Genomic DNA, 57,448 nt, shown 5'->3' with positions numbered 1-57,448 from the left:
GCGGGCGCAGCCCCGCCGCGACCGCGGCGCAGCCGGCGACCGCGGTGGTGGCGACGGAGCCGCGGGCCCCGATGAACCACACGCCCGTGCCGGGACCGCTCCGAACTCTGTCACGTGCGGCGGGTGTCTCGGCGAGCTCGGACACGGAAGTCCTCCTGGAGTGCGTCGGTTCCCGGTGCGGGTACGGGTGGCATGTGCGAGGTGCTCGTAGGCCGCATGTCGTGCGGCAGGCGCCCTACTCGGGGCGTTGCTGGAGCTGCTCGGCCAGCTCGCTCCAGGCGGCGGCGCAGCTGCGGGCCAGGTCGGCGACGTCGGGGGCCCAGTGGCCGGGGAGCCCGCGCTGGAGCGTCTCGAGGCCGTCGCCGTCGACGGAGTACTGCCGCAGCCAGCGCAGGGCACGCCGGCCGGCTTCGTTGAGCCGCAGCGAGGGGTCCTCGCTGAGCTTGGCGAGCAGCTTGCGCCGGTCCACGGGGACGGCCTCGCGGTGGATGCGGGCGACGGCCGCGTGCCGCCGCTCCGGGAGGGACGTACGTGCCGCGCCCGGGGAGTCGCGGTAACGGCCGGGAACCGGGTCCTCGCCGCGGTCGATGCGCAGGCGCACGTCCCGCACCGTGGCCGGGGAGAGGCCGGTGGCGCGGGCCACCTCCCGCAGACCGGCGTCGGGCCGGTCGAGGAGGAGCGCCGCGGCGCGGCGGCGGCGCTGACCGATGTCCAGGGGGCGCGCCCGGCCGTCCCGGCCGAGGCGCGTGCCCGACTGGGCCGGGTCGGCGCAGGCGGACTGCGCACGGATGCGGGAGACGGTCTTGTCGGAGATCCCGGTGGCGGCGGCGATGGCGCGGTTGGACCACTGCGGGTGGGTCAGGACGATGCGTTCCGCCGCGGCCGCCCGGTCGGCCCGGGAGAGCGGCAGACCGTGGGTGACGTTGGCCCTGACGGACAGGACGAAGGCGGCGGCGCTGTCGCAGTCCAGCAGCCGCGCGGTGATCTCGGTGCGGCCGTTGAGCAGGGCCGCGCGGATCCGGTGGGCGCCGTCGATGACCCGCAGGGTGGGGCGGTGCACGGTGATGGGGGGCAGCCTGTCCCCGGCTTCGGCGAGCACCCGTACGTGGTGCTCGTCCTCCCCGGCCCGCCGGGGTGAGTCGTCGAACACCAGCGAGGCGATCGGTACCCGGGTGACCGGATGCGATTCGACCCAGATGGACGACGACTCGATCTCGTCGAGATCGGCAGCCGGGTACGTCAACTGCTCGGCCGGAGACAACCCGTACCTCCTGACGGCGATATCCGGAAGCGGAATCCGTTGCCGCACAGTCTGCGCTCCGGTGGTCGACGTCCACTCGGGTCCGGATGGAAAGCCAGTTCGGCCACGATGGCGCCGGTGTCCTGTTTCCTATAGCCCCATTCCGGCCCCTGGGAACTCGCTTCGGCGTCGAACCTCACACCGTTTTCCGGGAATTGCGCGCGCGTCGCCACGAGTGCGCGGAATACGACATTCCCTGGGCAGTCGAGCGGCCGGCGGAACATCGAATTCGGCGGGTCGCGTCACGCCGTTCCCGGGTTCTCTTCGCCCCGACGCCACAGGACCGTGGTGCCGGACGGGGCGGCGGTCAGTGGGAGGGGAAGGAGTAGCTGCGCCATGGACCGTTGGACAGGACGGCCACGTCCTCGGACTGCATGTCCAGGTAGATGCTTTCCTTGCCGGGCGGCACGGTGCAGTTCGGGGTCGTGTACAGGAGCATGCTGTTCTGCGTGTAGTTGACGACCCGGGTCACGTCCTGACGGAAACGGTGACAGCCCTTGATCGGCGGATTGGAGATGGTCTGCACGTGCCGGGCGCCGTTCCAGGCCTCGATCTGTCCGGAGGCCCGGTCCTGGCAGGCGGTGAGCGCCAGGCCGAGCAGGGCGACGCCGGTGAGCGCGACCTTGGACCGTGAAGCGGGCATCGAGCCTCCTGCGCCAGGGGACGAGAGCTGCCGGGGACGTCGCCCCACCACCACTATCCGACGCGGCGGAGGGGCACGCCCGGTGGGTACGACCGAACGGGACGTCCTCGTCGGCGCCGGTCCCTGGCCGAGGGACGGTCTCGGCCCACCGCCCCGGCACGCTCAGGCGGTCACCGCCTCGGTGACGTCGGGCGGCCATCGACGGCAGGCCGGGTCATCACCGGCAGGCCGTCGAGCGGTCATCACTGGCAGGCCGTCGGGCGGTCATCGCCGGCAGGCCTCCGGGCGATCATCCCTGCCAGGCCGCCGGGCCGCCGCCCCGCCATTCGATCCACTCGGCGCTCGTCACGTCTTCCGGTTCGACGTCGTCCATACCGGCCGCCCGCAGGAACTCGACGATGTCGATCAGCGTGTATGCCATCCCGGCGAAGGTGGGGCCGACGCGGACGCGGCGGCCGCCGTCCTCCGCGGGCGGGTACACGATCACCTGGGGCACAGCGCCACCCTCGCCCCGGCCGGACGGCGACGCACTCGGAGGACGGCCGTTCGGCTGGTCGCGGGGGCGGACCGGCCCTGCGCCCGGGTGCGGACCCCGCGGCACTCCCGCAGGGTCCGCCCGGGTGCGGACCCCGCGGCACTCCCGCAGGGTCCGCCCGGGTGCGGACCCGGCGGCACTCCCGCAGGGTGTAAGAGGCGTCCGCACCCCGGTGACGAGGAGGCTGAGGCAGTGGCCGACGCGACGAGCGACGATGAGCGGCCCTTGCGCGGGCGGCGGACGCTCGGACGCCCGGCGTGGGGCGAAGACATCACGGGGGCGCTCGGGGTCACCCCACTGGAGGAGGTCACGATGTTCGAGGCCGGCGACATCCGCGAATGGCGGGGGCACGACGTGGTGGACCGGGACGGCCACAAGATCGGCACACTGGAGTCGGTCTATGTGGACACGGTCACCGACCAGGCCTTCTTCGCCACGGTGACCATGGGCCTGCCCACCCGTCGCCGCCTGGCGTTCGTCCCGCTCGGCGGTGCCACGGTCGGCCCCGGATACGTGAAGGTCACCTACAGCAAGGACGTGGTCAAGAAGGCACCGGCGATCGACACCGACGGCGAACTGCCCGCCACCGAGGAACCGGCCGTCTTCGCCCACTACGAACTGGACTACGCGACGGGCGCCGGCGGTGAACGACGCCTCGCCCGCCGTTGACGCGTCGCAGCCGCCGGGAGTTTCGATGAGCGTGTTCCTGTTGCTGGTCCTCGTGGCCCTGGTCCTGGGGATCATCGGCTTCGCCGTCCACGGCCTGTTCTATCTGCTGGTCATCGGTGCCGTCGTCCTCGTCGCCGATCTCGTGTACGTCGCGCTGCGCCTCCGGCGAGGGCGCGGGGCACGCCGCGTCGCCCGTTGACGCGGCCGTGGCCGGCCCCGGGCCGTGGCTGTCGGGTTCGGCGCGCGTGCGGAGCCGGCCCGCCGACGGGCGCGAGGCCGGCCCGCTCACGAGGTGCCGGGCCGGCCGACGTAGGGGTCGCCGAACCGGCCGGCGTACGGGGCGTGGAGCCGGCCGGCCCGCCGTCCGCGTGGATCAGCCCGTGTACGTGTGCAGGGTCAGGCCGTAGCGGTTGAGGATCTCGTTGATCGGCTGGAACCAGGTCTCGCCGCCGCTGGAGCAGTTGCCCCAGCCGCCCGAGGTGACGCCCTGGGCCTGATCTCCGGAGATGAAGGAGCCGCCGGAGTCACCGGGTTCGGCGCAGACGCTCGTCTTGGTCATCTGGTACACCGCGCCCTGGCTGTAGTTGACGGTCTCGTTCATGGCCAGCACCGTCCCGCAGTGCCAGTGCGACGTCGATCCCGAACGGCAGACCGAGGACCCGACGGGTGCCACGGCCGAGCCGCGCACGAGCTGGTCGGGCACCGTGCCCCAGCCCAGCACCACCGGGACGGTCCACCAGCCGTTGCCCACGCTGACCCAGGCGTAGTCGTTGTCCGGGAACGAGGAGCCCTGGAAGGTGCCGATGTACGAGCCGTCCCAGCCGCTGACCCCGGCGCCGGGCTGTCCGCAGTGCCCGGCGGTCACGAAGCCGCCGTACACCGAGAATCCTATGGAGCAGCGGACGTTGCCCGTGTAGTACGGGTCGCCGCCCACGGTGCCCGCGGCGAAGGTCCGGGGGGCCGACGAGACCGTCCCGACGGTGACGGGGCCCGCCTTGCGGGCACGGGCCAGGAAGCGCCGGACATCGTTGTCGGAACGCTCGGAGCGCACGACGTCCACGACGACCGTGTTGGCGGCCGGATCGACGTGCCAGCCGCTGACACCCGCGGGGGCGGGCAGCCGGTCGATGCGCGCCTTGGCCGTGTCGAGCGTCCGGGCGCTGTGTTCGACGGTGCGGACGGCGGCCCCGGTTCGGGCGACCGCCCGGCGCGTGGTGGCCGACGCGTCGTGGGTGAGGGCCACCGTCAGGCGCCCGCTCACGGCGTCGAACCAGGACCCGGCGTAGGCGGCCGCGGCCGCGCGGCGCGCTTTCGGGGCGATCGCGGTGGCGGTGCGCTCCGCGGCCAGCCTGGCCTCGGCCTGCTGCCGCGTCAGGTGCAGGTCCCGCCGCATGGCGGACACCAGTGCGTCGGAGGCCGGCTTGGCCGCGGCGGCCGGTGCGGCACCGGAGTCCGAGCCGGTGGCCGAGGCGGCACCGGGGTGCGAGCCGGTCGCCGACGCCGGGAACGCACCCGCCGCGCTCACGCCACCGAGCGTCAGCAGTGCGGCCACGGCGGCATGCGCAAGTTTTCTGTGTCTCACGGGAGTTGCCCTTCGTCGTTCCAGAAGTGGGGGTGGAACAGCCGATTGCTGAGAGCGCTCTCATGTGCGACGGGGCAGAGCCTAGCGGCCCTCTTGGGTCAGGTCCATGCCAATGCACGGATTCACTGGGAGGAAATCAGTGAGCCGGAACCACGGCGCCGCCGGGCCGCGGCCGGCAGGGCGCGGACCAGCGGGCAGCGGGCAGCGGGCGGCAGAACCTCCCGAGGGTCGGCGCGCGACCGTCCGCAGGGCCGGCAGGGCACGCGGGCCGGCGGGTGACGGTCGGCACCGCACGCGGGCCGGCGGGCCACGGTCGGCACCGCACCCCGGTCAGCGAGCCACCGTCCGCACCGCACCCCGGTCAGCGAGCCACCGTCCGCACCGCACGCGGGTCGGCGGGCCACGGTCCGCACCGCACCCCGGTCAGCGGCCCATGGTGGGCACGGCACCCGGGTCGGTGACCCGCGGCCGGCGGACGCCCGGGTCAGCGGGCCGGTCCCTCGGGCGCCGGGCCCGGTGGCAGCTGGGCCGGACTGACCAGTTCACCCAGGACCTCGGCCATGAACTGCACCAGCCAGCGCTGGGATGGGCTGCGCGAGGCTTCGTGCCGGGCGTAGAGCGCGATCTCGATCGGCTCGATCTCGAACGGGAGCCGGACCAGGCGGAGTCGGTGGGAGGCGGCGAAGACCTCGCCCACGTACTCGGGGACGACCGCGATCAGGTCGGTCCGCTCGAGCAGGTACGGAAGCATCGTGAAACGGGTGGCGTCGACGGCAACGCGGTCCAGGAGTCCGTGGTTGGCCAGCACGGACCGGGGGACGACGTGACCGCTCGGGCCGTACACCGTCGCATGGTGCTCGGCCGCGAGCTGCGACAGGGTGACCGAGGTGCCGCGGACCCGGGGGTGTTCGGCGGCGACGATACCGACGTAGCGCTCGTGGAAGAGCGGTATGCGCACGGTGCGGTGGGAGGTCAGGACCGGCGTGGCGACGAAGGCGTCGAGTTCGCCGCGGCGCAGTTGGCTCTCGGCCTCGTCGACGTCCAGGGCGCGGACGGTGAACGACACCCGCGGCGCACGCTCGCGGGCCGCCGCGAGCAGGCGCGGCAGGAGGGTCGCCTCCCCCAGGTCGGAAAGGGCGACGGTGAAGCGTCCCGCCATCGTCGCGGGATCGAAGTCGTCACCCTGCCGGATCGCCCCGTCGATCTCGGCGAGGGCCCGCTGCAGCGGCTCGTACAGGCGGCGGGCACCGGCGGTCGGGGTAAGGCCCCGGCCGGTGCGGCGGAACAGCTCGTCGTCGAAGTGACGGCGCAGCTTCGCCAGGCTGTAGCTGACGGTGGGCTGGGTGACGTGCAGTGTCTCGGCGGTGGCCGTGACGCTGCCGGTCTCGTAGAGCAGCACGAAGACACGGGCGAGATTGAGGTCGAAGCTGCTCATATCGACGGACTCTATATCGCGGGCCATCAACATCTATTGGTGACCATGTCGCGCGCTCCCTAGCGTGTGCTGCATCACTCCGGAAGGAGCTGTGGCGCGTCACTCCGAGAGGAACAGCTGTGCCGTCTGTGCGTCGTATCGCCCATGAGTTCCTGGCCCGGCAGGGGCTCACCACGGTCTTCGGTAATCCGGGCTCCAACGAGCTGCCCTTCCTGGCCGGCCTCCCGGACGGGTTCCGGTACGTCCTGGGGCTGCACGAGGGCGCCGTCGTGGGCATGGCCGACGGGTACGCCCAGGCCAGCGGCCGTCCGGTGCTGGTGAACCTGCACGCCGCCTCCGGTTCCGGCAACGCGATGGGCGCGCTGACGAACGCCGTGGCCTCACGGACGCCCCTGGTGATCGTGGCCGGCCAGCAGGTGCGGCCGGCCATCGGACCGGAGGCGAACCTGGCCAACGTGGACGCTCCGGCGCTGATGCGGCCGCTCGTGGGCTGGGCGGCCGAGCCGGCCTGCGCGCAGGACGTGCCGCGCGCCCTGGCGCAGGCGGTCTTCGAGGCGCGGCTCCAGCGCCGGCCGGCCTATCTGTCCGTCCCGTACGACGACTGGGCGGCCGACGCGGACGAGAACGCGTCGGCCGTGCTGGACCGGCGGGTGCTGCACGCCGGCGTGCCCGGCGCGGAACAGGCGCGCGCGCTGACCGAGGCGGTCGCCGCCGCCCGGCGGCCCGTGCTGGTGCTGGGCGGCGACATCGACTCGGCCGGGCTCTTCGACGACGCCGTGCGGCTGGCCGAGCGGCTGGGCGGGCCGGTGTGGGCGGCGCCGTCGCTGTTCCGGCTGCCCTTCCCCAACCGCCACCCGCTGTTCCGCGGAGTGCTGCCCGCCGGCATCGAACCGGTCTCCCGGGCGTTCGAGGGCCACGACCTCGTCCTGGTCCTCGGCGCTCCGGTCTTCCGCTACCACGAGTACCTCCCCGGGCGGTATCTGCCGGAGGGCACCCGGCTGATCCAGGTCACCGAGGACGCCGGCGCCGCCGCTCGGGCGCCGATGGGCGAGGCACTGGTCGCCGACCCCGCGGCGGTGATCGAGCTGCTGGTGAAGTCCATCGACGCGCCCGACGTGCCGGACGCGGCCGGTACCGGCTACCGGCCGGTGCCCGCGCCGCCGGCCGCGGACGGGCCCCGCCTGCATCCCGAGGAGGTGTTCGCCGCCCTCCGGGACGAACAGCCCGACGACACGGCGTACGTGGTGGAGTCGACCTCGACGAACTCCTCGTGGTGGCGCCAGATGGACCTGCGCCGGCCCGGCTCCTACTACTTCCCGGCGGCCGGCGGCCTGGGCTTCGGGCTGCCCGGCGCGGTCGGGGTGGCGATGGCCCAGCCGGACCGCCCGGTCGTGGGCGTGATCGGGGACGGCTCGGCCAACTACGGCATCACCGCCCTGTGGACGGCGGCCCGGCACCAGGTGCCCCTCACCGTGGTGCTGCTGCGCAACGGGACCTACGGGGCACTGCGCTGGTTCGGCGGGCTGCTGGGGGTGCCGGACGCGCCGGGCCTGGACATCCCGGGGCTGGACTTCACCCGGATCGCGGAGGGTTACGGCGTAGCCGCCCGGCACGTGGCGGGCGCGGCGGAGCTGCGGGCCGTACTGGCCGAACACCCGGACCGCCCCCGGCTGATCCAGGTCGACACGGCGCTGACCACGCCGTCCTGAACACACTGTGCCCACAAGCCCGTTCCTCGGACGGCTCACCGACTTCACGGTGACGGAAGGGAAACCGATGACACTGCTGGACAGCGACGTCTGGAGCAAGAGGTTCTTCAGCGACGGCTGGCGGGACGCCACACACGAACAGCCGGTGACCGAGCCGGCGACCGGGTCGCAGCTCGGCACCGTGGGGCTGGCCGCACCCGAGGACGTGGGCCGCGCCGCCGTGCGCGCCGCCGGGGCGCAGCGGGCCTGGGCGGCCACCTCACCGCAGGCGCGGGCGGCGGTGCTGCGCCGTGCGGGCGAGCTGTTCACGGAGCATGCCGCCGAGATCGAGGAGTGGCTGGTGCGGGAGGCGGGCTCGGTCCGGGCCAAGGCCGGTTCCGAGGTGCGCCTGGCCATCGGCGAGTGTTTCGAGTGCGCGGCGCTGCCGACGCATCCCCAGGGTGAGGTGCTCACGTCCGAGGACGTCCGCTGGTCGCTCGCCCGGCGCCGTCCCGCGGGGGTGGTGAGCGTGATCGCCCCGTTCAACTTCCCGCTCATCCTGGGGCTGCGTTCCGTGGCGCCGGCACTGGCGCTCGGCAACTCCGTGCTGCTGAAGCCCGATCCGCGTACCGCGGTCAGCGGCGGCGTGGTGATCGCGCGCGTCTTCGAGGAGGCCGGGCTGCCGTCCGGTGTGCTCCATCTGCTCCCGGGTGACGGGTCGGTGGGCCAGGCGGTCGTGGAGGCCCCCGAGGTGCGGGTCGTCTCCTTCACCGGATCGACCCCCGTCGGGCGGGCGATCGGCGAGCGGGCGGGCCGTCTGCTCAAGCGGGCCCACCTGGAACTGGGCGGGAACAACGCCCTGGTGGTGCTGGAGGGGGCGGACGTGAACGCGGCGGCCTCCGCCGGGGCGTTCGGCTCGTACCTGCACCAGGGGCAGATCTGTATGACGACCGGCCGCCACCTCGTGCACGAGTCACTGCTCGCGGAGTACACCGCCGCGCTCGCCGCCAAGGCCGCGGCGCTGCCGGTCGGCGACCCGGCCCGGGAGGACGTCGCGCTGGGCCCGATCATCGACCGGCGGCAACTGGAGCGGGTGCACGGCATCGTCACCGCCAGCGTCGCGGCGGGCGCGACGCTGGCCGCGGGCGGCGAGATCGTGGGCGCCGGGTACCGGGCCACGGTGCTGAGCGGCGTCACCACCGACATGCCGGCCTGGCGGGAGGAGATCTTCGGGCCGGTCGCACCCGTCCTCGGCTTCTCCACCCTGGAGGAGGCGGCGCGGATCGTCGACGACTGCGAGTTCGGGCTGTCCGTCGGCATTCTCGGTGACGTCGGTACGGCGATGAAGCTCGCCGACCGGATCGACTCCGGCAAGATCCACATCAACGAGCAGACCGTGGGCGACGAGCCGAACGCGCCCTTCGGCGGGGTCAAGGCGTCCGGGACCGGGTCCCGGTTCGGCGGTGCCGCCGCCAACGTCGAGGCCTTCACCGAGACGCAGTGGGTCACCGTCCGCCCGGACATCGCCGACTACCCGTTCTGAGCCGTCCGGCACCGCGCCCACGACCAGCGGTCCCCGGCCGCGAGTTGCGCACACCGTCCCCGTCCTCCTCTCCCACAGCCGCTCCCAGGGGGGAATCACCATGGCATCCGTCGCCTCTTCCCACGCGTCCGGCGCCTCCGCGTCGACCGGCGCCTCCGGACGCAACGTCTGGACGGTCGTCCTGTGCTGGACCACCGTCATGCTCGAGGGCTACGACCTCGTCGTCCTCGGCGCCATCATCCCGACGCTGCTCAAGACCCGTCACCTCGGCATGACGGCGGGGGACGCGACCACCGTCGCCACGCTGTCGCTCGTCGGCGTCGCCATCGGCGCGGTCCTGGTCGGCCCGCTGGCCGACCGGCTGGGCCGGCGCTCGCTGCTCATCGGCTCGGTGGTGCTCTTCTCGGTCTTCACCCTCCTGGTGCCGCTCGCCGGTTCCGTCGCGATGTTCGCGGTGCTCCGCCTCGTCGCCGGTCTGGGCCTCGGTGCCTGCATGCCGGTGTCGCTGACGATGATGGCCGAGCACATGCCCGCCGAACGCCGGGCCCGCGCAAGCACCCTGACCATGACCGGCTACCACACCGGCGCCGTGATCACCTCGCTCCTGGCCCTTCAGGTCACCGACAACTGGCGGGTGCTGTTCTACGTCCTCGGCGCCGCCGGACTCGTCGTCGCGGTCGTCCAGTGGTTCCGGCTGCCGGAGTCGGAGGCGTTCGTCCGCGCCCGGAAGACGCCCGGACCCCGGCGTGTGCCGTTCGCCGACCTGCTGAAGCCGGCCTACCTCCGCGCGGGCATCGGCATCTGGGTGGCCTCGTTCATGGGCCTGCTGCTGGTCTACGGCCTCAACACCTGGCTGCCCAAGCTCATGAACGACGCCGGCTACCCCGTGCCCACGGCCGTCACCCAGCTGCTCATCCTCAACGTGGGCGGGGTGGCGGGGCTGGTGCTGGGCGGTTTCGTCGCCGACCGGCGCGGCATCAGGCTCACCACCGCGGGGTGGTTCGCGGTCTCGGTGGGCATGCTGGCCTGTCTCAGCGTCAGGATGCACAGTGATCTGCTGCTCGACACCGTCGTGTTCCTGACCGGGGTGTTCGTCTTCTCGGCGCAGGTGCTGGTCTACGCCTATGTGACGAACTTCTATCCGGCCGCCGTCCGCGGCACCGCCCTCGGCTCGGCGTCCGGCATCGGGCGCATCGGCTCCATCGTCGGCCCGTCGGTCACGGGCGCCCTGGTCGCCGCCGGAGTCGGCCACCCGTGGGGCTTCTACTTCTTCGCCGCCGTGGCCGTCCTCGCCTTCGCGGCCGTCCTCACGCTGCCGGGCCCCGCGGGCACGGCGGACCGGGAGGCCGTCGAGCCCGCCGTCTAGTACTCCGGTGCGACTTCGCGATCTCGTGTTGGTCGCATGTGGCCGAGGGCTTCGTCGGTGGGTTCCGGGATCGAGGTTCGTGAGCGTCGGGGCCGGGCGCCCAGCCGCATCGTGTACCGGATGGGCAGGGCGGAGCAGGCCCGGATGACCACAGCCGACACACAATGGGATGCGGAGGCGAGCATTCGTTACTCGGTCGTGGCTGGTGCTTCCCGCTCCCTCTGGCGCTGCTCGTACCGTGAGGGCGCGTCGAGTATCCAGGACCATGACTCGTACTCGTCGACGGGTCCCACCCGGTCGGCGCCGTCAACGCAGCGCGGTTCGTCCCGCTCGGCCAGTCCGTAGACGGCCCAGATCCGAGTCTGCTGGTCCGCGTCGTCGAGCAGGCCGGCCAGGGTGTCCCCGATGGCTGGTTCCGGATTCAGGCTGTGCGCGAGCTGGTAGCCGGCGCCCTTGCGGACGGAGGCGTCGGTGTCCCGGGCCAGCGCGAGCATGGCGTTCAACCCCTCGGGTGTGAACGTCTGCCGCCCCGACCTCTCCGAGTCCACGATTCTCAGGGTCGAGAGCACCCCGGCGCGTACCCGCGGGGCAGGGTGGGCGAGGTAGGAGAGCCCCAGTGGCTCGATCCTCGGGTCCTCATGGTGGCTCAGGCCGGCCAGGATCTCGGCCAGGACGTCCGAGTGTTGCTCCTGCTTCGCCCAGTCGAGGAAGAGCTCGAGCATGCGCTGCTCGAACGGGCTCGGGACGTTCGTCAGGTCAGCCTCGATGTGGAGGCAGACCAGGACCTCCACGCCGAAGCGGCGGTGCAGGGGATCGGGATGGCCCCGCAGTGCCGCCGCAGCCTCCCAGGTCTCGTCGTCCTGTCTCCGGGCAACGGTGTGGACGATCTCCGACCAGACGGCGTGTTCACGGTCCGGGTACTCGAGTGCGCACGCGCGGGCCGCCAATTCGTCAAAGCCCACGTGCAGTCCGAAGTGCTTCTCGAGGACGGTGAGAATCCCTGTGTGGCCGTCGCGGACGGTCATTCCGCCGAGCCGGAGCACGTGGTAATCGGTGGACCACTCCTTGTCCCGGATGCGAACCCGCTCGACCGCATCCGAGGTACCGGTCAGCTCCCGGAGCATGGTGACCGGGCCTGTCTCGTGCCACTGCCGGGCGCGTGCCAGCAGTTCCGCGCGGGTGGCCTCGCCGATGAGGGCCGATCCACCGAGCATGCCGAAGACGAGGCCGATGGAACCGCTGTCGACGGCCCGCAATCGTGGGGTGCTCCCGTCGGGCAGCCGACGGTCAGGATCCGCGCCGCCTTCCACCAGATAGCCGGCGATCGTCGAGTTGAACGCTGAGATGGCCAGGCAGAGTGCGGGGGTGCCCTGCTCGTCGACGGCGTCGGGATCCGTCCCGTCCTCGAGCAGTATTCTGACCGCGTTCTCGTCCCCGTTCCGCACCGCCGTGACGAGTGGATCCTCGCCCATCCCCAACCCCCTGTTGCACTCGATCTGTTGCACTCGATCGCCACGCAGCCGCAGGCCGGGAGAGACATCGTCGGCCGAGTCCGTGACACCGTCCCTGTGCCGGAACCACGGGCTGAATATCCGGGCGTCGGGCCGCTGACGCATGTCGCGATCGGCGGTCGATCCCGTGCCTCGTCCGGCGCGGATCCCACTGACTGAACCAGCAGGTCACACCCGATGGATCTGGAGCGGCCACCGCGTGATCACCAGGGGTTGTGTGGACTCCTGAAGATCAGGCTGCGGCCGCGGACCACAGCATAGATGCCGCCCGTTGGCGTGCCCTGTTCGACCTGGCCATGTCCCGGATTGCGGGCCGGTTCAAGCGGGTTCCTGGCCGTCGCCTGCGGCACACGGGTGCTGATCAATCAGGGGCGGACCACCGCCCGCGCGGATGCCGTGGCCGACCGCCTGCCCGCCTCGACCTGGCACCGGCAGAGCGCCGGAGCCGGAGCGAAGAGGCCGCGCTACTACGACTGGGCCTGGATCGAGATCGGGGCCGACTGCCCCCCGGCATCTGCTGATCCGCCGCACCCAGAGCAGCGGCGAAATCGCCTTCTACCTGTGCTGGGCCCCCAGGACACCGACTCCGACTCTGCCGCCCACGAACCGGCTTCGTTCATCCCCACCACGACCAGCACGACGAAGCCGACCAGCTCAGGCAACGATTTCTGACTGGAGTACTAGTGGTCGCCCGGCACAGGTGCGTCAGCTGTACACGAGGAGGTAGTCGCATGTGCTCGTGCCGTCGTGGATCGACGTGTCGCTGTTGAGGACGTAGAAGGCACCCGCGAACCCGGCGGCGGTCATCTTCGGGACCACGATGATCGTCTGGTCGGCCATGTTCAGCGAGTTGGGGCGGACGACGTTCGTGTAGAGCAGGCCGAAGAGGTTGTCCTGGAGGTTGGGGAGCCGGAGGATGCGGTACACGCGGTCGCCCGCCGAGCCCGTGACGGCGGCCTGGTTGGCCGGGTTCGCCCACTGGGAGGGGGACGTGGCCATGCGGCCCTGCGACTCGAGTTCCTGGAGGCGCCGCTGCGTGCTCGCCCGGACGCCGGCCATGTGGATGTGGAGCTGGTTGAAGCGGCGGGCGGTCTGTGAGTTGATGCCCAGGCCGATGTTCGGGTACTGCACGGGGACGTCTCCGCCGCTGCGCGCGTTCTGCCACGCCTCGTTCCAGTAGTTGGGCGGCCCGCTGGTCACGAGGAACGGGCACTCGATGCCCGTGACCCGGCACGTCGGCGACAGGAGATAGTTGTGCGTCGTCTCCGGCTTTCCGTGCAGCACGACGTAATTCGAGGTCACCTTCAGGCAGTCCGGCTTGGGCTGCGGCGGCGGGGGGACGATTCCGCTGGTGCAGTACTGGACGTCGTGCCACAGCGGGTCGTTGTCCGTGGGCCGGCCGCAGATGCCCTGGAGGCTAGTGGGCGGGCACGGGCTGGTGCCGCCCGGGGGAAGCGTGGTGGGGCACGAGTCGGGGGTCGGACCAGCGTCGAGACCGCTCGCCGCCGCAGCGGAACCGCCGACCGTCGCGGCCGCGCCCGTCAGGACCGTCGCGGCACCGAGGGCACCGGACAGCGCGACGAATTGACGCCGGGGGACTTCCTTCGCCTGCTGCTGGTCATGCATTTCTGATCTCCGATGGAGTGGGCACCGACGGGGTTTTTCGCAGAATATGTGCCGGAAATCGATTTGCGGTGACTCCACCCGTCGGCTGAATGAGTGAGCGTGCGGAACGTCCACCGGGCGCGGCACCCGGGTCGCCCCGGCTGACCGCGTGACCTGGACGCCGGCCCGGTCTCGGCCACTCCCCCCGCTTCTGTGGCCGCACGGACGTCCATGAGCGGCTGCTCGCCGCGGTCATGGACGACCTGCATCAACTAGCTAGCCGTCGCCGGCCCGGTCAGGCGGCGGGCAGGGGCAGCAGCATGCAGGTGCTCGTGGCGTGCGGGCGGCATTTAATGCTGTGGTCCGCGGCCGCAGCTGACGGCATGAAGTGGCTGGAGATGAGCACCGAGAACTGCACGGTCCAGCGCACCCTCGACCTGGTCGGGGAGAAGTGGACGCTGCTGATCGTGCGTGACGCCTTCAACGGGGTGCGCCGCTTCGACGACTTCCACCGTCATGTGGGGCTGTCGGAGGCGGTGCTCGCCGACCGGCTCCGCAAGCTGCTGTCCGCCGGGATCCTGCGCACGGTGCCGTACCGGGAGGAGGGCAGCCGGACCCGGCGGGAGTACCGCCTCACCCGCAAGGGCCGGGACCTGTGGCCCGTCCTGGTGGCGCTGCGGCAGTGGGGCGAGACGTACGTCGCCGACCCCGAGGGACCGGTCCTGGACATCCTGCACAGCGACTGCGGGGCGCCCGTACGGGTCGTCGTCGAGTGCTCGGGGGACCACGACGTGCTCGATCCGGGCGACGTCAGGGTGCTGCCCGACCCCGGGGCCCGCCCGCTGGCCTGAGACCGCGGCGCGCGGTGCCTCGCCGGTCCCCCGGTGCCGGCGTGCCGCGCCCGCCATCGTCCTCGCCCGGTTCCGGTTCCCCCGGCCCGTGCCGCCGGCCGGGCCGGGCTATCCTTGCCGCCGTACCTGGACACGGGGTGCCCCACGCGGGGGCTGAGATCACACCCGTCGAACCTGAACCAGTTAGGACTGGCGGAGGGATGTCACATGTCATTGCCGCATGCCCATGACGAGGCGGCGGTCGACGAACCGCAGCGTGTCTTCGACGGGCGGATGCCGGCGGCTCCCGGTGATCTGCGGGTGGAGGCGCGAGGCATCGCGCCGGTGCCGGAGGACGCCCGGTACGGCGGCCCCGGGCGGCTGTTCACCGTCTGGTTCGCCCCCAACCTGACCATGACGGGCGTGTTCACCGGCACCGTCGGCGCCGCCCTCGGGCTGGACTTCGCCACCGCGCTCGTCGCCGTGGTGCTCGGCACCGTGCTGGGCGCGATACCCACCGCCTACCTGGGCACCTGGGGAAGTCAGACCGGTGCGGGACAGCTGCCGCTGGCCCGGCTGGCCTTCGGCCGGGGCGTCACCCTGCCCGGCGCCCTGCAATGGCTGTCGTCCATCGCCTGGGACGCGCTGATCGGCCTGTTCGGCGGGGATGCGCTGGCCCAACTGTGCGGTCTGCCCTTCTGGATGGGCGTCCTGGTGATGATGGCGGCACAGGGCGTGCTGGGGGTGCTCGGATACGAGGCGATCCACCGGCTGCAGACGGTGATGACCTTCGCGCTCGCGGCGTCGTTCGCGTGCCTGGCGGTGAAGCTCCTGAACGGCGCCGAGCCCGCGACGGCCACGACGGTGCACGGCGCGGACCGGGCGGGCGCGTTCGTCCTCACCTGTACCGTCGCGCTCAGCCTGGCCCTGTCCTGGGCCCCGTACGCCAGCGACTTCAGCCGTTATCTGCCCCGGTCCGCGTCCCGCCCGCGCATGTTCTGGTGCACCCTGCTCGGCGTCGCCGTGTCCTTCGTCGCGGTGCAGGCGCTGGGCCTGTGGGGAGCCGCGCAGTTCACCGACCAGACCGCCCGTGGCGTCGACGACCTGCTCGGCGGCGGCGCGCTCGGCGCGTTCGGGCTGCTCGCGGTCGCCCTCGCGGCGCTGTGCAGCAACGCCATGAACGACTACAGCGGCTCGCTGGCGCTGCAGACCATGGGCGTGCGGCTGCCGAGGCCGGTGGCCGCGGCCCTCGCCGCGGTGCTCGGTTTCCCGCTGGTGCTGTGGATGCACGCGGCCGACACGACCGCCCGCTTCCAGAACGTGCTGCTGTTCGTCGGGTACTGGATCCCCGCGTTCGTCGCGATCGTGATCGTCGACTGGGTGGTGCGCGCGCGGGCCCGCGGTGGCCGTCCGGTCGACCTGGCGGCGGAGGCCTCCCGGCCACAGCCGTGGTGGCCGGCCCTGACCGCGTTCGTCGTCGCCTTCGCCGTGGCGGTGCCGTTCATGAGCACCAGCCTGTACGTGGGTCCGGTCGCCCGGGCCCTGCACGGCGCCGACCTCGCCTACCCCGTGGCGTTCGCCGCGGCTCTGGCCGTGTACGCGCCGTTGCGCGCCCGGCGCCGCACCTGATCGCGTTCCCTCCGTCTCCCCCGCAGTCGGTCCCCGGCGCAGGTCCCCGCCGTCCGTCCCGGGGGCGCCGCCGGGCGGGGCGCCGCCGGGACGGAGGATGTGCCGGGCGTCGGGGACGGCATCCGCCCGCTTACCGGCCCCGGCGGACTGCCGTATCGTGAAAAGTGCCTGCGGAAGGATCAGCGCTCCGACCGCGGCGAGGACGGCCCGCGTTCCGGCCCGCAGCCGGTGCAGAGGCCATGAGCAGGAACAACGGGCCGCAGAAGCTCAGGATCGCCTCGATGTCGGTGTCCACGCCGGTCACGGCGCGGCCGGGCGTCACCAGGACGAACGGTGCGCCGCGGCCACGGGCGGCGCCTCGTCCGGCGGAGCCGCCGACAGATTCCCCGTCGTGCCACCGATGCCGGCCGGGCACCCGGCGCGGCTCACCGGTCCGTCTCCGGAGGCGCCCCGGAAACCGGCCGGACCCCCGTCGGCCGACGGGCCGGGACCGTACGGCCGATCGGCGGAAACGCCCCGGGCATGTTCGCGGACGGCTCCCGGGGTGGTACGCATCGAACCGCGGACGTGCGAGGAGCGGAGCGCAGGTGATCCGGGTACTGGTGGTCGACGACGAGGCCCTGATCCGGGGCGGCTTCACCCACATCCTCAGCTCGGCGGACGACATCGAGGTCGTGGCGGCGGTGCCGGGCGGTCAGGCCGTCCAGGCGGTCGGCGAAGCGCACCCGGACGTCGTCCTGCTGGACATCCGGATGCCGGACGTGGACGGGCTCACCGTCCTCGCCGAGATCCGGCGCATGACGGACCCCCCGGTGGTGGCCATGCTCACGACGTTCGACGCCGACGAGTACGTGGCGGCCGCACTGCGCTCGGGTGCCGCCGGGTTCCTGCTCAAGGACACCGATCCCGAGCAACTCCAGCACCTGGTGCGGGCCCTCGCCGACGGCGGGACCGTGCTGTCGTCGAAGGTCACCCGCACGGTGGTGGACGGCTATCTCGACCAGGGTGCGCGTGAACCGGCCACCCGCCTCACCGCCCGGCTGACCGATCGCGAGCGGACGGTCCTCGTCCTGATGGCATCGGGGCTCGGCAACACGGACATCGGCCGGCGGATGCACCTGAGCACCGGCACCGTCAAGGGCCACGTCAGCGCCGTGCTCAGCAAGCTGGGGGTCGGCAGCCGCGTGCAGGCCGCCCTGATCGCGGAGCGCGCGGGCCTGCTGGGGCCCGCGCACGCCGAGGACACCCGATGACATCCCGCCGACCGCGACCGCCCTCGCTCCTCCTGGACGCCGCCCTCTTCTGCGCGGCGCTGATCGACACCTGGGCCCACGTCGGTCTCCAGGATCCGCCGGTGGCCCCGGCCTGCGCGCTGCTGGCGGTGTCCGCCCTCTTCCTGCGCCACCGTCTGCCGATCCTGACCTTCCTGCTCACGCTCCCGGCCGCCATGGTCTCGGACGCGGTCGTCGCCCCCGTGGCAGCGCTCTACACGCTTTCCTCCCTCAGCCGCAATCGCATCCTGCTGGGCGCCTGCGCCCTGATCTACGCGGTCAGCGACTTCCTGCCCTGGCCCTGGACGCGTCTGCGCGCGGACGACCTGGCCGACACCCGCGCGGTCGTCCACTTCGGCTACAGCCTGGCGACGGCGGCCGCCCCCGTCTTCCTCGGCCAGCTCGTCCAGGCCCGGCGCGAGCTGTCGCTGCGGCTCGCCGAGATCACCGCGGCCCGTGAGTCCGAACGGCTGCTGACCGCGCAGAGCGTCCTGGCGAAGGAACGCGCGCAGCTCGCCCGGGAGATGCACGACGTGGTGTCCCACCAGGTCAGCCTCATCGCCGTACAGGCCGGCGCGCTCCAGGTCGGCAGCCGGGACGAGGACACCAAGCAGGCCGCGGCCTCCATCCGGCGGCTCAGCGTGCAGACCCTTGACGAGTTGCGGCACATGGTCAGCGTGCTGCGCGCCTCCGGGAGCCGTCCCACGGAGCTCACCCCGCAGCCGTCCCTCGCCGACCTGCAGCGGCTCGTCGGCAGCAGCGGCATCGAGGCGGAACTGAAGACGGACCTGCCGGAGGACCTTCCCCCCACCGTGCAGCGCGCCGTCTACCGCACCGTCCAGGAGGCCCTGACCAACGTCCGCAAACACGCCCCGGGCGCGACCGCCACCGTCCGCCTCGTGGGCAGGAACGGTGCCGTGCACGCCACGGTCACCAACACCGCCGCCACCCGCCCCGCACTGCCCCTGCCCAGCGCCCACCACGGCCTCGCGGGTCTGGGCCAGCGCGCCGAACTCCTCGGCGGCACCGTCAGCGCGGGCCCCACGGCCGACGGCGGCTGGGAACTCCGCCTGGAGATGCCCGTGGAGCGCAACCGCTGACGGCATGCGCGGAGGGGACCGGCGGGACTTCGCGCGCGGAGACACACGAGGGGCCATGTGAGACCGTTGTGCAAGGAAAACCCGCCCGCGGATGGGGCCGACAGCATGGGTCTCAGGGATACGGTGAACGATCGGCGAGGCGATCCGTTCGACATCACGTCGGCCGCGGTCGCCCTGGTGGACGCGCACGGCACGATCCGGTTCTGGAGCGCGCAGGCGGAGGCCCTGCTCGGTCATCCGGCGGCCGAGGTGCTGGGGCGACCCGTGACGTCCGTCCTGGCGACCCGGGAGTCTCCGGCGTCCGCGCTGTCCGGAGCCCACCGGGTCCGGGACGGCTGGGAGGGCCTGGTCACCCTGCGCCACCGGGCCGGCCATGGCGTGCAGCTCGCCGTACGGGCCTGCCCGCTGCACGCCGAGCTGGGCTCCGGCTGGCTCGCCGTGGCCTGTGACGTCACCTCCGCACGCCAGTGGGAGCTGGACCAGGCGGTGGTGCGCGGCCTGCTGGAGGAGTCGCCCATCGGGATCGGCGTCCTCGACACGGAACTGCGTTTCCAGTGGGTGAACCGGGTGCTGGCGACGATGGAGGGCCTGGCGCACCCCAACGGCTCCGGTGCCACGGACGGGCCACCGGAAGCGGGCGAGGTGCCGCCCGCCGTGGACTGGCAGGCACGCCAGGTGCTGATGTGGGGGCGGGTGACTCCGGCCCTGGAACACGTGACGTCGCCGCCCGGCATGTACCGGCGCAAGACGCAGGACCACCTCAGGCTCCGCTCGTCGTTCCCGCTGCGGGACGTCGCGGGCAAGACCCTCGGGGTGTGCCACACCGCCGTCGAGGTCGACGCCCGGGACCGGGCCCGCGAGCGGCTCGCCCTGGTCAACGAGGCGGCGCAGCGCATCGGCACCACCCTGGACCTCGACCGCACCGTGCAGGAACTCGCCGAGGTCCTGGTGCCGCAGCTCGCCGACTTCGTCGCGATCGACCTGTTCCGCGGCGTCCTCGCGGCCAAGGACCTGGCCTGCGGACCGGTCGGCCACGGCACGCTGCAGCGGGCGGCCCACCTGTCGATCCGGGACGATCTGCCGGAGACGGTCGTCCCCATCGGGGAGCCCAGCGGGTATCCGCCCGACTCCCCGCAACGCCGTTGCCTGACCACCGGCCGGCCGATCCGCGATCCGATGCTGGACGCGACCACGTGGTGGCTCGCCGGCGACCCGCAGCGCCGGGCCAAGCTGGGCCGGCTGGGCGTGCACACCCATCTGGTCGTACCGCTGCGTGCGCGGGGCGAGACCATGGGAGTGGTCACGCTGCTGCGCTGGGAGAACCGCGACCCGATCGACGAGGACGACCTGCTGCTCGTCGAGGAGCTGGTGGCGCGCGCGGCGGTGTGCGTGGACAACGCCCGGCGTTTCGTCCGCGAGCACAACGCCGCCCTCGCCCTGCAGACCAGCCTTCTGCCACCCGTCCTGCCCGATCACTGCGCCGTCGACGTCGCCTACCGCTATCTGCCGACCGATGCCGAGGCGGGCGTGGGCGGCGACTGGTTCGACGTCATCCCACTGTCCGGCGCCCGCGTCGCCCTGGTCGTGGGGGACGTCGTCGGCCACGGCATCCACGCCGCGGCCAGCATGGGGCGGCTGCGGGCTGCCGTGCAGACCCTCGCCGACCTCGACCTGCCGCCCGACGAACTGCTCGCACACCTCGACGACCTCGTACTGCGCCAGGCCGACGAGGCGGAAGCGGCCACGGACAACCCGATGGTGATCGGCGCGACCTGCGTCTACGCGGTGTACGACCCGATCTCGCGGAAACTCAACGTGGCCCGCGCCGGGCATCCCACACCCGCCATCGCCCACCTCAGCGAACCGGTCGAACTGCCCGACATCCCCGCCGGCCCCCCACTGGGGCTGGGCGGTCTGCCCTTCGAGTCGGCCGAGATCGAGCTGGAGGAGGGCAGTGTGATCGCGCTCTACACCGACGGCCTGATCGAGGCCTCGGACCGCGACGTCGACGTCGGCTTCGAGCGGCTGTGCTTCGCCCTGGCCCACCCCGACCGGCCGCTGGAGGAGATCTGCGACACGATGGTCCGCATCCTGCTGCCGGAGCACCCGCACGACGACGTCGCCTTCCTGGTCGCCCGCACCCGCGCCCTGACCCCCGACCGCGTGGCCTCGTGGGAGGTGCCCGCCGAGCCCCGGGCGGTGCACGAGGTGCGCGAGCGGACCGCGTGCCAGCTGGCCGATTGGGGGCTGGAGGACGTCGCCTTCACCACCGAGCTGATCGTGAGCGAACTGGTCACGAACGCCATCACGCATGCGTCGGGACCGATCGGGCTCCGCCTGATCCACGAGCGGACCCTCATCTGCGAGGTCTCGGACGCCAGCAACACCTCCCCGCGCCTGCGCCGGGCACGGAGCACGGACGAGGGAGGTCGCGGCCTGTTCCTGGTCGCGCAGGTCGCCCAGCGCTGGGGCACGCGGTACACGGCCACGGGCAAGACCATCTGGGCGGAACAGCAGCTGCCCGGCTGTCCCCCACCGTGAGACTCGTGGGCCCCTCGGCCCCTCGGCCCCTCGGCCCCTCGGCCCCTCGGCTCGTCGGCTCGTCGGCTCGTCGGCTCGTCGGCTCGTCGGCTCGTCGGCTCGTCGGCTCGTCAGGAGTCTTGCGGTGCACTGCCCGCGGCCGGCGGGCGGCGCGCCGATGCCGCCGCCGCTCGGCCGGACCGGGCCAGCAGGCGGTCCCGTCTGCGGGGCCACCACAGCAGGTCGGCCAGGAAGAGCACCACCACCAGCCAGGAGGCGATCATCTCGCCCCTGGTGCCCATGAGGGTGTCGTACACCGCGAGAACGACCGCGAACACGCTGACGAGCACGACGATCCAGCGGCGCGCCAGGTCCTCCTCGGCACCGCGGCGCAGGGCGTCGGCGTACTGGGCGACCGACGGCGCCAGCCGGGGGTCCCCGACCGCCTCGCCCCGGCGGGTGGCCCGTACCACGGCCGCGCGGTCGGCGGAGTTCATGTGCCGGGCCGCGGGCCAGAGCCCGGCCATCCGACGGGCCACCCGGACTCCGTAGAACAGGCCCAGCACCACGAGGACCACGAGCGCGCCGGCCCAGGACCCCGACTCCACCAGCACGAAAGCCCCGAAGAAGACCCCGGCGGCGAGCCCCGCGCCCAGGGCCCGGACCACCGGCCCGCGCGCCCACAGCCACCACGGAACGAGAATCACCCGACCACGGTGACGACGCCGCCGCACGGACGCAACGACCACGTCGGCACGTCGAGCCGAGCACACGCACACGGCGCACCGCCCGGGAACACACACGTACAGCGCGCACCACCCGGGGACACACGTACAGGGCGCGGGGCGCACCGCCCGGAGTGACCGAGGGGTGTGGTCAGTGCCGGAACCGGCCGCTCTTCGTGCGGGTCCACTGGGTGCGCGTGGCACCGAAGCCCGTCTCGTGGTCCCAGATGTGGGTGCACGAGGGGCACTGCAGGTGGAGGAGACTGCCGGTGTTGGCGAGCATGTAGCGCCAGTGGTCCGTGCACCTGCGGCCCTGCTCGCAGGTGGGGCAGCCGCGGTGGTCCTCGCAGTTCGGGCAGGTCACCCAGGCGCGGCGCCCGATGTCCGCCTGCGGGTCAAGCGGAAGCACGGCCGTCTCCGCGTCGTGGGAGGACACCCGCCGAGACGAGGAGGTCGTACACCCGTTGCTGTTCCTCGTCGAGCCCGGAGTACAGGAGGTCGTACGCCGCCTCTTCGCGACGCAGCATCTCGACGGGGTCCCAGCCGGGGCCGAGCGCCTCCATGACGTGGGCCCGCCGGACCATCTCGTGACCGGTGAGGTCGACGGCGAAGTCGACCGGCTCGCTGGGAGGGGTGGGGTCATGGGGGGACATACCACCGAACTTAGGTACGCCTTCACCGTGACGACAAGAGCAGGTGGGGCACATCACAGCAGGTCGGTGGTGCGACGGGGGCCATGTGCGGGGGACGTACGGCACCGGGTCCCGGTCCCTTGCCGCCCCCGCGCCCGGCACGAGGTGATGGCACCCGGTCGGCCTATCGGCGAGCGTTTCCCTTCCGGACACCGGTCGTTAGGCCGCACATGATCAAGAAGCTCGCATGTGTCACCGTCGTGGCCGCCGCTCTCCTGGCCGCCGCGCCCGCCGCCGAGGCCGCCGCCCAGCACCCCGTCCCGTCCTCCGGGGCTCCTGGCGCGTCCCTCCTGAACGGTCTCCTGGGATCGCTGGAGGTGGGCCACCCCGCCACCTCGCTCCAGACGCTCCTGCCCACGGGCCTCGCGGGCAGGTGACGGACGGGAACGACGTCCGGACGCCACCCGGCCACCGCGTGCCGGGAGGGCTTCGCCGGATCCGGGTCGCGCCGTTCCCCCTTACCTGACAGGTCATCGACCCCGGCACCGCCCCGGTGGCAGAGTCATGGACATCGACAGCCAGCCGACCCCGGTCCGGGAGGATGCCATGTCCGCCTACGCGATAGCCCACCTGCGGGAAGCCGCACCGCACGCTGAGATCGCCGAGTACATCACGCGTATCACGGGGACCTTCGAACCGTACGGCGGCCGGTTCCTCGTGCACGCCGGCACGCACGAGGTGAAGGAGGGCAGCTGGCCCGGACACGTCGTCGTGATCGGCTTCCCGTCGATCGAACGCGCCCGGGCCTGGTGGGACTCCGCCGCCTACCAGGAGATCGCCCCACTGCGCTCGCGGCACATCGGGGGCGACATCATCCTCGTGCCCGGGGTGAGCGAGGACTACGACGCGGCCGTGACCGCCAAGGCGATGCTGGACGGCCTGGCGGCCTCCTGAGGCACACCGTGCTCCCCCGCCCGGCCCGGGCGAACCCGTCCCGGCCGGGGTCCACCGGCCGGGGAGGTGCCGGGGTGCGCGCGGTGCCGGGCGAGAGCGACGCCCGCTCCGTCACCTTCAGCAGGCTGTCGGGCGTTCCGGCGCCCGGGTCGCCCGTCTTGCCGGAGGCCGCCGCGCCGGTCAGTGCCGACGCGACCTGGGCGGCTGTGGCGTCCGGGTGTCCGGCCAGGTAGCCGGTGGCCGCGGCCGATCTCATCACCGGCCGTTCCCGCGCGCCACCGTCAGGGCAGGATCGAGTCGACGTATCCGCCGTCGACCCTGAGGGCCCCTCCGGTCGTGGCCGATGCCTGCTCGGAACTGAGGTAGACGATCATGTGGGCGATCTCCTCCGGTTCGATCAGGCGCTGCAACAGGGACTGCGGGCGGTGCTCGCGCATGAACGTGCGCTGCGCCTCGTCCCAGGGCAGTTCGCGGTCGACCAGCTCGTAGACGAAGTCCTCGACGCCGGCGGTGTGCGTGGGCCCCGCGATGACGCAGTTCACCGTGACGCCCGTGCCCGCCGCCTTCTTGGCGAAGCCGCGGCCCACCGCGAGCAGTGCGGTCTTCGACATGCCGTAGTGGATCATCTCCGCCGGGATGACGACGGCGGAATCGCTGGCCACGTACTGCACGCGCCCCCAGCCGCGTTCGGTCATGCCGGGCAGATAGAGCCGGGTCAGCCGTACGGCGGCGAGGACGTTCACCTCGAAATAGCGCCGCCATTCGTCATCGGTGATCTCCAGCGCGTCGACGGCGCCGAAGATACCCAGGTTGTTGACGAGGATGTCCACCTCCGGCAGCAGCTCGGTCACCCGGCGCGCGCCTTCGTCCGTGGACACGTCCGCCGCCACCGGCACCAGGTCGGCGCCGGGTGCCTCGCCGGCGAGCGACTCCACCCGGTCGGCCACCCGCCGTTCGTCGCGGCCGTTGATGCCCACACGGGCTCCCGCCCGGGCGAGGGCGACGGCCGCGGCCGCTCCGATGCCCTGCGTGGAACCGGTGACCAGGGCGGTGCGTCCTGTCAGGTCGATGTGCATGAGCGGACGGGTTCCCTTCGTTCACGACCGAATACCGCAGTCCGCCAAGTGTGGGGGCCCGGCCCGGCGAACAGCGCAAGGGCGCGAGCGCGATCGGCCTTTCGGGGGCCCGACATCATCCCGGGCCCCGCGCCTCACCCCGCGGGGCCCGCGCCTCACGTCTCACACCTGAGGCCCCCGGCCTCACGTACTCCCCGCCACGGTCGTGCCGTCAGGCCGACTCCCACGGCCGGCTCCCCCTCCGCGCGGTGCCACGGTCGCCGTCAGGCCGACTCCCGCACCACGAGCTCGGGGTCGAAGACGATCGACGTCGGTTCGGTGCGCGCGCCGTGGATGTGTTCGTCGAGCAGGCGGGCCATCGCCGCGGCCATGTCCTCCACGGGCTGACGGACGGTGGTCAGCCCGGGCCGGCAGGTGACGGCGACGGTGGAGTCGTCGAAGCCGACGACGGCGACGTCCTCGGGTATCCGCCGGCCGTGTTCCCGCAGCACCTGGCAGGCGCCCTGGGCCATGAGGTCGTTGGCCGCGAACACGCCGTCCAGGTGCGGGTGTGCGGCCAGCAGGTCGGTCATGGCGGCGCCGCCGCTGCCGAGGGTGAAGCCGCCCTCGGCGACGGGGACGTGGGGGTGGCCGTGCCGGGCGAGGGTGTCGCGGAAGCCGGCCAGCCGTTCCTGGCTCGCGGCGACCGCCAACGGGCCGCTGATCGTGGCGAGTCGGCGGCAGCCCCGGGCGAGCAGGTGCTCGGCGGCGAGCCGGCCGCCGTCCCGGTGGGCCAGGTCGACATAACTGAGCGGCACCGGACGCGAGGGGCGGGCGAAGAGCACCGTGGGCAACCGGGCCCCGGCCAGGAGCGCGGGCAGCGGGTCGTCCGCGTGGCTGGAGACCACCAGCGCGCCGTCGGCCCGCCCCTGCCGCAGGTAGGTCAGCACCTCCTGGCGGGACTCGGCCGACTCGGCGAACATCAGGACCGGGTGCACGGAGCGGGGCCGCAGAAAGCCGACGATCCCGGCGACCACCCGGCCGAAGAACGGGTCCGCGAACACCCGGGCGGCGAAGGCGGCCTGGTCCTCCTCGGAGGCGTCACCGGCTCCGGACACCACCAGTGCCACGGTCTCGGCCCGGCGGGTGACCAGCGAGCGGGCGGCCCGGTTGGGTGCGTACCCGGTCCGATCGATGGCCCGCCGGACCAGTTCCTGGATCGCCGGGTCCACGTTGCGTACACCGTTGACGACCCGGGACACGGTGGCCCGGGAGACACCCGCCTCCCGGGCGACGTCCTCCAGGGTCGGGGCCTGTCTGCTCATGCCAGCACCCTAACGGCCCGGCGGTCTACGGGGATAGAGCGCTCTCCGGTGCGGGGGCCGCTCTCAGGTCCGTGCGCGCACCCGTACCTCCAGGGTCAGCGGCAGCTCGCCCGCCGAGCGGCCGTCGAGCACCCGGCAGGGTCCCGGTTCGGTGCGCCAGCCGCCCGCGCGGACGTCCCAGTGGCTCAGGGCGCGGGCCGGGATGCGCACCTGTGCGACGACCGGCTCACCGGGCCGGGCCCACACCGCCGTCCACCCGGCGAGCCACCGCCGCGGGTACTCGACGGTGGTCGTCGCGTGGCGGGAGAGGTAGACCTGCACCACCTCCCGTCCGGCCCGCGGCCCGGTGTTGCGAAGCCGCACGCGTACGGTGACGTCGTCGCCCGCCACCGGCTCCGCCGGCCCCGACAGGTCCTCGTAGGCCCACGTCGTGTAGCCGAGTCCGTGCCCGAACCAGTAGGCCGGGGTGCGCCGGGCGCGCAGCCAGCCGCGGTGGCCGGTGTGCAGGCCCTCCTCGTAAGGGAGGCGGCCGGCGTCGGGTCGAGTGCGGGTGACGGGGGCGTCGGCGAGGCGGGCGGGCCAGGTGGTGGGCAGCCGGCCGCCGGGCTCCGTGCGGCCGAGCAGCACGTCGGCCAGGCCGCCGCCCCCTTCCTGACCGGGGAACCAGGCCAGGAGCAGTGCACCGACCTCGTCCCGCCAGGGCAGTTCCACCGGGCCGCCGCTGTTGACCACGGCCACCGTGCGCGGGTTGGCCCGGGCGACGGCGCGGACCAGGGCGTCCTGGCCCGCGCCGAGCGCGAGGTGCGTCCGGTCGCGTCCCTCGGACTCGTGCTGTTCGCCGGTGCCGACGACCACCACGGCCGCGTCCGCCTCCCGTGCCGCCCGGGCGGCACCCGCCAGGGCCGCCGGGGCGTCGGGTCCGATCGGTGCCGCACTCACGACCGTGGCGCGGCCGGTGCCGGAGGCGAGTTGGCGGCGGGCGACCAGCAGCGGGGCCGTACCGGCGGTCAGCCGGGCGGTGACGGTCCGGGTGGGCGGGCTCACGTGGATCACGGCGGGGTCGTCCGTGGTGGTGGCGAACTCGCCTTGGAGGAGCGGGTGTTCGTCGAGGTGGAGGCTGAGGAGGCCGAATCCCGCGATGCCGATCCGCCAGGCGCCCGAGGTCCGCGGACGCAGCCGGGCGCTGATCTCCACGGTGTGCGCCCCCGCCGGCATCGGCGGCTCCAACTGCCGTCCGCCTGCGCGGTGTCCGGCGTAGAGCTCGGTGCCGGAGGCGTCGAGTACGCGCAGCAGCACGCCGGGGAGGGCGCTGCGCGGGTCGGAGCCGACGCCCCCGTCCAGGGGTGGGGGCGGGCCGTCCGGCGCCGGGCCGGGGACGTGCACGACCCGGGCCCGGCCGCGCAGGGCCTCCCGCAGGCCGTCCAGGATCGACACCTCGTCCTGCGGGAAGACGCCGGCGCTGCCGCCGCCCTGGGTGCGGGTGCGGGCGGCGGGCGCGCCGATGACGGCGATCGTGCGGAGGCGGGCGGGGTCCAGCGGCAGGACATCCCGGTTGGCCAGCAGGACGGCTCCGGCCGCGACGGCCCGCCGGGTCAGGGCCCGGGCCTGCCGGGGCCGCAGGTGCGGCCGGGCCGGCCGGTGCGGTCCGCCGAGCACTCCGCACCAGGCGGCCAGCCGCAGCAGGCGGCGCACCTTGTCGGCCACGGCCCCTTCCGCGACCTCGCCGGCCTCCACGGCCCGGACCAGTGCCTCGCCCCACTCACCCGCGGGCCCGGGCATCTCCAGGTCGAGTCCGGCCCGCGCGGTGTCCCGGGTGCCGCGGACGGCGCCCCAGTCGGAGACGACGACGCCGTCGAACCCCCACTCGTCCTTCAGGGGTGCCGTCAGCAGCGGGTGGGCGGTCATGGTGGTGCCGTTCAGCCGGTTGTATCCGGCCATCACCAGGCGGACCCCGGCCCGGACCGCCGCCTCGAACGGCGCGAGGTGGACCTCGCGGAGGGTTCGCTCGTCGATCCGCGCATCGACCGTCAGCCGGTCGGTCTCGGCGTCGTTGGCCACGAAGTGCTTGGCGGTCGCGGCGACGCCGTGCGCCTGCACACCGCGGATCAGGGCGGCCCCCATCCGGCCGGTGAGCAGCGGGTCCTCCGAGAAGCACTCGAAGTGCCGGCCGGCCAGGGGGGTGCGGTGGAGGTTGAGGTCGGGGGCGAGCACGACGTGCACGCCCTTGCGCCGGGCCTCGGAGGCGAGGAGACCGCCGAGTTCCTCGACCAGCCGTTCGTCCCAGGTGGCGGCGAGCGCGGAGGCGGAGGGCAGCAGGACGGACGTGGCCCGTTCGTCCCAGCTCTCCCCGCGCACGCCGGCGGGACCGTCGGACAGCACCAGCTCACCGAGACCCAGGTCCGGTTCGGCGGCGGTGCGCCAGGTGGTGGCGCCGCTGAGCAGCCGGACCCGGGAGCGGAGGGTCAGTTTGTCCAGCAGCCGGTCGAGTTCGTCCTCGTCGGTCATCCCCACCTCCTGTCGTCGCCGACCGCCCGGGTCAGCTGTAGACGCCGAACTCGTAGAGCGAGTAGCCGTAGCCCGTCCCGCGGGCGGTGCCGTTGACGCGGACGTAGCGGCCGGTTCCGGTGGCGTCGAAGTCGTCGACGCCGCCGTTGCCGTCCGTCACCGTGCGCACGGTCTGCCAGTTCTGCCCGTCGTCGGAGGTCTGCACGGTGTACGCCTTCGCGTACGAGGTCTCCCACAGCAGCTGGACGTGCCGGAACGTGGTGCGGGCGCCGAGGTCGACCCGGATCCACTGCGGGTCGCTCCAGTCACTGGCCCAGCGCGTGGTCTGGTTCCCGTCGACGGCGTTGGCGGCCGGGCAGGGGCAGTCGCCGTAGCCCGGCTGGAAGGAGGAGGCGGTGGCGGGCCTGCCGAGTGCGATGTTCGTGCCGCTCGGGGTGGGCGGGACGACCCTGAGGGAGCGGGTCTCGACGCCGACGTTGCCGTGGCCGTCCTTCGCCTTGACGTAGACCTTCCACACTCCGGGCCGGTCGGGTGCGGTGATCCTCAGACGGCCACCGCCGAGGTCGGTGAAGGGCAGGGAGGCGAGGTTCTTGCCCTGGTCGATGTACATGCTGTTGACGAGGACCTCGTAGCCGATCGGGTCCCCGTCGGGATCGGTGGCCTTGACGGTCAGGGTCAGGTCGCGGCCCGCCTGCACCCTGCCCGGGTCGCCCCCGACGGTCAGCTCGGAGATGACGGGCGGGGTGTCGTCGTGCGAGGTGTCCCCGCCGTAGGCACGCTTGACGGCGTAGTACGACAGCCGCTTCTCCCCGGCGGGCAGCAGGTTGAACCAGATGCCGCCGAAGTCGTACTCGGTGCCGTAGTGGAACATCGTGGCGCCGAGCGCGACGCCCTTGTGCCCGGTGACGCAGCCCCATGCCCGGGTGTATCCGTCGGCCTTGGCCCGGTCGCCCGGTTCCAGCGGTACGCCGTTGGCGTCGTCGGGCACCTCCCACTCGCCGGCCGGGCCCGTCTCGGTGACGATGTAGGGCTTGCCGTAACCGCCCTGCTCCCAGGCGGCCTTCACGTCGCAGACCGCGTTGTAGGAGTTGACGGCGTACAGGTCGAGGTCCGGCGCGTTCCTCTTGAAGTAGGGCCACGCGCCCACCCAGGCGTCCGTGGAGGTCACGGGGTGGTTGGGGTCGACGGCGTGGATCTTCTTGGTGACGTCGTTCACGAAGGTGGTGTAGGCGTCGCGCTGCCGCTCCAGCTCCGTTCCGCTGTAGCAGTTCTGGAGTCCGAGCACCGATTCGTTGCCGACGTCCCACATGAGAACGCCGGGGTTGTCCTTGTAGGTCTGCACCCACTTGGGGAACTCGTCCAGCATCTGGTTCTTGTAGGCGGTGTCGGTCACGTAGTCGACACAGCCGCCGCTGCCGGGGCCGCCACCGGGCTGGAGCCAGAAACCGGCGATGACCTTGACGCCGTGTGCGGCGGCGGAGTCGAACAGCGCTTTGCTGGTGGCGTCGGTGCCCCAGGTGCGGATCGTGTTGACGCCCATGGACTTCAGGTCGGGCAGGTACCGGTCGGCGTCGGCCACGGACGGGCCCCAGGTCAGGCCCTTGACCTGGTACGGCCGGCCGTCCACGGTCAGCTGCCAGTTGCCCTGGGTGCCGGTCACCTTGACGACGCTGCCGGCCGCGTGGGCCTGCGCGGCCGGCAGGGCGGTGAGGGCGCCGGCGGCCAGCATGCCGGCGGTGAGGGGCGCGGCCAGGCGGCGCGCGCGGGCGCGTGGTGGTGGGGTCATGGTGGTGGGTTCTCCGTGAGGGGTGCGGGTGGCGCGGGGAGTGGGGGCCGGCGTCGGCGGGACGTGCGAGCGGGTGGGGAGCGGGTGCCGGGACGACGCGGGGAGGCGGGGAGGGCGGGCGGCCGTTACGGCAGGCGGTAGTCGGCGTTCAGGGCGGCGCCCGCCTCGGGGTGGGTCTCGTCGTAACCGCGCGCGTCGCACTGCAGACCGCCGACGATGCAGTGGTCGACCAGCGCCTTGAGCGTGCGGTCGTCCCAGGCGTTGAAGAAGTCGTAGTGGAAACTGTGCCCGGATCCGCTGGCCAGCCGCACCCGCGACATGTCTCCGTTGACGGGGAACGCCATCTTGAACTCGATCATCGGCAGGGCCACCGGGTGGTCGGCGGGGCACATGTTGTCGTTCGTGCCGGGCTTGACCACGGGGTAGGCCATGTGGCTCCGGTGGCCGGGGGTGTCCAGGTACTTGCCGTCCCAGCAACTGGGTGCCTGGAAGCGGATGTTGAGCCGGACGTCGGCGCGGTTCGGGCAGGTCGCGGGGAACTCGGTGTTGAAGTAGCTGTCGCCGCACTCCCAGCCCTCGACGAAGCCGCGGTGGTGGCGGAACTCGTCCGCGGTCTGCATCGGGTCGCCGACGACGAACCTCAGTCCCTTGGGGAAGGGGCGGACGCTGGTGTAGTCGGTGACACCGGCCTTGTAGTAGATGACCTGCGGGCCGACGGGCAGGATCTGCTGGTCGCCGTTGTAGAGGGTGGGCATCCAGTACCCGGACAGGTCTCCGGGCGCCTTGCAGGTGGTGCCGCCCGCGCTCAGTGAGGCCGTCGAACTGCTCGCGTTGGTGGTGGTGTTGCCCATGAACGTGTGGTCGTGGGACTTACCGGGCTGCTGCGGGTAGACGATCGGGTCGTCCGGCCGGGAGTGGCTGACCGCGCAGTTGGCCTGGAACTCGTGGAAGTAGCGGTGCGGCGGCGTCTGTGTGGACGGAGTGCCGGTGACGGGCGGGTCGGCGGGGATGTAGCCGTCGCCGTCGGGGTCGTCGGGCGAGGAGGCCGTCGACAGCGCCATGGTGTGTCCGGTATGCGTGGCCGCCCCGGCGGCGGCGCGGGGAGTGGAGGACGCGGCGACTCCGGTGACGCCGTACGAGGCGAGTACCAGGGCGGAGGTGACCAGTGCGCCCGAAAGGATCTTCGATCTCCGTGACATGGGGGCTCCTCGGCAGGAGGGGAGATGGAGGACGGACGGAGCTGGGAGAGCGCTCTCCCACTGCTGGAGTGTTGGGCGGTGGCCGGAGGGTGTCAAGGCAATCGACCAAAGGATCAGCAGACCCGTTCGCTCACTTCCCGAAAGCTCGGTGGCGAGGTGACGCGGAATCAGGCACCGTACGTGCGAGTTCGGTTGCAACTCTTGACGCATCGTTCACGTCAATGAAACATCCAACGTCGAGAGAGCGCTCCCCCACCCCGCTTCGTTCATTTCCTGAACAAGGAGAGCCGCGCATGCCCCCCGCATCCCCCGCCTCGCCGTCTTCTCCCTCCACGCCTTCCTCCTCCGAATCGCCTTCCTCCCCCGCCTCCTCTTCCGCCTCCGCCGCGCCGTCCGTCGGCCGCCGGGCCGTTCTCGGTGCGGCGGCCGCCGCGGTGCCCGTGCTGGCCGGCGTGTCCACGCCCGCCCGGGCGGCCGGCGCGGCGCGCGCCTCTGTCCGCGCCCTGCCCGGTGGAGGCGACCTCGGCCCCAACGTGCTCGTGTTCGACCCCGCCACGCCCGGCATCCAGGCCAAGCTGGACCAGGTCTTCCACCAGCAGGAGTCGGCGCAGTTCGGCACCGGCCGGTACGCCCTGCTGTTCAAGCCCGGCACGTACAACGGCCTCAACGCCCAGCTCGGCTTCTACACCTCCATCGCGGGCCTCGGCCTCTCTCCCGACGACACGACGATCAACGGTGACGTCACGGTCGACGCCGGCTGGTTCAACGGCAACGCGACGCAGAACTTCTGGCGTTCGGCGGAGAACCTGGCCCTGGTCCCCGTGAACGGCACGAACCGGTGGGCGGTGGCCCAGGCGGCGCCCTTCCGCCGGATGCACGTGCGAGGCGGCCTCAACCTCGCCCCGTCCGGCTACGGCTGGGCGAGCGGCGGCTACATCGCGGACAGCCGGATCGACGGTCAGGTCGGCCCGTACTCGCAGCAGCAGTGGTACACCCGTGACAGCGTCGTCGGCGGCTGGCTCAACGGCGTGTGGAACATGGTGTTCTCGGGCGTCCAGGGCGCGCCGGCGCAGAGCTTCCCGAACCCGCCGTACACCACGCTCGACACCACCCCGGTCTCCCGCGAGAAACCGTTCCTTTACGTCAGCGGGACCGAGTTCCGGGTCTTCCTGCCGGAGAAGCGGACGGGCGCGCGAGGGGTCACCTGGGGCAGTGGCACCCCGAGGGGCACCTCCCTGCCGCTGTCGCAGTTCTACGTCGCGAAGCCGGGCGTCAGCGCGGCGACCCTGAACCAGGCGCTCGCCCAGGGACTTCACCTGCTGCTGACGCCGGGCGTCTACCACGTCGACCAGCCGATCCGGGTCGACCGGGCCAACACCGTGGTCCTCGGCCTGGGCTACGCCACCCTCGTACCCGACAACGGGTCCACGGTGCTGAAGGTCGCCGACGTCGACGGGGTGCGGCTCGCCGGGTTCCTCGTCGACGCCGGCCCGGTCAACTCCGCCACCCTGCTGGAGGTCGGCCCGGCGGGCGCTTCGGCGGACCACTCCGCCAACCCGACCACCGTGCAGGACGTCTTCGTGCGCATCGGCGGCGCGGGCGCCGGCAAGGCGACCACGAGCATGGTGATCAACAGCCGGCACACCATCGTCGACCACACCTGGGTCTGGCGCGCCGACCACGGCACCGGGGTCGGCTGGGAGACCAACCGCGCCGACTACGGTGTCGTGGTCAACGGCGACGACGTGCTGTGCACCGGCCTGTTCGTGGAGCACTTCAACAAGTACGACGTGCAGTGGAACGGCCAGCGCGGCCGCACGATCTTCTTCCAGAACGAGAAGGCCTACGACGCCCCGAACCAGGCCGCCGTCCAGAACGGCTCGGTCAAGGGTTACGCGGCGTACAAGGTCGGCGACGCGGTCACCGCGCACGAGGGCTGGGGCCTGGGCAGTTACTGCTACTACAACGTCAACCCGTCGATCGTGCAGCACAACGGCTTCGCCGCGCCGAACCGGCCGGGCGTGCGGTTCCACGGCCTGCTGGTGGTCTCGCTCGGCGGCAACGGCCAGTACGAGCACGTGATCAACGAGACGGGAGCCCCGACGTCGGGAACGTCCACGACCCCCTCCACGGTGGTGTCCTACCCGTAGGTCCTGTCTGACAATTCTCGTCGTCGCCCGAAGGGCGGCCGCGCGGCGTCAGGTGCGTGCTCTCGGCGTGCCGGCCCCAGGCGCTCGTACGGGACGTACTCGGGTCTGGGGCCGGTGCGGCGAGAGTGCGTGCAGGGCGTCGCGCGGCAGACGCGCATTGTCAGACAGGGCCTGGGGCCGGTCCGGCCGTTCCCGTCCGCCCCACGACGCGAAGTGCCGGACCGGCCTCAGGACCGGCTACGCGCGCGGGCGGGCGGGGACTTCGCCGGTGACGGCCCCTTCCGTCCGGAGCCGCCCCCGGACGGAGCAGTTCGGTGGGCGGTGATGTCGCGTGCGGGGTCCGCCGGTTCGCCGGGGGGCCGTTCGCGGTGGATCGGCGTGCGTGAGCCGGTGAGGGGGAGGCCCGTCCCGCCCCGGCGGGCGGCGACGATCTCCGCCGCGATCGACAGGGCGGTCTCCTCGGGTGTTCGCGCACCGAGATCGAGGCCGATCGGGGACCGCAGCCGGGCCAGCTCCCGCTCGCCCACGCCTTCGGCCCGCAGCCGCCGCTCGCGGTCCTCGTGGGTGCGGCGTGAGCCCATGGCGCCGACGAACGACACCGGCATGGCGAGGGCCTCTTTCAGCAGGGGCACGTCGAACTTCGCGTCATGGGTCAGCACGCACAGGACCGTACGGGCGTCGGTCGTGGTGCGCCGCAGATAGCGGTGCGGCCAGTCGACGACGACCTCGTCGGCCTCGGGGAAGCGGGCCGGCGTGGCGAAGACGGGGCGGGCGTCGCAGACGGTGACGTGGTAGCCGAGGAACTTCCCGGCCCGTGCCAGCGCCGACGCGAAGTCGACCGCGCCGAAGACGATCATCCGCGGGGGCGGCCGGTGCGACTCGACCAGCAGGGTGAGACCGCCGGGGCAGTGCGAACCGTCCGCCGAGACGTCCACGGTGCCGGTGCGCCCCGCCTCCAGCAGGGCCCGGGCCTCGGCCGCCGCCGTCCGGTCCAGCTCGGGACGGCCACCGAGGTCGCCGGCGTACGTGCCGTCGTCCCGCACCAGCAGGGCCCGGCCGAGGAGTTCGGCCGGACCGCGGGCCACCCGCACCAGGGCCGCCGGCTCGCCCCGGCCGGCGGCCGACACCGCCGCCGCCAGGACCGCCCGGTCCGGCCGCCGGCCGCTGACCGGTGTGATCAGTACGTCGATGGTCCCACCGCAGGTCAGTCCCACGGCGAAGGCGTCCTCGTCGCTGTAGCCGAAGGACTGGGTGACGCTCTCGTCCGTTTCGAGGGCTCGCAGGCACAGGTCGTACACCGCGCCCTCGACACAGCCGCCGGAGACGGAGCCGACGACCGTGCCCCCGGCGTCGACGGCGAGGGCGGCGCCGGGACCGCGCGGCGCGCTGCCGCCGACGGCCACGACGGTGGCGACGGCGAAGTCCCGGCCCTCCCGCATCCAGAGGCCCAGTTCCTCGGCCACGTCAAGCATCCGGCGCTCCCCCGTCCGGCGGCGTCCGCGTCCCGGGCCTCGCTCCACCGGTGTCCGTCAGGACGCGGTCCGGGCGGATGGGGAGGCTGCGGTGCCGTACGCCGGTCGCGTGCCAGACCGCGTTGGCGACGGCGGCCGCCGCTCCCACGACGCCGATCTCGCCGATGCCCTTGATCCCGACCGGGTCCCGCGGATCGTGGTCCTCGATCCAGTGGGCCTCGATGTGCGGCACGTCGGCGTGCGTGGCCACGTGGTACCCCGCGAGGTCGGCGCCGACGTGGCCACCCGAGGCGCGGTCCCGGACGGCCTCCTCGTGGAGGGCCATGGAGATGCCCCAGATCATGCCGCCCAGCAACTGGTTGCGTGCGGTGAGCGGGTTGACGATCCGGCCCGCGGCGAAGACGCCCAGCATTCGTCGCACGCGCACCTCACCGGTGGCGGTGTCCACGGCCACCTCGGCGAACTGGGCCCCGAAGGAATGGCGTTCGGCCGGAGGGAGGGCGCCGATGGCCGCCGCGGTGTCCGACCGCACGGTGATGCCCTCCGGCGGGATGCCGGTGCCGTGGGCGAGGCGGTCGAGCAGTTCGGCGGCGGCGGCCGTGACCGCCCAGGCCCAGGAGCGGGTGCCCATCGAGCCACCGGCGATCATCGCCGGCCCGAAGTCGCTGTCCCCGATGAGCACCCGGACGCGTTCCGGGGCGACGCGCAGCGCGTCCGCGGCCAGCAGGGTGAGCGCCGTGCGGGCGCCGGTGCCGATGTCGGCGGCGGAGATGCGGACGGTGAAGCCGCCGTCCGGGTGCGCGGTCACGGTGGCCGTGGACGGTGCGGCGCCCGCGGGGAAGGAGGCCGCCGCGGTGCCCGTGCCCAGCAGCCAGCGGCCGTCGCGGCGCAGTCCCGGACGCGGGTCGCGGTCCGCCCAGCCGAACCGTCGGGCGCCCTCCCGGAAGCAGGCGGGCAGGTTGCGGCCGGCGAACGGCAGGCCGGATACCGGCCCCTTGGCGGGTTCGTTGCGCAGACGCAGCTCGATCGGGTCGAGCCCGCACTTCTCGGCGAGTTCGTCCAGCGCCGCCTCCAGCGCGAACGAGCCCGGCGCCTCGCCCGGGGCGCGCATCCACGTCGGGGTCGGCACGTCGAGCCGTACGACGCGGTTGGCCGTGTGGTGGGCGTCGGCGTCGTACATCACCCGGGCCGCGCCGGCGCTCGATTCGACGAACTCGTGCACGGTCGAGGTGAGGCTGAGCGAGCCGTGCTCCAGGGCGCGCAGGCGTCCGTCGGCGTCGGCGCCGAGCCTGACCCGCTGGGCGGTGGGGCTGCGGTAGCCGGCCAGCGAGAACATCTGACGGCGGGTCAGCACGACGCGTACCGGGCGCTGCAGAACGGTCGCGGCCATGACGGCGGCGACCTGGTGGGCGCGGACGCCCTTGCTGCCGAAGCCGCCGCCGACGTGTTCGGAGCGTACGCGCACGGAGGCCGGGTCGAGCGAGAAGAGGTTCGCGAGTTCGCCGACGACCCAGGTGGCACCCTGGTTGGAGTCGATCACCTCCAGCCGGCCGCCCTCCCAGCGGGCGGTGGCCGCGTGGGGCTCCATCGGGTTGTGGTGTTCCTCGGGGGTCGTGTACTCGGCGTCCACGACGACGGCCGAGGCCGCCAGCTGGGCGGCGAGGTCGCCCTTCTCCGTGACCGCCGGTCCGTGGCTGTCGAGCGCGTAGGCGTCCGGGTGGCCGCTCCGGAAACCGACGTCGTGGGGCTCCTGTTCGTAGTGCACCACGAGTGCCTCCGCCGCCTCTCGGGCCTGCTCGGAGGTCTCGGCGACGACCAGTGCCACCGGCCAGCCCCGGTGCGGCACCCGGTCGTGCTGGAAGACGGCGCAGGTCGGGTCCGGCCGCGTGCCCAGCAGGCCGATGTAATCGGTGTCGAGGCGCGGGGCGTTGCGGTGGTCGAGGACCGCGAGGACGCCCGGCATGGCGAGGACGGGTTCGGCGTCGACGGCGCGGATGCGGCCGCGGGCGACCGTGGACAGCACCAGCCAGCCGTGCGCGAGGCCGTCGAAGGGGACCTCCGCCGCGTAGCGGGCGGCGCCGGTGACCTTGTCGCGGCCCTCGATCCGGGTGTGCGCGCGGCCGACCGAGGGTGTCGGTGTGGGCGTGCCGGTGGTGACGGCGGTCATCGGGCGGCCTCCTCGGCGAGTTCGGTCAGTACGGCCACCATCAGGTTGCGCATGAGGGTCACCTTGTACGCGTTGTGGGGCAGCGGCCGTGCCGCGGTCAGTTCGGCGTCCGCGGCGGCCGCGTAGGTCTCGGCGCGGGCCGGGGCGCCGATGAGGACGCGTTCGGCGGCGCGGGCCCGCCACGGGCGCGAGGCGACGGCGCCGAGGGCGAGGCGCGCGTCCCGGACGACACCGTCCTGGACGTCGAGGGCGGCGGCGACCGAGCCGATGGCGAAGGCGTACGAGGCACGCTCGCGCACCTTGCGGTAGCGGGAGTTCACGGCGGTGGGTACGGGGGGCAGCGTGACGCCGGTGATGAGGGCGCCCGGTGGCAGAGCGGTCTCGCGGTGCGGGGTCTCCCCGACGGGCAGGTAGAACGAGCCGAGCGGCAACTCCCCCGCTCCGGCGGCGGTTTCGTAGTGGACGACGGCGTCGAAGGCGGTGAGCGCGACGGCCATGTCCGAAGGGTGGACGGCGACGCAGTGCTCGGAGGCGCCCAGGACGGCGTGGTTGTGGTGGTCGCCCTCGACGGCCGGGCAACCGCTGCCGGGGACACGCTTGTTGCAGGGCTGGGTGACGTCGGTGAAGTAGCCGCAGCGGGTGCGCTGCAGCAGGTTCCCGCCGACGGTGGCCATGTTGCGCAGCTGCCCGGACGCGCCCGCCAGCACGGCCTGCGCGAGTGCCGGGTAGCGGCGCCGTACTTCGGGGTGGGCGGCCAGGTCGCCGTTGGTGACGGTGGCGCCGATGCGCAGACCGCCCTCCGGCGTCGACTCGATGTCGTCGAGCGGGAGTTCGCGGATGTCGACGAGCCGGGCGGGGCGTTCGACACCGGTCTTCATGAGATCGACGAGGTTGGTGCCGCCGCCGAGCGGGCGCGTGTCCGGGTCGGCGCCGAGCAGTGCGACGGCACCGGCGACGTCGGACGCCCTCTGATAGCCGAACTCCCTCATGCCGCGACCTCCTTCGCGCACTCGGCCGCGGGGCCCCCGTGCGCCTCGGTGTGCTTCCGCGGGGGTACCCCGGTGTCCCCGTGCGGGTGCGTGCCGGTGCCCCCGTCCCCGTACGTGCCGGTGTCGCCGCCCGGGCGCGTCCCGGTGTCCCCGTCCGGGTCCGTCGCGGTCTCGGCGGCGCGGGCCACCGCCTCGGCGATCGAGACGTACGCGCCGCAGCGGCACAGGTTGCCGCTCATCCGCTCACGGATCTCCTCGGCGGTCAGGGGTGGGGGTCCCGCCTCGGGGCGGACGTCGGCGGTGACGGCGCTCGGCCAGCCCGCCGCGTGTTCCCGGATCACCCCGATGGCCGCACAGATCTGGCCGGGGGTGCAGTAGCCGCACTGGAAACCGTCCAGGTCGAGGAACGCCTGCTGCACCGGGTGCAGCCGCTCGCCGTCGGCGACGCCCTCGATGGTGGTGATCTCCCGGCCCTCGGCGGCCACGGCCAGTTGCAGACAGGCGACGGCCCGGCGGCCGTCCAGGAGAACGGTGCAGGCGCCGCACTGCCCCTGGTCGCAGCCCTTCTTGGTGCCAGTCAGGTCGAGGCGCTCGCGCAGTGCGTCGAGCAGGGTGGTGCGGTGGTCGACGGGCAGCGTGTACCTCTCGCCGTTGATCTTCAGAGTGATGACGCTGGACGTGATGACACTGGTCGTCGATCGGGCCATGGTCAGCTTCTTTCGCGTTTCCAGGACAGATGGGGGCCGGTGGCCGGACGGATCGGCCGTCGTGGAAGGTGCGTGGTACGGGCCCGGTGCCGCAGGGCCGAGCGGTGCGGTGCGCCGGCGCCGCCGAAGGTGGGGACCGGCGACTGCCGTGAGGAGGCGTCCGTGGCTATCGTGGACACAACCGGACAGCTGTCCGCATGAAGGAAACCGTAACGGACAACTGTCCGGTTATCAAGGGCAGGGTTCGGCCACGGAACCCGAGGAGGACGAGTGCCGAAGAAGGACGCACCCCTGCGCTCCGACGCGCAGCGCAACCGCGAGCGCATCCTGCAGGTGGCACTCGTCGAGCTGACGCACTGCGCCGGCGCACCGCTGAGCGTGATCGCCAGGAAGGCCGGGGTCGGGCAGGGCACGTTCTACCGCAACTTCCCCAACCGCGAGGCCCTCGTCCTGGAGGTCTACCGCCACGAGATGCAGCAGGTCGCCGACAGCGCCGCCCAGCTGCTCGCGACCCTTGATCCCGAACGGGCGCTGCGGGCCTGGATGGACCGGCTCGCCGAGTTCGCCCTGGCCAAGGCCGGCCTGGCCGACGCGATCCGCCAGGTCACCGGCACGCCCGGGAGCCCGGCGAAGCCCGCCCACACGCCGGTGTCCTCCGCGGCGGAACTGCTGCTGCGCGCCAACGAGCAGGCCGGCACCATCCGCCCCGGAGTCACCGCGGACGACTTTCTCCTGGCCATCGCCGGTCTGTGGCAGCTCGCCCCGCACGAGGACTGGCAGCCACGCGCCACCCGGCTCCTCGATCTGGTCATGGACGGCCTGCGCACGGGGGCGCCGGGCCGTTGAGCGCCGCGGCGCCGAGGGCGCTGGACGGCCTGCGCACGGGGCGCCGGGTCGTTGAGCGCCGCGGCGCCGCAGGCGGTCGCGGGTACCGGGGAACGCCCAGCGGGAGGGTGACAGAGGAACGCCGCTGCTCCGGTTGTCCGCATACGGGGTGCGCGCCGGGAGCAGGGTCCGGATGGCCTGCTCCTCCCGGCTGCGGCGAGCGCGCTCTCAGGGGCTTCGCCCCGGGCCCGCTCCCTCCACGGCGGCCATGATCATGCATCTGGGGCGGCGCCGCCCCACCGGCGGTAACCTGCTCGTGAAGGGCAGCCATGGCCGATCAGGTACACATCCGGCTCCTCGGCGGGTTCACCGTTGCGGTCGACGACCGCCCGGTCGCCGCCGGGCTGTGGCGCCTGCGCAAGGCCCGCAGTCTGCTGAAGCTGCTCTGTCTGGCGCCCGGGCACCGGATGCACCGTGAGCGGCTCTACGACCTGCTGTGGCCGGGCCTCGACGGGACGGCCGCGGCCAACAACCTGCACCAGGTGCTGCACGCGGTGCGCCGGGCGCTGGCCGCCACGGGGGCGACGGGTGACGTGGTCGTGCTCCGCGACGACATGGTGCTGCTCGGCCCCGACGGTGGCGTACGCATCGACCTCGACGACTTCGACGAGGCGGCCCGGCGGGCCGCGGCCGGCGGGAGCGCCGACCACCGTGCCGCGCTCGCCGTGGCCGGTACGGGGCTGCTGCCCGAGGACCGGTACGAGGCGTGGGCGAGCGCGGCGGCCGAAGCGATGGAGACGCGGTGCAGGACCCTGCGGCTCGGGCTTGCCGAGGCGTTGGAGCGGGAGCAGCGCGCGGCCGAGGCCCTCGAGGTGCTGCGGGCCCTCATCGCCGAGGATCCGCTGCACGAGCCCGGGCGGCGGGCTCTGATGCGGGTCCTGGCCGACGCCGGACGACGCCGGGAGGCACTGGCCGCCTACGAAGAGCTGCGGGACGCGCTCCACCGGGACACGGGGACCGACCCGGACCCGCAGACGCGCCGCCTCTACCGCGAGCTGCTGACCGACTCGGTCGAGACGCGGACGCCGCAGGCCGGGCCGACACCCTCCGCCCCGGCCGAGCGGCGCGCGACAGCGGCCCCCGCCTCACCACCCGCCTCGGCGAGGACGCGCGAACCACCGGCTCAGACCCCGCAAGCCGCCTCGCGCACGACGCAGGAACCAGCGGCTCCACCCTCGCGCCCCGCCTCCTCCGAGCAGCGCCCCCCAGCAGCCCCCACCTCACACCCCGCCCCGCCCGGGCACCACGAACCAACAGCCCCCACCTCACACCCCGCCCCGCCCGGGCACCACGAACCAACAGCCCCCACCTCACACCCCGCCCCGGCCGAGCCGCGCCACCCGGCGGCCCGGGCCTTGCGGCAGCGGCGCGAACCGTCGGCCCGGACCTCGTGGCACCGGTCGGCCGAGTCGGGTGGATCGCGCTCCCCGGTCTCCCGGCACCGGCTGCCCGCGCCGGCCACGGAACTGATCGGCAGGGAGCGCGAGATGGCCGAGGTGGAGGAGATGCTCGGCCGGAGCGGACTGCTCACGCTCACCGGGGCCGGCGGCTGTGGCAAGACCCGGCTCGCGCTCGCCGTGGCAGCCCGCCGGGGCGGCGGCTTCCGGGACGGGGCGTGGTTCGTGGACCTGGCCGGGCTGGCGGAGCCGGACCTCCTGAGCGAGGCGGTCGCCACGGCCCTGGGGCTGCGCCTTCCGCCGTACGGCGGGGGCCTGGACGCGCTGGTCGCCCAGCTCGACGGCCGGCAGCTGCTGCTCGTGCTGGACAACTGCGAGCACCTGATCGACGCCTGCGCCGCCCTGGCCTCCGCGGTCATCGCCCACTGCCCGGACGTCTTCGTCCTCGCCACCAGCCGGGAGGCGCTGCGCAGTTACGGCGAGCGCACCTTCCGGGTGCCCTCCCTCAGTCTGGCCGACCCGCACCGGCTGCCGTCGGTCGAGGAGCTGGGCCTCTTCGCCTCCGTGCGGCTGTTCGTGGAGCGGGCCGCCGACGCGGCTCCCGGTTTCCGGCTCACCGCCGCGAACGCGACCGCGGTGGCGCAGATCTGCTTCCGGCTCGACGGCATGCCGCTGGCCCTGGAACTCGCGGCCGCCCGGGTGCGCGTACTGGCCCCCCGCCAGATCGCCGAACGCCTCGACGACGCCCTGGCCCTGCTCGGCCGGGGCAGCCGGCGCGGCGCGACCCGGCAGGAGACGCTGCTGGCCACGCTGGAGTGGAGCCACCGGTTGCTCGACGTCGAGGAGCAGCGGCTGTTCCGCCGGCTCGCGGTCTTCGCGGGAGGTTTCTCCCTCGCCGCGGCCGAGGAGGTGTGCGCGGAAGGGGCGCGGGACGACTCGGTTCTGGACGTGCTCGGCCGGCTGGCCGACAAGTCCCTGGTGTCGGTGGAGCCCCGGCAGGACGAGGTCCGCTACCGGCTGCCGGAGACGATCCGGCAGTACGCGGCGGACCGCCTGCGCGCCGCCGGGGAAGCGGCGTCCGTCGAGGCACGGCACCGGCGTTTCTACCTGGCACTCGCCGAGGCCCGCGACCGCGAGCCGCCCACCGGCGTCTCGGGGGCGACATCGCTGGAACTGGAGGCCGACTACGGCAATCTCCGGGCCGCCCTGCGCTCCCTGCTGCGCCACGAACCGGACCGCGCGCTGCGGCTGGCCGTGGCCCTGCGGTCGTTCTGGCCCGAGCGGGGCCACCTCGCCGAGGGACGGCGGTGCCTGGACGACGCCCTGGCCGCCGCGCCGCAGCCCTCCCCCGAGCGGGCACGGGCGCTGATGGGGCGGGCCGTGCTGGCGATCCGTCTCGGCGACGGCTCTCCGCTGGAGGGCATCGCCGAGCAGATCATCGGGATCCACCGGGAGCGGAACGACCCGGCGGCGCTGGCCTACGCCCACTGCCAGCAGGCGGTCCTGCTCTGGATGCGGGGTGCGTGGGACCGCGCGCGCACCGCCCTCGATCTGGCCCGCGCCCTGGCCGCCGCGGCCGGCGAGCCGGCGGTCCTCGCCGTCGTGGCGCATCTCGAGGGTGTGTGGGCCGTCTGCCGCGGCGAGGGGCCGGTGGCCCGGGAGGCCTGCCGGGAGAGTCTGCGGCTGCTGGACGGCGTCGGTACGGGCGGCGGCCCGTTCTTCCCGGTCATGACGCCGGGGTACACGCTGCGGGACGACGGCGCGGGGCCCGTGTCCCTGTTCTTCGAGGAGACGGTGCTCGCCGGACGCACGGTCGGCCCGTCCCGGGCGCGCGGCTACGCGCTCGCCACGCTCGCCTGGGCCGACCGCCTCGACGGCGACACGGCCGCCGCCGCGGAGGCGGCCCTGGGCAGTGTGGACCGCTTCCGCGCGCTCGACGACCCGCACGGCGAGTCCCTGGCCCTGAACGCTCTCGGCAACATCCACCGCAGCCGCGGCGACCACGATACGGCGCGCAAGTACCTGGACACGGCGCTGTCGATCAGGCACCGGCTCGGCGACCGCAGGGAGGAGGGCATCACCCTGGGCTGTCTGGGCCTGCTCCACCTGGCCCGTGGCGACACGGAGAGCGCGGAGGCGACCCTCGCCCGTGTCCTCGCGGGCTTCGAGGAGACCGACGACATTCCCGGCGTCACCAACAGCCTGCTCCACCTCGGGCTCGTCGCCCGGGCCACCGGCGACTCGGCGCGGGCGCGGGCCCTGCTGGCCCGGGCCGAGCGTCTGGTGGAGGTCGCGGGTTCAACGTGTGCCGCCGGCTGGGTCGCCCTCATGCTGGCGCAGTTGCGCCACGAGGCGGGCGAGGTCTCGTCCGCGAGGGCGACGGCGGCCCGGGCCGCCGTCCTCTTCGCCCGCCTCGGCGACACCCGCGCCCCGGCCGCACTGCGACGCGCGGTCCCCACCGCAGCCACCAACCCCACCGAAGCCGACGAGCCCACCGCATCCACCGCACCCACCGGAACCGACGAGGGCGCCACACTCCCCGGAACCACCGGAGCCGACGAGCCCACCGCACCCAACGCACCCAACACACCCACCGGAACCGACGAGAGCGCCGCACCCACCCGATCCGAGGAAGGCGCCGCACCCACCGCACCCACCAGAACCGGCGAAGGCGCCGTACCTGCCGGAGCCGGCAAGCCCACCACCCCCGCCGCACCTCCCAAGTCGGTCGAGCCCGCGCAGCCCGTCGAGGCCGCGAAGCCCGTCGAGCCCCCGCAGTCCGTCGACCCCGTCGGCAAAGCCGCTGCTGAGTGAGTGCTAAGCGGCGCCTCCTAGCGTCCCGGGTGTCGGCACAAGCACACACACCAAGGAGCCGATGATGTCGATCGACACGGCAAAGGGTGTCCTGGGGGACGCCACCGTCGCCGAACTGGAGGCCGGCCTGCGCGGCAGTGTCGTCCGCCCCGGCGACCCCGACTACGAGTCGGCCCGCGCGGTGTGGAACGCCGCGCACGACAAACACCCGGCGCTGGTCGTGCGGTGCGCCGGGACCGCGGACGTCGTCCGTGCCGTCGAGTTCGCCCGCAGCCAGGACCTGCTCGTGGCGGTGCGCGGCGGCGCTCACAGCATCGCCGGATTCTCCACGTGCGACGACGGGATCGTCATCGACCTGTCGTCCATGAAGGGCGCGGTCGTCGATCCCGTACGGCGCCGGGTGGTCGCCCAGGCCGGTATGACCTGGGGGGACCTGGACCACGAGACGCAGGCCTTCGGCCTCGCCGTGACCGGTGGTCTGATCTCCACCACCGGGATCTCCGGGTTCACGCTCGGCGGCGGGGTGGGCTGGCTGCTGCGCCGCCACGGCCTGGCCTCCGACAACCTGACGGCCGCCGAGGTCGTCACCGCGGACGGCCGCGTGGTGCGCGCGGATGCGCACGAACACCCCGAACTCTTCTGGGCCCTGCGGGGCGGCGGTGGCAACTTCGGGGTCGTGACCTCGCTCGAGTACCGGCTGCACCCGGTCGGGCCGCAGGTGCTCGGCGGGCTGATCGTCTACCCCCTGGAGCAGGCCCGGCAGGTGGTCACGGGCTGGCGCGAGCTGATCGCGGACGCCCCCGACGACCTGACGACCGTGGTCAACCTGACGACGGCGCCTCCCCTGCCGTTCCTGCCCGAGGAGGTCCACGGCACCCGCGTCGCGGTGGTGCTCGGCATGTACGCCGGTGACCTCGCGGCCGGCGAGCTGGCCGTCGCGCCGCTGCGGACGCTGGGCACGCCCATCGCCGACCTCATGGGACCCGTGCCGTACACAGGGATGCAGTCACTGGTCGACCCGCTGTGGACGGCCGGTGCGCACAACTACTTCACGTCCGCGTTCATCGAGCCGTCCGACGCCGCGCTCGACGCCGTGCTGCGCCGGCACCTGACGACACCCACGCCCTTCAGCGAGGTGCACCTGCACCAACTCGGAGGAGCCTTCGCCCGGGTGCCGGCGCAGGCCACGGCCTTCAGCCAGCGGGACGCGAGCGTGCTGTGCAACGTGGTCGCGCGCTCCCCCGACGCGGCGGATTTCGGCGCGCACGTCGGCTGGGCCCGTGACACCCGTGAGGAGATCGCCCGGCACGGGCGTGGAACCATGTACGTCAACTTCACCGGCGACGCCGCCGAGGACAAGGTGCGCGCCTCGTACCCCGGCCCGGTGCACGATCGCCTCGTCGGGGTCAAGGACGCCTACGACCCGACCAACCTGTTCCGCCTGAACCAGAACATCCGCCCCTCGGGCACGGTCTGACCGGGGCGGGCGTCCGGTCGTGTCCACGGCCGCGGCGGGCCGGGCGACGTCAGAGAGCCAGCTCGTCGAAGAGCACGGACACGTCGGGTACCGCGGTGCCGTCCAGTGCCTGCTCGGCCCAGATGACCTTGCCCCGCGGCATGTAGCGGGTGCCCCAGCTCTCCGCGAACTGGGAGACGAGGAAGAGGCCGCGGCCGCCTTCGTCGGTGGTGGCCGCGTACCGCAGCCGCGGTGAGGTGTTGCTGCCGTCCGACACCTCGCACACCAGGGTGCGGCCCAGCAGGATCCGGACGCGTACGGGCGGGGCGCCGTAGCGGATCGCGTTGGTGAGTAGCTCGCTGAGGATCAGTTCCGTGGTGAACGCCTGCTCCACCAGGCCCCAGTCGGTCAGTCGCCGGCTCACTTCGCTGCGGGCGCGCGACACCGCCGCCACGTCGAACGGCACGTCCCAGACGGCCACGTGGGACGGATCCAGGAGCCGCGTGCGGGCCACCAGCAGCACCGCGTCGTCGTCGGGGTGTTCGGGCAGCATCGTCTCGATGAGGGCGCGACAGGTCTCCTCCGGTGCCGGGCCGGCCCGGGCGACGGTGGCGCGCAGCAGCTCAAGGCCCTCGTCGACGTCCCGTTCGTGGTTCTCGATCAGCCCGTCGGTGAACAGGACGAGGCGACTGCCCTCCGCGAGTTCCAGCTCACCGGCCTCGAAGGGAGGGCCGCCCACCCCCAGGGGCGGGGACAGCGGCAGGTCGGGAAAGGTCACCCGGCCCTGCGGGTCGACCACGGCGGGTGCGATGTGCCCTGCGCGGGAGAAGCAGCACTGCCCGCTCACCGGGTCGTAGACGGCGTACAGGCAGGTCGCTCCGGTGAGCGGTGCCTGGTCGTCGGCGTCCGGCCCGCTCTGGCTGTCCAGCCGGGACACCATCTCGTCGAGGTGTCCGAGCAGTTCCTCCGGGGCCAGGTCCAGTGAGGAGAAGTTCAGTACGGCGGTGCGCAGCCGGCCCATGGTCACCGCCGCCTGCAGGCCGTGCCCCACGATGTCGCCGACCACCAGGGCGACCCGGAAGCCGGGCAGGGGGATGACGTCGAACCAGTCGCCGCCGACGCCCGACTGCGCCGGGAGGTAGCGCGAGGCGATCTCCAGGGCGTCCTGTTCGGGCAGGCCCCGGGGCAGCAGGCTGCGCTGCAGGGTCACCGCCATCGCGTGTTCGCGGGAGTACCGGCGGGCGTTGTCGATGGCGACGGCGGCCCGGGCCACCAGTTCCTCGGCCACCGCGACGTCCCCTTCCTCGAAGCGTGGGGAGTCCGCGGCCCGCCAGAAGTTGACCATGCCGAGGATCACCCCGCGGGCCCGCAGCGGCACCGTGATCAGCGAACGGATGCCGAAGTCCAGCGCCCGGCCCGCTCCCTCGGGGTCCTGCACCCGCCAGTCCTGGGCGGTGTGCAGGTCCGGGACCAGGACGGCCGTGCCGCCGCGCAGCGCCTCCGTCATCGGTGTGTCGGCCTCGACGAACCGGATCAGCTCGCCCACCGGCTGCAGGGTGTGCCCGTCGAGCGACGCGCGCAGCGCGGTGCGCCGCATCTGGTGCACGGCGCCGGTGGGCTCCTCGGAGCGCAGGACGGACTCCAGGAGTTCCACGGTGACGATGTCGGCCATGCGCGGGACCGCCACCTCGGCGAGTTCCTCGGCCGTGCGCCGTACGTCGAGCGTGGTGCCGATCCGCGTGCCGGCCTCGTACAGGAACGACAGCCGGCCCCGCGCCAGCTCGGCCTGGCCGGTGAGGGCTCTCAGCTCCGTGGTGTCCCGGAAGGTGGCGACCAGGCCCTGGGCGCGGCCGTGGGGCGCGATGGGCCGCGTGCTCACCGCCAGCAGCCGCGCCCCCGCCGGGACCACCACGTCGGTCGCGGGCTCGGCCGACAGCAGCAGACGCGTCGCCTCGGATCCCAGTCCCAGTTCGGTCACCCGCCGCTGGTCGGCATTGTCGGGCAGGCCCAGCAGCCGGCGTGCCTCGTCGTTGGCGAGCACGACCCGGCCGTCACCGTCGGTGATCAGCACACCCTCGCGCACCGCGTGCAGGACGGCGTCGTGGTGCTCGTACATCCGCGTCATCTCGGCCGGCCCGAGCCCGTGGGTCTGCCGCAGCAGCCGGCGGCTGACGAGGGCCGTGCCGCCGGTCGCCACCAGGAGCGCACCGGCCGCCGCTCCGAGCAGCATGGGCAGCTGCTGGTTGAACACGTTGGCCAGATTGGCGTACCGGATCCCGGCGCTGACCATGCCGACCACGCGCCCGCCGGCGTCCCGAACGGGCACGACCGCCCGCACCGCGTCGCCCGGGCTGCCGTGGAACGTCTCCGTGAAGGCGTGGCCCGCCGCGGCCCGGCCGACGCCCTGGGCCTTCGTCCCGATCAGGGCGGGGTCGGGGTCGGCGACCCGGACCCCGTGGACGTCCAGGACGCTGATGAAGTCGACCTGGGAGGCCTTCGCGGCGTCCCGCACGTCCGTCTGGAGCCGGGCCGTGGGATTGGGTGACTGCAGGGCGGGTGCCGTGCCGGGGCCGTGGGCGAACGTCTCGGCGACGGCCAGCGACCGTTCTGTGGCGTTGCGCTCGCCGTCGTAGCGGCCCTGGACGACGAGGGCGGCGGCCGCCACGGCGACCAGCACGAGCACGATGAGGGCTTGCAGCAGGAAGACCTGTGCGGCGAGCGTGCGGACGCTCAGGGACGGCGAAAGGCGGCGCCCGTGTGACGGCCGGGGCCTTGGCCCACGGGACGGACCGGATGACCGCGGTGTGCCGGGTGGCGGCGCCGCTCTCGCCCATGGTCGGCGGGAACGTCCGCTCATGTCACTTTTGTAGCATTGGGTCCGCTTGCCCGGCGACCGGTGTGCCGCCGCGCCGCCGTCGACCAGGTCTTACGGACTCCTGACGTTCCGCGCGCGTGCGCGTGGCCGGGTCGCGGCCCGTTCTAGCGTGGCCCGTATGCGCGTACTGGTCACCGGCGGTGCCGGGTTCATCGGGTCCCACGTCGTCGAAGCACTCCGGGAAGGCGGGCACGAGCCGCTGGTGTACGACGTCAGGGAGGATCCGCGCGCGGACGTGCGCGACGCGGAAGCGGTCGCCGGGGCGCTGGCCGGGGTGGACGCCGTCTGCCACCAGGCGGCCATGGTGGGGCTCGGCGACGGTGTCGCGGACGCGGCGGAGTACGTCTCCCGCAACGACCTGGGCACGGCCGTGCTGCTGGCCGCCATGGCCGAGGCGGGGGTGCGGCGCCTCGTGCTGGCGGGTTCGATGGTCGTGTACGGCGAGGGCAGGTACGAGTGCCCCCGGCACGGTGTCGTGCGGCCCGGGCCGCGGGCCGTGGCCGACCTCGACCAGGGATCGTTCGAGCCGCGGTGCCCGCGGTGCGGTCGGGACCTCGTCCCCGGTCTGGTCGGCGAGGACGCCCCCACCGATCCCCGGAACGTGTACGCGGCCACCAAGCTGGCACAGGAGCACCTGGCCGCCGCCTGGGCCCGCTGTACGGGCGGGTCGGCGCTGTCCCTGCGCTACCACAACGTGTACGGGCCCCGGATGCCGCGCGACACCCCCTACGCCGGGGTCGCCTCCTTCTTCCGCTCGGCGCTCGCCCGCGGCGAGTCGCCCAGGGTGTTCGAGGACGGGCGGCAGCGGCGCGACTTCGTGCACGTGCGGGACGTGGCCGCGGCGAACGTGGTGGCACTGGAGGCGCGGGCCGCGCCCGGCGCCCTCACGGCGTACAACACCGGCAGTGGTGAGCCGCGGACCGTCGGCGAGATGGCGCGGGCGCTGGCCGCCGCGTCCGAGGGGCCGCAGCCCGTGGTCACCGGGGAGTACCGGCTGGGCGACGTGCGGCACATCACGGCGGACTCGGCGCGGCTGCGGAGCGAACTGGGCTGGCGGCCGCGGGTCGGTTTCGCGGCGGGCATGCGGGAGTTCGCGCGGGCCGGCCTCAGGGAGGAGTGACCTCGGACGGCCGGACTGCGCGCGGAGTGACCCCGGGCGGCCCGGACTGGGCGCGGAGTGAGTCGGAGAGCTGCCGGACTGCGTGAGGGGCGAGTCAGGGAGCGGCCGGACTGTCTGAGGAGTGAGTCGGAGAGCTGCCGGACTGTGTGAGGGGTGCGTCGGAGAGCTGCCGGACTGTCTGGGGAGTGCGTCAGGGAGCGGCCGGGAGGGTCACCTCGAAGCGGCAGCCGCCGGGAATGTTGCGGACGCTCGTCCGGCCCCGGTGGGCCTCCACGATGCCCCGGACGATGGCGAGGCCCAGGCCCGCTCCGGCCGGCGGTGTGCGGGCGTCGGTGCCGCGCCAGCCGGTGTCGAAGACCCTCGGCAGGTCCTCCTCGGGAATGCCGCCGCAGCCGTCGGTGACGGACAGCAGCACACCCTCGTGGGTGCGCTCGGCGGCGATCGCCACCGTGCCGTCGGGCGGTGTCCGGCGGATGGCGTTGACCAGAAGGTTGCCGAGCACCCGGCTCATCTCCTTGCCGTCCACCTGCACCGGCAGCGGCTCGACGCGGTCGCCGACCAGCCGCACCCCGTGTTCCCGGGCGAGCGGGTCGGCGCCCGCCAGCGCGTCGCCGACCAGGTCGTACAGCGAGATGCGGGTGGGGCTCAGCGGGAGGGTGCCGGCGTGGATGCGGGAGAGTTCGAACAGGTCGCCGACCATGTCGTTGAGCCGTTCCACCTCGGTGCGCATCTGCTTCAGGTAGCGGTCGGGGTCGGCGGCCACGCCGTCCTCCAGCGCCTCCGACATGGCCCGCAGGCCGGCCAGCGGGGTGCGCAGGTCGTGCGAGATCCAGGCGACCAGCTCGCGCCGGGAGGCCTCCAACGCCCGCTCGCGCTCACGGGATTCGGCGAGCCTGGCGCTGGTCGCCGCCAGCTGCCGGCTGAGCGCGGCCAGTTCGGCGGTGGCCGGGGCGGCGGGTGCGGCGAACTCGCCGCCGTCGCCGAAGCGGCGCGCCGCTTCGGCGAGTTCGCGGCTGCGGGCGACGACCCACCGGCCGAGCAGCAGGGCGGTGGCCAGCGAGACGGCGGCCGCCATCGCGACGACGGTGGTGACCACGGTCAGGTCGTGCGGGGACAGGAACATCGCCCAGGCGACGGCGAGCGTGCCGGTGAGCATGGCGACGACGCCGACCGCCGCGACCACGGTGAGCGAGGCGGTGAGCGAGCGGCGCCGGATCAGGCGCAGCACACCGGCTCCGGCGAGGCCGGTGACCGCGGCGCCGGCGAAGGCGTACAGGGCGATGAGCAGGGTGTCGCGCATGGTCAGTGCACCGCCTCGGCGGGCTCGAACCGGTAGCCGACGCCCCACACCGTCTGGATCAGGCGGGGCCGGGCCGGGTCGTCCTCGACCTTGCCGCGCAGCCGGCGCACGTGGACGGTGACGGTCGACAGGTCGCCGAAGTCCCAGCCCCACACCTCCCGCATCAGGTCCTCGCGGCTGTAGGCCCGGCCCGGATGCCGCAGGAAGAAGGCGAGCAGGTCGAACTCCCTGAGCGTGAGGGCGAGTTCGCTGCCGCCCTTGGTGGCCCTGCGGCCCTCGACGTCGACGGACAGTCCCGCCGCGGCCAGCCTGGGCCCGGCGGTGACCGGGCGGCTGCGGCGCAGCACGGACTCCACCCGCAGGACGAGTTCGCGGGGGCTGAAGGGCTTGGTGACGTAGTCGTCGGCGCCGACCTCCAGGCCCAGGATGCGGTCGTCCTCGTCGCCGCGGGCGGTGAGCATGACGACCGGTACCGGGCCGTCGACCCGCAACCGCCGGCACACCTCCAGACCGTCCATGCCGGGCAGCATCAGGTCCAGCACCACGAGGTCGGGGCGGTGGGCGGCGGCGCGGGCGAGGGCCGTCGGCCCGTCGTCGGCCCGGTCGACCACGTATCCGGCGCGGTGCAGGTACCCGGTGACGACCTCGGCGACGGTCGGGTCGTCGTCGACCACCAGGACACGGGCCGCCTCGTCGGTGGCTGCGCTCCCTTGGAACGCGTACGGCGATTGCATGTCCCCAGCCTCGCACCGCGCGCCCGCGGGCGTCGGGGCGGCCGGTACGGCGTCCGCGTTTCGTAAGGAGCGCTCGACCGGTATGTCCGATTCTGCTTCGTAGGGTGAAGTCGTGACGACCACTTCTTCGGAGATCGACGTGGTGCTCCCCTGCCTGAACGAGGCCGAGGCCCTCCCCTGGGTGCTCGCCCGGATTCCGGCCGGGTGGCGCGCCATCGTCGTCGACAACGGCTCCAGCGACGGCTCCGCCGAGGCCGCCCGCGCTCTCGGCGCGACGGTGGTGCACGAGCCGCGGCGCGGCTTCGGCGCCGCCTGCCACGCCGGACTGACCGCGGCGACCGGCGACGTCGTGTGCTTCTGCGACTGCGACGCCTCCCTGGACCCCTCGCTGCTCATCCCCTTCGTGTCCGAGGTCCGGCGCGGCGAGGCCGACCTGGTGCTCGGCCGGCGGCGCCCGCGGGGCCGGGGTGCCTGGCCGGCGCACGCCCGGGCCGGCAACGCGGTGCTCGCGCGCATGCTGAGCCGCCGGACGGGGCTGCGCCTGCACGACCTCGGGCCGCTGCGTGCCGCCCGCCGCGAGGCACTGCTCGCACTGGACCTGACCGACCGGCGCAGCGGCTACCCGCTGCAGATGGTGGTGCGCGCGGCCGACGCCGGCTGGCGGGTCACCGAGCACGACGTGCCGTACCTGCCGCGCACCGGGGCCTCGAAGGTCACGGGCACCTGGCGGGGCACCTGGCAGGCGGTGCGGGACATGAGCCGGGTCCTGGCCGAGGCACCGGCCGCCGGGGCTCCGGCCGACCGGAGGACCGTACGGTGACCACACTCCTCGTCATCGCCAAGGAACCGCGTCCCGGACGGGTCAAGACCCGGCTCACCCCGCCGTTCAGCCCGCAGGAGGCGGCGGCACTGGCCCAGGCGGCTCTCACCGACACCCTGCACGCCGTGGCGGCCGCGCCCGCGACCCGGCGCGTCCTCGTCCTCGACGGCGCTCCGGGAGCGTGGCTGCCGCCCGGCTTCGAGGTGCTGCCGCAGTGCGCGGGCGGCCTGGACGAGCGGCTGGCGGACGCCTTCGCGCACTGCCGCGGCCCGGCCCTGCTGATCGGCATGGACACCCCGCAGGTCACGCCGGAACTGCTCACCGTCGACTTCAGTGGCGGCGACGCGTTCCTCGGCCCGGCGGAGGACGGCGGGTTCTGGGCCCTGGGGCTCGCCGAGGCCGACCCGGTACTGCTGCGGGGGGTTCCCATGTCGACGCCCGGGACGGGGGCCGCGCAGCGGGCGCGCCTGATCGCCGCCGGGCTGCGGGTACGGGAACTGCCGCGGCTGCGCGACGTCGACGTGGCCGCGGACGCCCGTGCCGTGGCCGCCCTCGCGCCGCACAGCCGCTTCGCCGCGTGCCTGGCGCGCTGTACGCCGGTCGCCGGGCGATGAGCAGCCCGCCCACCGCCCGCATCGCCTGGGCGGCCGCCGACCCCTACGCGACCGCGCTGCGCAGCGGCCGGGGCCCGCTGTTCCTGCGCCGTGCCGACGGCTGGCTGCTGCCGCTGGAGGTGGAGCGCTGGTGCGCCCGGGCCGACGCGATCGACAGGGAGGTCCTGGACCGCTGCGAGGGCGCCGTCCTCGACGTCGGCTGCGGGCCGGGCCGGCTGGTGGCGGAACTCGCCGCCCGGGGCCGTACCGTGCTCGGCATCGACGTCAGCGACGCCGCCGTGGAGCACACCGCGCGACGCCTGGGCTCCGCCCTGTTCGAGCCGGTCCGGCAGGGTGAGGGCGGGGACGGGCAGGCGCTGCGCCCCTCGGTCTTCGAACCGCTGCCCGGCGAGGGACGCTTCGAGCCGGTCCGGCAGGGCGGGGACGGGCAGGCGCTGCGCCGCTCGGTCTTCGAACCGCTGCCGGGCGAGGGCTGCTGGGACACCGTGCTGCTCATGGACGGGAACATCGGCATCGGCGGGGATCCGGCGGCGCTGCTGGAGCGGGTGACCGGGCTGCTGCGCCCGGGCGGTCTGCTGATCGCCGAGACCGTGCGGGGTGACGTCGACGAGCGCGCCCGGGTCCAGGTCGTGGACGTCGTCGACGCCCCGCGTGGCACCGGTGTTCCCTTTCTCTGGGCGCGCCTGGGCACCGCGGCCCTGCTGCGGTACGCGAGCAGGGCCGGGCTGCGGGCCGTGGCTCAGTGGGAGACCGGCGACCGGTGCTTCGCCGCCCTGCGCGCCCGCAGCGCCCGCAGCGCGAGCAGGAGCGCCGAGCCGCCGAAGAGTACGGCGGTGATCAGCAGCCAGCGGGCGAGGAAACCGTCCGGGGGCAACGTCGTGGCCGACCGGTAACGCTCGCTCACCATGCCGCTGATGAGCGGGAACCAGACGAGCAGCAGCAGCCCGGACAGCGCGGCCGGCACCCGTACGTACATCGTCCGGCCGCGCCGCCCGGCCGCGCCGAGCCCGCGCGCGACCGTTCGGTCCGCCACCGTGTAGAGCGGCACCAGGACGAGATCGTGCAGCAGCGCGGCGCCCACGATCCACAGCGCCACGCCGAACCGGTCACCGGCGAGCAGCCGTACACCGGCGTACACGGCGAGCGCGAAGGAGCAGGCGAGCAGCAGCAGTTGCAGCGGGCTGCCCAGAGGCGGAAGACGGCGCGGCATCACAGGTCTCCGAACGTCAGACGCGACACCCACTTGGTGTTCAGCACACCGGGTGCGGCGGGCACGATGATCCGCGCCGGGTAGCCGTGGTCGGGGGACAGCTCCTCGCCGCCCACCTGCAGGGCGAGCAGGGAGCGCGGGTCGGCCACCTGGTTGGCGCGCAGGGCCGCGCGGCGGAAGGCGCCGTGCCGTTGCAGCGACTCCACGAACACGTCCGGCGGATCGACGTCGTGGCCGACGAGCGCCGCGAGGTCGCGCAGCCGTACCCCGCGCCACCACTGGTCGGCGGTCGACCAGCCCTCCACGCAGGCGATGGGCAACGACGAGCTGTGCTGGGGCAGTCGGAGCAGTTCGGCGCGGGTGAGCCGGACGGTGCCGGTGCGGCCGGTGACGACGAGCCGCCAGGAGTCCTCGTGCGTGTCGGCCGCGGTGATCCCGGCGTACCCGGCCGTCTTGTTGATCTGGAAGCCGTTCGGGCCGCCGCCGGGATCGGCCGCGCCGTGCGGCGCGAGCAGGGCGGTGCGGCGGAACGGGCCGCCCAGGCTCTGTCCGGCCGTGGTCAGCGACAGCAGCAGCGAGCCGCCGCCGACCAGCCCCAGCGCGCCGCGCCGGGAGACGGTCGGCGGCTGCGGGCGGGGCGAGACCAGATCGTCGCCGGGCACCGTGTCCGTCCGGCGGCGGGCGTCGCGCACGTTCCGTACGGCGGCGGGTGCCTTCAGCACGGCGTGGGCCGCGAACGCGGCGAAGAACACCCATGCCCCGTAGAAGTGCAGCGGGTAGAACGACCCGGGGAAGACGTAGTCCAGCTGGACGTTGAGCACACCGGTCGTGAACTCGAACAGTCCGCCTCCGACCAGCAGCAACAGCGAGATCCGCTCCAGCGCGTGGGCGACCGAGCGGGCCGGCGGCAGTGTGAACAGCCTCGGCACCACCGACCACAGCTTGGCCAGCAGGACCGGTATCAGGGTGACGCCGAGCGTGACGTGCACCCCCTGGGTGAGCCGGTACAGCCATACCGGGCGGGTCGGCCAGGCGAAGAGGTAGAAACCGAGGACACCCTTGTCCGGGGTCTTGTCGTTCACCGGGGACAGGCCGGGGTTGTAGGCGGCGTACGACACCAGACCGGTCACGAACAGCACGGTGACGCCGGCGAGCAGGACGAGGCCGAGCACCGAGGTGAACCACGCTCCGCGCAGGGGGCTGCGCCAGAAGCCGGGAGAGGTGGGGAGACGGGGATGGTCGCGCATGTCCCGACCGTAGGGCGGAAGAGGGCCGGTCATGGGCCCGCGACCCATGACGAAACTCTGACGTCCGGCCCGGGTGGTGCCCCGCCGCCGCTGCCCCGGCCTAGCGTTCGGGCGTGACCCGCTTCCTCCGCCGCGACCTGTACGCCGCCGCTGCCGCCGCCCTGCTCGTGACGGCGGCCGTCCTGACCGGCCGCCACATCCAGGACACCCGCCACACGTTGTTCGTGCACTGGCCGCCGGTCCTGGCCGAGTGGGATCCGCACGTCGGCCCCGGGACTCCGGCGGCCCTGGCCGTGGCGGCGGCCACCGTGGCGTACGGCCCCGCAGTGGCCGCCCGCCTTCGCTGGCGGACCATGCTCGCGGGCGCCTGGGCGGCCGCCCTGGCGTGGATCCTGTCGCTGGCGCTCGTCGACGGCTGGCAGCAGGGCATCGCGTCCAAGCTGACCGGCCACAACGAGTACCTGCGCGTCATCGGACGCTTCCACGACATCCCCGCCGCGCTGCGCGACTTCACCCACCACATCGTCAGCGGCACGCCCGAGCCCTGGCCCGCCCATGTCGCCGGGCACCCCCCGCTGGCCACCGTGACGTTCGTCCTGCTCGACCGGGTGGGACTGCGGGGCGGCGGCTGGGCCGGGATGTGGTGCATCACGGTCGGTGCGACGGGGTGTGTGGCCGTGCTGGTCGCGATCCGCGCGCTGGCCGGGGAGACGCTCGCACGACGGGCCGCGCCCTTCCTGGTGCTCGCGCCGGCGGCGGTGTGGATGGGAGCGTCCGCCGACGCCTACTTCGCGGCCGTCGCGGCGTGGGCCGTGGGCCTGCTGGCCCTCGCCGTCACCGGCCGCTCCCCGGCGTGGGCGGCCGTCTCCGGGCTGCTGTTCGGGCTGACCTGCTACCTGTCCTACGGCCTGACGCTCTTCGCGCTGATCGGCGCCGCTGTGCTCGTGCTCGGCCGGCAGGGGGTACGGGACCGTCCCGCGGTGCTGCCCGCACTGCTCGCCGGACTGGCCGTGATCCCCGTCGTGCTCACCCTCGTCGGGTTCGACTGGTGGGAGGCCTACCGTCTGCTGATCACCCGCTACTACCAGGGCGTGGGCGGCATCCGCCCCTACGCCTACTGGGTGTGGGCCAACCTCGCCTGCACCGTGCTCATCACCGGCCTCGCGACGGCCGCGGGCCTGCGGCGGACGGCGGCGGAACTGCTGCGCCGCCGGGACGCCGACGCCGGCCGCGAGGAGACCGCAGAGGGGAACGGGAGCACCAGGGGGACGCGAGAGACGACCGTCGAGGGAACCGACAGGGCCACGCGCGCGCGGGCCGGCGAGGCGAACGGCGAGCGGGCCGGCGAGGCGAACGGCGAGCGGACCCACAAGGCGACCGGTGAGGCGGCGGCGCGCTTCCGGCTGGCGGTCCTCGTGGCGGCCGCGCTGCTCGCGCTGCTCGCCGCCGACCTGTCCGGGATGAGCAAGGCGGAGACGGAGCGCATCTGGCTCCCGTTCGCCCTGTGGCTGCTGCCGGCCTGTGCGTTCCTGCCCCGTCCCCGTGTCTGGCTCGCCGCGCAGGCGGTGCTCGCGCTGCTGCTCAACCATCTGCTGCTCACCGGCTGGTGAGCGCGGGCCGCCGTTGCTCCACTCGGGTTCATCTGTCATGCCGTAGGGGGTACGCCGGTCCTTCAAGGATGCGGGCCCACCCCCGGCGAAGCCAGGCTGGCGCCTTACGCACGACGTGAATCGCGAGCCTCGGGAGACCCCTACTTGTGAGCATCCTCAACGAACCCCACGGTGCGACGCCGGCCGAGGACTCGTACGAGAACGAGCTGCCGGTCCGGCGCAAGCAGCCCGGCAACATCGTGGTGAAGTGGCTGTCGACCACCGATCACAAGACGATCGGAACGCTCTACTTGGTCACCTCGTTCGCGTTCTTCCTGATCGGCGGTGTGATGGCGCTGCTGATGCGCGCCGAGCTGGCCCGGCCGGGCCTGCAGATCGTGTCGAACGAGCAGTTCAACCAGGCGTTCACGATGCACGGCACGATCATGCTGCTGATGTTCGCGACGCCGCTGTTCGCCGGCTTCACGAACTGG

45 protein-coding genes, 2 pseudogenes and 1 riboswitch (1 of these 48 cut by a window edge) are annotated in these 57,448 nt (G+C 73.5%); of the genes and pseudogenes, 23 read left to right on the top strand and 24 right to left on the bottom strand.

The window, feature by feature from the left end; all coding sequences use genetic code 11:
* From ABVB68_RS31580 to ABVB68_RS31565, 4 genes are all read right to left on the bottom strand, one after another.
* Positions 1-145 carry the 5' end (the start) of an inositol-3-phosphate synthase gene (locus ABVB68_RS31580; protein ID WP_353604600.1) on the bottom strand. It extends 1,010 nt beyond the left edge of the window, so the window shows 145 of its 1,155 coding nt (coding positions 1-145); it begins with the start codon at positions 143-145; the stop codon falls past the left edge of the window.
* Positions 146-235: 90 nt separating this feature from the next.
* The gene (locus ABVB68_RS31575) at positions 236-1,261 is read right to left on the bottom strand and encodes a ParB/RepB/Spo0J family partition protein (RefSeq protein ID WP_353604599.1); all 1,026 of its coding nucleotides are present in this window, start codon (positions 1,259-1,261) and stop codon (positions 236-238) included.
* 346 nt (positions 1,262-1,607) lie between these two features.
* Positions 1,608-1,943, bottom strand: coding sequence for a hypothetical protein (locus tag ABVB68_RS31570; protein ID WP_353604598.1), 336 nt, complete (start codon positions 1,941-1,943; stop codon positions 1,608-1,610).
* A gap of 289 nt (positions 1,944-2,232) precedes the next feature.
* Positions 2,233-2,439 carry a hypothetical protein gene (locus ABVB68_RS31565; RefSeq protein WP_353604597.1) on the bottom strand — a complete coding sequence of 69 codons (207 nt, stop codon included), beginning with the start codon at positions 2,437-2,439 and terminating at the stop codon, positions 2,233-2,235.
* A 351-nt stretch (positions 2,440-2,790) separates the two neighbouring features.
* Between ABVB68_RS31565 and ABVB68_RS31560 the strand changes: the two genes are divergently transcribed.
* Both ABVB68_RS31560 and ABVB68_RS31555 read left to right on the top strand, forming a co-directional pair.
* Positions 2,791-3,147, top strand: coding sequence for a PRC-barrel domain-containing protein (locus tag ABVB68_RS31560; RefSeq protein ID WP_353604611.1), 357 nt, complete (start codon positions 2,791-2,793; stop codon positions 3,145-3,147).
* 25 nt (positions 3,148-3,172) lie between these two features.
* Positions 3,173-3,346 (top strand): hypothetical protein, encoded by a 174-nt coding sequence (locus tag ABVB68_RS31555; RefSeq protein WP_353604596.1) that lies wholly within the window; start codon positions 3,173-3,175, stop codon positions 3,344-3,346.
* Between the two features lie 174 nt (positions 3,347-3,520).
* Here the strand turns inward: ABVB68_RS31555 and ABVB68_RS31550 are convergent, their stop codons facing one another.
* Complete coding sequence (locus ABVB68_RS31550; protein ID WP_353604595.1) at positions 3,521-4,729, bottom strand: S1 family peptidase; 1,209 nt, start codon at positions 4,727-4,729, stop codon at positions 3,521-3,523.
* Between the two features lie 484 nt (positions 4,730-5,213).
* Positions 5,214-6,164, bottom strand: a complete 951-nt coding sequence (locus ABVB68_RS31545) for a LysR family transcriptional regulator (RefSeq protein ID WP_353604594.1) — start codon at positions 6,162-6,164, stop codon at positions 5,214-5,216.
* A 119-nt stretch (positions 6,165-6,283) separates the two neighbouring features.
* Here ABVB68_RS31545 and mdlC point away from each other — a divergent pair, with 119 nt between their 5' ends.
* The 3 genes from mdlC (at position 6,284) to ABVB68_RS31530 (ending at position 10,761) form a co-directional block, all read left to right on the top strand.
* Positions 6,284-7,873, top strand: a complete 1,590-nt coding sequence (gene mdlC, locus ABVB68_RS31540) for a benzoylformate decarboxylase (RefSeq protein WP_353604593.1) — start codon at positions 6,284-6,286, stop codon at positions 7,871-7,873.
* A gap of 67 nt (positions 7,874-7,940) precedes the next feature.
* Positions 7,941-9,395: an aldehyde dehydrogenase family protein gene (locus tag ABVB68_RS31535; protein WP_353604592.1), complete on the top strand. Its 1,455-nt coding sequence runs from the start codon at positions 7,941-7,943 to the stop codon at positions 9,393-9,395.
* A gap of 100 nt (positions 9,396-9,495) precedes the next feature.
* Positions 9,496-10,761 carry an MFS transporter gene (locus tag ABVB68_RS31530; protein ID WP_353604591.1) on the top strand — a complete coding sequence of 422 codons (1,266 nt, stop codon included), beginning with the start codon at positions 9,496-9,498 and terminating at the stop codon, positions 10,759-10,761.
* 188 nt (positions 10,762-10,949) lie between these two features.
* Here ABVB68_RS31530 and ABVB68_RS31525 read toward each other — a convergent pair whose 3' ends face one another.
* Complete coding sequence (locus ABVB68_RS31525) at positions 10,950-12,233, bottom strand: ankyrin repeat domain-containing protein (protein WP_353604590.1); 1,284 nt, start codon at positions 12,231-12,233, stop codon at positions 10,950-10,952.
* A 345-nt stretch (positions 12,234-12,578) separates the two neighbouring features.
* Between ABVB68_RS31525 and ABVB68_RS37060 the strand changes: the two are divergent.
* Positions 12,579-12,846, top strand: a pseudogene (locus ABVB68_RS37060) (IS701 family transposase); the annotation flags it as partial.
* A gap of 131 nt (positions 12,847-12,977) precedes the next feature.
* On the opposite strand, the gene ABVB68_RS31520 reads toward ABVB68_RS37060, so the two are convergent.
* On the bottom strand, positions 12,978-13,898 hold the full coding sequence (locus tag ABVB68_RS31520) for a CDP-diacylglycerol diphosphatase (RefSeq protein WP_353604589.1): 921 nt from the start codon (positions 13,896-13,898) through the stop codon (positions 12,978-12,980).
* Between the two features lie 362 nt (positions 13,899-14,260).
* On the opposite strand from ABVB68_RS31520, the gene ABVB68_RS31515 reads away from it, so the two are divergent.
* The 5 genes from ABVB68_RS31515 (at position 14,261) to ABVB68_RS31495 (ending at position 21,248) form a co-directional block, all read left to right on the top strand.
* Positions 14,261-14,728, top strand: a complete 468-nt coding sequence (locus ABVB68_RS31515; protein ID WP_353604610.1) for a winged helix-turn-helix transcriptional regulator — start codon at positions 14,261-14,263, stop codon at positions 14,726-14,728.
* Between the two features lie 123 nt (positions 14,729-14,851).
* A riboswitch (TPP riboswitch) is annotated at positions 14,852-14,946 on the top strand.
* Positions 14,936-16,336 (top strand): purine-cytosine permease family protein, encoded by a 1,401-nt coding sequence (locus ABVB68_RS31510; protein ID WP_353604588.1) that lies wholly within the window; start codon positions 14,936-14,938, stop codon positions 16,334-16,336. (Overlaps the previous riboswitch by 11 nt.)
* Before the next feature lie 587 nt (positions 16,337-16,923).
* Positions 16,924-17,589, top strand: coding sequence for a response regulator (locus ABVB68_RS31505; RefSeq protein ID WP_353604587.1), 666 nt, complete (start codon positions 16,924-16,926; stop codon positions 17,587-17,589).
* A complete protein-coding gene (locus tag ABVB68_RS31500; protein WP_353604586.1) occupies positions 17,586-18,707 on the top strand; it encodes a sensor histidine kinase in 1,122 nt (373 codons plus the stop codon). The genes ABVB68_RS31505 and ABVB68_RS31500 overlap by 4 nt, the downstream gene beginning before the upstream one ends.
* A 123-nt stretch (positions 18,708-18,830) precedes the next feature.
* A complete protein-coding gene (locus tag ABVB68_RS31495; RefSeq protein ID WP_353604585.1) occupies positions 18,831-21,248 on the top strand; it encodes a SpoIIE family protein phosphatase in 2,418 nt (805 codons plus the stop codon).
* A gap of 110 nt (positions 21,249-21,358) precedes the next feature.
* Here the strand turns inward: ABVB68_RS31495 and ABVB68_RS31490 are convergent, their stop codons facing one another.
* The 3 genes from ABVB68_RS31490 to ABVB68_RS31480 all read right to left on the bottom strand — a co-directional run bounded on the left by ABVB68_RS31490 (position 21,359) and on the right by ABVB68_RS31480 (position 22,605).
* The gene (locus tag ABVB68_RS31490) at positions 21,359-21,934 is read right to left on the bottom strand and encodes a hypothetical protein (protein ID WP_353604584.1); all 576 of its coding nucleotides are present in this window, start codon (positions 21,932-21,934) and stop codon (positions 21,359-21,361) included.
* A 169-nt stretch (positions 21,935-22,103) separates the two neighbouring features.
* Positions 22,104-22,361, bottom strand: coding sequence for a hypothetical protein (locus ABVB68_RS31485; RefSeq protein WP_353604583.1), 258 nt, complete (start codon positions 22,359-22,361; stop codon positions 22,104-22,106).
* Positions 22,348-22,605 carry a DUF6400 family protein gene (locus tag ABVB68_RS31480; protein WP_353604582.1) on the bottom strand — a complete coding sequence of 86 codons (258 nt, stop codon included), beginning with the start codon at positions 22,603-22,605 and terminating at the stop codon, positions 22,348-22,350. The genes ABVB68_RS31485 and ABVB68_RS31480 overlap by 14 nt, the downstream gene beginning before the upstream one ends.
* Positions 22,606-22,814: 209 nt before the next feature.
* On the opposite strand from ABVB68_RS31480, the gene ABVB68_RS31475 reads away from it, so the two are divergent.
* A complete protein-coding gene (locus ABVB68_RS31475) occupies positions 22,815-23,021 on the top strand; it encodes a hypothetical protein (RefSeq protein WP_353604581.1) in 207 nt (68 codons plus the stop codon).
* Between the two features lie 169 nt (positions 23,022-23,190).
* Positions 23,191-23,538, top strand: coding sequence for a DUF1330 domain-containing protein (locus ABVB68_RS31470; protein WP_353604609.1), 348 nt, complete (start codon positions 23,191-23,193; stop codon positions 23,536-23,538).
* 281 nt (positions 23,539-23,819) lie between these two features.
* On the opposite strand, the gene ABVB68_RS31465 is transcribed toward ABVB68_RS31470, so the two are convergent.
* The 5 genes from ABVB68_RS31465 to ABVB68_RS31445 form a co-directional block, all read right to left on the bottom strand.
* Complete coding sequence (locus ABVB68_RS31465; RefSeq protein WP_353604580.1) at positions 23,820-24,614, bottom strand: SDR family NAD(P)-dependent oxidoreductase; 795 nt, start codon at positions 24,612-24,614, stop codon at positions 23,820-23,822.
* Positions 24,615-24,877: 263 nt separating this feature from the next.
* Positions 24,878-25,918 (bottom strand): LacI family DNA-binding transcriptional regulator, encoded by a 1,041-nt coding sequence (locus tag ABVB68_RS31460; protein ID WP_353604579.1) that lies wholly within the window; start codon positions 25,916-25,918, stop codon positions 24,878-24,880.
* Positions 25,919-25,981: 63 nt separating this feature from the next.
* On the bottom strand, positions 25,982-28,423 hold the full coding sequence (locus ABVB68_RS31455) for a glycoside hydrolase family 3 C-terminal domain-containing protein (RefSeq protein WP_353604578.1): 2,442 nt from the start codon (positions 28,421-28,423) through the stop codon (positions 25,982-25,984).
* Positions 28,424-28,454: 31 nt separating this feature from the next.
* On the bottom strand, positions 28,455-30,209 hold the full coding sequence (locus tag ABVB68_RS31450; protein ID WP_353604577.1) for a discoidin domain-containing protein: 1,755 nt from the start codon (positions 30,207-30,209) through the stop codon (positions 28,455-28,457).
* 125 nt (positions 30,210-30,334) lie between these two features.
* On the bottom strand, positions 30,335-31,408 hold the full coding sequence (locus ABVB68_RS31445) for a DUF1996 domain-containing protein (RefSeq protein ID WP_353604576.1): 1,074 nt from the start codon (positions 31,406-31,408) through the stop codon (positions 30,335-30,337).
* Between the two features lie 293 nt (positions 31,409-31,701).
* Between ABVB68_RS31445 and ABVB68_RS31440 the strand changes: the two genes are divergently transcribed.
* On the top strand, positions 31,702-33,558 hold the full coding sequence (locus ABVB68_RS31440; RefSeq protein WP_353604575.1) for a pectate lyase-like domain-containing protein: 1,857 nt from the start codon (positions 31,702-31,704) through the stop codon (positions 33,556-33,558).
* A 227-nt stretch (positions 33,559-33,785) separates the two neighbouring features.
* Here ABVB68_RS31440 and ABVB68_RS31435 read toward each other — a convergent pair whose 3' ends face one another.
* From ABVB68_RS31435 to ABVB68_RS31420, 4 genes and pseudogenes are all read right to left on the bottom strand, one after another.
* Entirely contained in the window at positions 33,786-35,030 is a 1,245-nt protein-coding gene (locus tag ABVB68_RS31435; RefSeq protein WP_353604574.1) for an XdhC family protein, read from the bottom strand.
* Entirely contained in the window at positions 35,023-37,197 is a 2,175-nt protein-coding gene (locus ABVB68_RS31430) for a xanthine dehydrogenase family protein molybdopterin-binding subunit (RefSeq protein WP_353604573.1), read from the bottom strand. The genes ABVB68_RS31435 and ABVB68_RS31430 overlap by 8 nt, the downstream gene beginning before the upstream one ends.
* Positions 37,194-38,186, bottom strand: a complete 993-nt coding sequence (locus tag ABVB68_RS31425) for an FAD binding domain-containing protein (RefSeq protein ID WP_353604572.1) — start codon at positions 38,184-38,186, stop codon at positions 37,194-37,196. Before ABVB68_RS31425 ends, ABVB68_RS31430 begins: the two co-directional genes overlap by 4 nt.
* Positions 38,187-38,344: 158 nt before the next feature.
* Positions 38,345-38,893 (bottom strand): annotated as a pseudogene (locus ABVB68_RS31420) ((2Fe-2S)-binding protein); the annotation flags it as partial.
* Between the two features lie 270 nt (positions 38,894-39,163).
* On the opposite strand from ABVB68_RS31420, the gene ABVB68_RS31415 reads away from it, so the two are divergent.
* The 3 genes from ABVB68_RS31415 (at position 39,164) to ABVB68_RS31405 (ending at position 45,466) form a co-directional block, all read left to right on the top strand.
* A complete protein-coding gene (locus ABVB68_RS31415) occupies positions 39,164-39,739 on the top strand; it encodes a TetR/AcrR family transcriptional regulator (protein ID WP_353604571.1) in 576 nt (191 codons plus the stop codon).
* 308 nt (positions 39,740-40,047) lie between these two features.
* A complete protein-coding gene (locus tag ABVB68_RS31410) occupies positions 40,048-43,989 on the top strand; it encodes an AfsR/SARP family transcriptional regulator (protein ID WP_353604570.1) in 3,942 nt (1,313 codons plus the stop codon).
* A 61-nt stretch (positions 43,990-44,050) separates the two neighbouring features.
* Entirely contained in the window at positions 44,051-45,466 is a 1,416-nt protein-coding gene (locus ABVB68_RS31405) for an FAD-binding oxidoreductase (protein WP_353604569.1), read from the top strand.
* A 49-nt stretch (positions 45,467-45,515) separates the two neighbouring features.
* Here ABVB68_RS31405 and ABVB68_RS31400 read toward each other — a convergent pair whose 3' ends face one another.
* Positions 45,516-48,302: a SpoIIE family protein phosphatase gene (locus ABVB68_RS31400; protein WP_503006398.1), complete on the bottom strand. Its 2,787-nt coding sequence runs from the start codon at positions 48,300-48,302 to the stop codon at positions 45,516-45,518.
* A gap of 136 nt (positions 48,303-48,438) precedes the next feature.
* Between ABVB68_RS31400 and ABVB68_RS31395 the strand changes: the two genes are divergently transcribed.
* Positions 48,439-49,440, top strand: a complete 1,002-nt coding sequence (locus ABVB68_RS31395; protein WP_353604568.1) for an NAD-dependent epimerase/dehydratase family protein — start codon at positions 48,439-48,441, stop codon at positions 49,438-49,440.
* Between the two features lie 190 nt (positions 49,441-49,630).
* On the opposite strand, the gene ABVB68_RS31390 is transcribed toward ABVB68_RS31395, so the two are convergent.
* Both ABVB68_RS31390 and ABVB68_RS31385 read right to left on the bottom strand, forming a co-directional pair.
* Positions 49,631-50,740 carry a sensor histidine kinase gene (locus tag ABVB68_RS31390; protein ID WP_353604567.1) on the bottom strand — a complete coding sequence of 370 codons (1,110 nt, stop codon included), beginning with the start codon at positions 50,738-50,740 and terminating at the stop codon, positions 49,631-49,633.
* Positions 50,741-50,742: 2 nt separating this feature from the next.
* Positions 50,743-51,474, bottom strand: a complete 732-nt coding sequence (locus ABVB68_RS31385; protein WP_353604566.1) for a response regulator transcription factor — start codon at positions 51,472-51,474, stop codon at positions 50,743-50,745.
* A gap of 112 nt (positions 51,475-51,586) precedes the next feature.
* On the opposite strand from ABVB68_RS31385, the gene ABVB68_RS31380 reads away from it, so the two are divergent.
* Genes ABVB68_RS31380 through ABVB68_RS31370 form a run of 3 tightly spaced genes read left to right on the top strand, consistent with a single transcriptional unit; the run spans position 51,587 to position 53,801 of the window.
* On the top strand, positions 51,587-52,294 hold the full coding sequence (locus tag ABVB68_RS31380; protein WP_353604565.1) for a glycosyltransferase family 2 protein: 708 nt from the start codon (positions 51,587-51,589) through the stop codon (positions 52,292-52,294).
* Entirely contained in the window at positions 52,291-52,908 is a 618-nt protein-coding gene (locus ABVB68_RS31375; protein WP_353604564.1) for a TIGR04282 family arsenosugar biosynthesis glycosyltransferase, read from the top strand. Before ABVB68_RS31380 ends, ABVB68_RS31375 begins: the two co-directional genes overlap by 4 nt.
* A complete protein-coding gene (locus ABVB68_RS31370) occupies positions 52,905-53,801 on the top strand; it encodes a class I SAM-dependent methyltransferase (RefSeq protein ID WP_353604563.1) in 897 nt (298 codons plus the stop codon). The genes ABVB68_RS31375 and ABVB68_RS31370 overlap by 4 nt, the downstream gene beginning before the upstream one ends.
* Before the next feature lie 316 nt (positions 53,802-54,117).
* Here ABVB68_RS31370 and ABVB68_RS31365 read toward each other — a convergent pair whose 3' ends face one another.
* On the bottom strand, positions 54,118-55,365 hold the full coding sequence (locus ABVB68_RS31365; RefSeq protein ID WP_353604562.1) for a molybdopterin-dependent oxidoreductase: 1,248 nt from the start codon (positions 55,363-55,365) through the stop codon (positions 54,118-54,120).
* A 113-nt stretch (positions 55,366-55,478) separates the two neighbouring features.
* Here ABVB68_RS31365 and ABVB68_RS31360 point away from each other — a divergent pair, with 113 nt between their 5' ends.
* Complete coding sequence (locus ABVB68_RS31360) at positions 55,479-56,975, top strand: hypothetical protein (protein ID WP_353604561.1); 1,497 nt, start codon at positions 55,479-55,481, stop codon at positions 56,973-56,975.
* A 146-nt stretch (positions 56,976-57,121) separates the two neighbouring features.
* A partial coding sequence (locus ABVB68_RS31355; RefSeq protein WP_353604560.1) for a cbb3-type cytochrome c oxidase subunit I occupies positions 57,122-57,448 on the top strand: 327 nt, incomplete at its 3' end.

The organism is Streptomyces sp. NPDC096012 (assembly GCF_040426375.1).
Classification (GTDB): Bacteria; Actinomycetota; Actinomycetes; order Streptomycetales; family Streptomycetaceae; genus Streptomyces.
The sequence above is the reverse complement of the archived record's forward strand: the minus strand, read 5'-3'. Positions and strand labels throughout refer to the sequence as shown.

Bases quoted from the DNA above. Each gene is read 5' to 3' on its own strand.
- ABVB68_RS31570 (WP_353604598.1), bottom strand. From the start codon at position 1,943: ATGCCCGCTTCACGGTCCAAGGTCGCGCTCACCGGCGTCGCCCTGCTC.
- ABVB68_RS31560 (WP_353604611.1), top strand. From the start codon at position 2,791: ATGTTCGAGGCCGGCGACATCCGCGAATGGCGGGGGCACGACGTGGTG.
- ABVB68_RS31555 (WP_353604596.1), top strand. From the start codon at position 3,173: ATGAGCGTGTTCCTGTTGCTGGTCCTCGTGGCCCTGGTCCTGGGGATC.
- ABVB68_RS31545 (WP_353604594.1), bottom strand. From the start codon at position 6,164: ATGAGCAGCTTCGACCTCAATCTCGCCCGTGTCTTCGTGCTGCTCTAC.
- ABVB68_RS31535 (WP_353604592.1), top strand. From the start codon at position 7,941: ATGACACTGCTGGACAGCGACGTCTGGAGCAAGAGGTTCTTCAGCGAC.
- ABVB68_RS31530 (WP_353604591.1), top strand. From the start codon at position 9,496: ATGGCATCCGTCGCCTCTTCCCACGCGTCCGGCGCCTCCGCGTCGACC.
- ABVB68_RS31525 (WP_353604590.1), bottom strand. From the start codon at position 12,233: ATGGGCGAGGATCCACTCGTCACGGCGGTGCGGAACGGGGACGAGAAC.
- ABVB68_RS31520 (WP_353604589.1), bottom strand. From the start codon at position 13,898: ATGCATGACCAGCAGCAGGCGAAGGAAGTCCCCCGGCGTCAATTCGTC.
- ABVB68_RS31515 (WP_353604610.1), top strand. From the start codon at position 14,261: ATGAAGTGGCTGGAGATGAGCACCGAGAACTGCACGGTCCAGCGCACC.
- ABVB68_RS31510 (WP_353604588.1), top strand. From the start codon at position 14,936: ATGTCATTGCCGCATGCCCATGACGAGGCGGCGGTCGACGAACCGCAG.
- ABVB68_RS31500 (WP_353604586.1), top strand. From the start codon at position 17,586: ATGACATCCCGCCGACCGCGACCGCCCTCGCTCCTCCTGGACGCCGCC.
- ABVB68_RS31480 (WP_353604582.1), bottom strand. From the start codon at position 22,605: ATGTCCCCCCATGACCCCACCCCTCCCAGCGAGCCGGTCGACTTCGCC.
- ABVB68_RS31475 (WP_353604581.1), top strand. From the start codon at position 22,815: ATGATCAAGAAGCTCGCATGTGTCACCGTCGTGGCCGCCGCTCTCCTG.
- ABVB68_RS31470 (WP_353604609.1), top strand. From the start codon at position 23,191: ATGTCCGCCTACGCGATAGCCCACCTGCGGGAAGCCGCACCGCACGCT.
- ABVB68_RS31465 (WP_353604580.1), bottom strand. From the start codon at position 24,614: ATGCACATCGACCTGACAGGACGCACCGCCCTGGTCACCGGTTCCACG.
- ABVB68_RS31460 (WP_353604579.1), bottom strand. From the start codon at position 25,918: ATGAGCAGACAGGCCCCGACCCTGGAGGACGTCGCCCGGGAGGCGGGT.
- ABVB68_RS31455 (WP_353604578.1), bottom strand. From the start codon at position 28,423: ATGACCGACGAGGACGAACTCGACCGGCTGCTGGACAAACTGACCCTC.
- ABVB68_RS31450 (WP_353604577.1), bottom strand. From the start codon at position 30,209: ATGACCCCACCACCACGCGCCCGCGCGCGCCGCCTGGCCGCGCCCCTC.
- ABVB68_RS31445 (WP_353604576.1), bottom strand. From the start codon at position 31,408: ATGTCACGGAGATCGAAGATCCTTTCGGGCGCACTGGTCACCTCCGCC.
- ABVB68_RS31440 (WP_353604575.1), top strand. From the start codon at position 31,702: ATGCCCCCCGCATCCCCCGCCTCGCCGTCTTCTCCCTCCACGCCTTCC.
- ABVB68_RS31435 (WP_353604574.1), bottom strand. From the start codon at position 35,030: ATGCTTGACGTGGCCGAGGAACTGGGCCTCTGGATGCGGGAGGGCCGG.
- ABVB68_RS31430 (WP_353604573.1), bottom strand. From the start codon at position 37,197: ATGACCGCCGTCACCACCGGCACGCCCACACCGACACCCTCGGTCGGC.
- ABVB68_RS31425 (WP_353604572.1), bottom strand. From the start codon at position 38,186: ATGAGGGAGTTCGGCTATCAGAGGGCGTCCGACGTCGCCGGTGCCGTC.
- ABVB68_RS31410 (WP_353604570.1), top strand. From the start codon at position 40,048: ATGGCCGATCAGGTACACATCCGGCTCCTCGGCGGGTTCACCGTTGCG.
- ABVB68_RS31405 (WP_353604569.1), top strand. From the start codon at position 44,051: ATGATGTCGATCGACACGGCAAAGGGTGTCCTGGGGGACGCCACCGTC.
- ABVB68_RS31400 (WP_503006398.1), bottom strand. From the start codon at position 48,302: ATGAGCGGACGTTCCCGCCGACCATGGGCGAGAGCGGCGCCGCCACCC.
- ABVB68_RS31395 (WP_353604568.1), top strand. From the start codon at position 48,439: ATGCGCGTACTGGTCACCGGCGGTGCCGGGTTCATCGGGTCCCACGTC.
- ABVB68_RS31390 (WP_353604567.1), bottom strand. From the start codon at position 50,740: ATGCGCGACACCCTGCTCATCGCCCTGTACGCCTTCGCCGGCGCCGCG.
- ABVB68_RS31385 (WP_353604566.1), bottom strand. From the start codon at position 51,474: ATGCAATCGCCGTACGCGTTCCAAGGGAGCGCAGCCACCGACGAGGCG.
- ABVB68_RS31370 (WP_353604563.1), top strand. From the start codon at position 52,905: ATGAGCAGCCCGCCCACCGCCCGCATCGCCTGGGCGGCCGCCGACCCC.
- ABVB68_RS31365 (WP_353604562.1), bottom strand. From the start codon at position 55,365: ATGCGCGACCATCCCCGTCTCCCCACCTCTCCCGGCTTCTGGCGCAGC.